Origin of the sequence: uncultured Thalassospira sp. (assembly GCF_963976115.1) — a bacterium.
Taxonomy (GTDB): domain Bacteria; phylum Pseudomonadota; class Alphaproteobacteria; order Rhodospirillales; family Thalassospiraceae; genus Thalassospira.
This window is the reverse complement of the sequence record NZ_CAXBJJ010000010.1, coordinates 172,849-229,839: the sequence shown is the minus strand read 5'-3', so window position 1 is coordinate 229,839 and position 56,991 is coordinate 172,849. Positions and strand designations below refer to the sequence as shown.

General features: G+C 53.7%; 56 protein-coding genes and 1 tRNA gene (2 of these 57 cut by a window edge). 28 read left to right on the top strand and 29 right to left on the bottom strand.

Translation table 11 applies throughout. From position 1 onward, the window contains the following. From AAC086_RS15160 to AAC086_RS15145, 4 genes are all read left to right on the top strand, one after another. A protein-coding gene (locus AAC086_RS15160) for a ribonuclease E/G (RefSeq protein ID WP_339779818.1) crosses the window boundary here: on the top strand, positions 1-201 show its final stretch. It extends 1,221 nt beyond the left edge of the window; the window shows 201 of its 1,422 coding nt (coding positions 1,222-1,422); its start codon lies beyond the left edge, outside the window; it ends in the stop codon at positions 199-201. A 3-nt stretch (positions 202-204) separates the two neighbouring features. Next, positions 205-423 (top strand): DNA gyrase inhibitor YacG, encoded by a 219-nt coding sequence (gene yacG, locus AAC086_RS15155; RefSeq protein ID WP_339779816.1) that lies wholly within the window; start codon positions 205-207, stop codon positions 421-423. A gap of 103 nt (positions 424-526) precedes the next feature. Next, positions 527-602: transfer RNA gene (locus AAC086_RS15150), tRNA-Phe, on the top strand. A 449-nt stretch (positions 603-1,051) separates the two neighbouring features. Beyond that, positions 1,052-2,608, top strand: a complete 1,557-nt coding sequence (locus AAC086_RS15145; RefSeq protein ID WP_339779815.1) for a CYTH and CHAD domain-containing protein — start codon at positions 1,052-1,054, stop codon at positions 2,606-2,608. Between the two features lie 80 nt (positions 2,609-2,688). Here the strand turns inward: AAC086_RS15145 and AAC086_RS15140 are convergent, their stop codons facing one another. Together AAC086_RS15140 and AAC086_RS15135 are read right to left on the bottom strand one after the other, a co-directional pair. Further along, positions 2,689-4,197: a deoxyribodipyrimidine photo-lyase gene (locus AAC086_RS15140; protein WP_339779813.1), complete on the bottom strand. Its 1,509-nt coding sequence runs from the start codon at positions 4,195-4,197 to the stop codon at positions 2,689-2,691. A 100-nt stretch (positions 4,198-4,297) separates the two neighbouring features. Continuing rightward, positions 4,298-5,860, bottom strand: coding sequence for a PLP-dependent aminotransferase family protein (locus tag AAC086_RS15135; protein WP_339779811.1), 1,563 nt, complete (start codon positions 5,858-5,860; stop codon positions 4,298-4,300). 146 nt (positions 5,861-6,006) lie between these two features. Here AAC086_RS15135 and AAC086_RS15130 point away from each other — a divergent pair, with 146 nt between their 5' ends. Then, the gene (locus AAC086_RS15130; protein WP_339779810.1) at positions 6,007-6,651 is read left to right on the top strand and encodes a pyridoxamine 5'-phosphate oxidase family protein; all 645 of its coding nucleotides are present in this window, start codon (positions 6,007-6,009) and stop codon (positions 6,649-6,651) included. Between the two features lie 142 nt (positions 6,652-6,793). On the opposite strand, the gene AAC086_RS15125 is transcribed toward AAC086_RS15130, so the two are convergent. Then, entirely contained in the window at positions 6,794-7,702 is a 909-nt protein-coding gene (locus tag AAC086_RS15125; RefSeq protein ID WP_339779809.1) for a pseudouridine-5'-phosphate glycosidase, read from the bottom strand. Positions 7,703-8,046: 344 nt separating this feature from the next. On the opposite strand from AAC086_RS15125, the gene AAC086_RS15120 reads away from it, so the two are divergent. Then, the gene (locus tag AAC086_RS15120) at positions 8,047-8,334 is read left to right on the top strand and encodes a Fis family transcriptional regulator (protein ID WP_339779808.1); all 288 of its coding nucleotides are present in this window, start codon (positions 8,047-8,049) and stop codon (positions 8,332-8,334) included. 64 nt (positions 8,335-8,398) lie between these two features. Here the strand turns inward: AAC086_RS15120 and ilvC are convergent, their stop codons facing one another. The 6 genes from ilvC to AAC086_RS15090 all read right to left on the bottom strand — a co-directional run bounded on the left by ilvC (position 8,399) and on the right by AAC086_RS15090 (position 14,059). After that, a complete protein-coding gene (gene ilvC / locus AAC086_RS15115) occupies positions 8,399-9,418 on the bottom strand; it encodes a ketol-acid reductoisomerase (protein WP_339779807.1) in 1,020 nt (339 codons plus the stop codon). Between the two features lie 109 nt (positions 9,419-9,527). After that, complete coding sequence (gene ilvN, locus AAC086_RS15110; protein WP_339779805.1) at positions 9,528-10,076, bottom strand: acetolactate synthase small subunit; 549 nt, start codon at positions 10,074-10,076, stop codon at positions 9,528-9,530. 69 nt (positions 10,077-10,145) lie between these two features. Then, positions 10,146-11,909 carry an acetolactate synthase 3 large subunit gene (locus tag AAC086_RS15105; RefSeq protein WP_339779803.1) on the bottom strand — a complete coding sequence of 588 codons (1,764 nt, stop codon included), beginning with the start codon at positions 11,907-11,909 and terminating at the stop codon, positions 10,146-10,148. Positions 11,910-12,061: 152 nt separating this feature from the next. Next, on the bottom strand, positions 12,062-13,084 hold the full coding sequence (miaA, locus tag AAC086_RS15100; protein ID WP_339779801.1) for a tRNA (adenosine(37)-N6)-dimethylallyltransferase MiaA: 1,023 nt from the start codon (positions 13,082-13,084) through the stop codon (positions 12,062-12,064). A gap of 265 nt (positions 13,085-13,349) precedes the next feature. After that, positions 13,350-13,805 (bottom strand): type II toxin-antitoxin system VapC family toxin, encoded by a 456-nt coding sequence (locus AAC086_RS15095; RefSeq protein ID WP_339779799.1) that lies wholly within the window; start codon positions 13,803-13,805, stop codon positions 13,350-13,352. Continuing rightward, positions 13,805-14,059 (bottom strand): type II toxin-antitoxin system Phd/YefM family antitoxin, encoded by a 255-nt coding sequence (locus AAC086_RS15090; protein WP_339779797.1) that lies wholly within the window; start codon positions 14,057-14,059, stop codon positions 13,805-13,807. The genes AAC086_RS15095 and AAC086_RS15090 overlap by 1 nt, the downstream gene beginning before the upstream one ends. A 185-nt stretch (positions 14,060-14,244) precedes the next feature. Between AAC086_RS15090 and serB the strand changes: the two genes are divergently transcribed. Beyond that, on the top strand, positions 14,245-15,141 hold the full coding sequence (gene serB, locus AAC086_RS15085; RefSeq protein ID WP_339779795.1) for a phosphoserine phosphatase SerB: 897 nt from the start codon (positions 14,245-14,247) through the stop codon (positions 15,139-15,141). Positions 15,142-15,266: 125 nt separating this feature from the next. Here the strand turns inward: serB and AAC086_RS15080 are convergent, their stop codons facing one another. From AAC086_RS15080 to hflK, 4 genes are all read right to left on the bottom strand, one after another. Next, the gene (locus AAC086_RS15080; protein WP_339779793.1) at positions 15,267-16,775 is read right to left on the bottom strand and encodes a DegQ family serine endoprotease; all 1,509 of its coding nucleotides are present in this window, start codon (positions 16,773-16,775) and stop codon (positions 15,267-15,269) included. A gap of 212 nt (positions 16,776-16,987) precedes the next feature. Further along, the gene (locus AAC086_RS15075; protein WP_339779792.1) at positions 16,988-17,185 is read right to left on the bottom strand and encodes a DUF2065 domain-containing protein; all 198 of its coding nucleotides are present in this window, start codon (positions 17,183-17,185) and stop codon (positions 16,988-16,990) included. 78 nt (positions 17,186-17,263) lie between these two features. Beyond that, positions 17,264-18,136, bottom strand: coding sequence for a protease modulator HflC (locus tag AAC086_RS15070; RefSeq protein ID WP_339779791.1), 873 nt, complete (start codon positions 18,134-18,136; stop codon positions 17,264-17,266). Further along, positions 18,136-19,272 carry an FtsH protease activity modulator HflK gene (gene hflK, locus AAC086_RS15065; protein WP_339779789.1) on the bottom strand — a complete coding sequence of 379 codons (1,137 nt, stop codon included), beginning with the start codon at positions 19,270-19,272 and terminating at the stop codon, positions 18,136-18,138. The genes AAC086_RS15070 and hflK overlap by 1 nt, the downstream gene beginning before the upstream one ends. Positions 19,273-19,420: 148 nt before the next feature. Between hflK and AAC086_RS15060 the strand changes: the two genes are divergently transcribed. Continuing rightward, a complete protein-coding gene (locus tag AAC086_RS15060; protein WP_339779788.1) occupies positions 19,421-20,638 on the top strand; it encodes an Mrp/NBP35 family ATP-binding protein in 1,218 nt (405 codons plus the stop codon). Positions 20,639-20,700: 62 nt separating this feature from the next. On the opposite strand, the gene AAC086_RS15055 is transcribed toward AAC086_RS15060, so the two are convergent. The 6 genes from AAC086_RS15055 to AAC086_RS15030 form a co-directional block, all read right to left on the bottom strand. After that, positions 20,701-21,489, bottom strand: coding sequence for a transporter substrate-binding domain-containing protein (locus AAC086_RS15055; RefSeq protein ID WP_339779786.1), 789 nt, complete (start codon positions 21,487-21,489; stop codon positions 20,701-20,703). 179 nt (positions 21,490-21,668) lie between these two features. Continuing rightward, the gene (gene purL, locus AAC086_RS15050) at positions 21,669-23,861 is read right to left on the bottom strand and encodes a phosphoribosylformylglycinamidine synthase subunit PurL (protein ID WP_339779785.1); all 2,193 of its coding nucleotides are present in this window, start codon (positions 23,859-23,861) and stop codon (positions 21,669-21,671) included. Next, positions 23,858-24,547 (bottom strand): phosphoribosylformylglycinamidine synthase subunit PurQ, encoded by a 690-nt coding sequence (gene purQ, locus AAC086_RS15045; RefSeq protein ID WP_339779784.1) that lies wholly within the window; start codon positions 24,545-24,547, stop codon positions 23,858-23,860. The genes purL and purQ overlap by 4 nt, the downstream gene beginning before the upstream one ends. A gap of 63 nt (positions 24,548-24,610) precedes the next feature. Further along, complete coding sequence (gene purS / locus AAC086_RS15040) at positions 24,611-24,853, bottom strand: phosphoribosylformylglycinamidine synthase subunit PurS (RefSeq protein WP_339779783.1); 243 nt, start codon at positions 24,851-24,853, stop codon at positions 24,611-24,613. A 121-nt stretch (positions 24,854-24,974) separates the two neighbouring features. Beyond that, a complete protein-coding gene (gene purC / locus AAC086_RS15035) occupies positions 24,975-25,739 on the bottom strand; it encodes a phosphoribosylaminoimidazolesuccinocarboxamide synthase (RefSeq protein WP_339779781.1) in 765 nt (254 codons plus the stop codon). 161 nt (positions 25,740-25,900) lie between these two features. Next, positions 25,901-26,680 carry an NRDE family protein gene (locus AAC086_RS15030; RefSeq protein ID WP_339779779.1) on the bottom strand — a complete coding sequence of 260 codons (780 nt, stop codon included), beginning with the start codon at positions 26,678-26,680 and terminating at the stop codon, positions 25,901-25,903. Between the two features lie 142 nt (positions 26,681-26,822). Between AAC086_RS15030 and AAC086_RS15025 the strand changes: the two genes are divergently transcribed. From AAC086_RS15025 to AAC086_RS15015, 3 genes are all read left to right on the top strand, one after another. Then, entirely contained in the window at positions 26,823-27,137 is a 315-nt protein-coding gene (locus AAC086_RS15025) for a DUF1476 domain-containing protein (protein ID WP_339779778.1), read from the top strand. A gap of 221 nt (positions 27,138-27,358) precedes the next feature. Then, positions 27,359-28,039 carry a response regulator transcription factor gene (locus AAC086_RS15020; protein ID WP_339779777.1) on the top strand — a complete coding sequence of 227 codons (681 nt, stop codon included), beginning with the start codon at positions 27,359-27,361 and terminating at the stop codon, positions 28,037-28,039. Between the two features lie 131 nt (positions 28,040-28,170). Beyond that, complete coding sequence (locus tag AAC086_RS15015) at positions 28,171-28,881, top strand: CTP synthase (RefSeq protein WP_339779776.1); 711 nt, start codon at positions 28,171-28,173, stop codon at positions 28,879-28,881. Between the two features lie 109 nt (positions 28,882-28,990). Here AAC086_RS15015 and purB read toward each other — a convergent pair whose 3' ends face one another. Beyond that, a complete protein-coding gene (gene purB, locus AAC086_RS15010) occupies positions 28,991-30,301 on the bottom strand; it encodes an adenylosuccinate lyase (RefSeq protein ID WP_339779775.1) in 1,311 nt (436 codons plus the stop codon). Between the two features lie 300 nt (positions 30,302-30,601). On the opposite strand from purB, the gene AAC086_RS15005 reads away from it, so the two are divergent. From AAC086_RS15005 to AAC086_RS14995, 3 genes are all read left to right on the top strand, one after another. After that, a complete protein-coding gene (locus tag AAC086_RS15005) occupies positions 30,602-31,813 on the top strand; it encodes a helix-turn-helix domain-containing protein (protein WP_339779773.1) in 1,212 nt (403 codons plus the stop codon). A gap of 142 nt (positions 31,814-31,955) precedes the next feature. Beyond that, a complete protein-coding gene (locus AAC086_RS15000; RefSeq protein ID WP_339779772.1) occupies positions 31,956-32,855 on the top strand; it encodes a MipA/OmpV family protein in 900 nt (299 codons plus the stop codon). Between the two features lie 202 nt (positions 32,856-33,057). After that, positions 33,058-34,809 carry an HD domain-containing phosphohydrolase gene (locus AAC086_RS14995; RefSeq protein WP_339779770.1) on the top strand — a complete coding sequence of 584 codons (1,752 nt, stop codon included), beginning with the start codon at positions 33,058-33,060 and terminating at the stop codon, positions 34,807-34,809. Positions 34,810-34,885: 76 nt separating this feature from the next. Here the strand turns inward: AAC086_RS14995 and AAC086_RS14990 are convergent, their stop codons facing one another. The 5 genes from AAC086_RS14990 to AAC086_RS14970 all read right to left on the bottom strand — a co-directional run bounded on the left by AAC086_RS14990 (position 34,886) and on the right by AAC086_RS14970 (position 40,428). Beyond that, positions 34,886-35,878, bottom strand: coding sequence for an oligopeptide/dipeptide ABC transporter ATP-binding protein (locus tag AAC086_RS14990; protein ID WP_339779769.1), 993 nt, complete (start codon positions 35,876-35,878; stop codon positions 34,886-34,888). Beyond that, the gene (locus AAC086_RS14985) at positions 35,875-36,873 is read right to left on the bottom strand and encodes an oligopeptide/dipeptide ABC transporter ATP-binding protein (protein ID WP_339779767.1); all 999 of its coding nucleotides are present in this window, start codon (positions 36,871-36,873) and stop codon (positions 35,875-35,877) included. The genes AAC086_RS14990 and AAC086_RS14985 overlap by 4 nt, the downstream gene beginning before the upstream one ends. Before the next feature lie 14 nt (positions 36,874-36,887). Next, positions 36,888-37,805, bottom strand: coding sequence for an ABC transporter permease subunit (locus tag AAC086_RS14980; protein ID WP_339779765.1), 918 nt, complete (start codon positions 37,803-37,805; stop codon positions 36,888-36,890). After that, positions 37,805-38,725, bottom strand: coding sequence for an oligopeptide ABC transporter permease OppB (gene oppB, locus AAC086_RS14975; protein WP_339779763.1), 921 nt, complete (start codon positions 38,723-38,725; stop codon positions 37,805-37,807). Before oppB ends, AAC086_RS14980 begins: the two co-directional genes overlap by 1 nt. Before the next feature lie 77 nt (positions 38,726-38,802). Then, positions 38,803-40,428 carry a peptide ABC transporter substrate-binding protein gene (locus AAC086_RS14970; RefSeq protein WP_339779761.1) on the bottom strand — a complete coding sequence of 542 codons (1,626 nt, stop codon included), beginning with the start codon at positions 40,426-40,428 and terminating at the stop codon, positions 38,803-38,805. Between the two features lie 728 nt (positions 40,429-41,156). Here AAC086_RS14970 and AAC086_RS14965 point away from each other — a divergent pair. The 11 genes from AAC086_RS14965 to AAC086_RS14915 all read left to right on the top strand — a co-directional run bounded on the left by AAC086_RS14965 (position 41,157) and on the right by AAC086_RS14915 (position 50,097). Next, positions 41,157-42,071 (top strand): methyltransferase domain-containing protein, encoded by a 915-nt coding sequence (locus tag AAC086_RS14965; protein ID WP_339779759.1) that lies wholly within the window; start codon positions 41,157-41,159, stop codon positions 42,069-42,071. A gap of 146 nt (positions 42,072-42,217) precedes the next feature. Next, on the top strand, positions 42,218-42,949 hold the full coding sequence (gene queC / locus AAC086_RS14960; protein WP_339779757.1) for a 7-cyano-7-deazaguanine synthase QueC: 732 nt from the start codon (positions 42,218-42,220) through the stop codon (positions 42,947-42,949). A gap of 84 nt (positions 42,950-43,033) precedes the next feature. Then, entirely contained in the window at positions 43,034-43,390 is a 357-nt protein-coding gene (gene queD / locus AAC086_RS14955; RefSeq protein WP_339779755.1) for a 6-carboxytetrahydropterin synthase QueD, read from the top strand. 17 nt (positions 43,391-43,407) lie between these two features. Next, positions 43,408-44,214, top strand: coding sequence for a 7-carboxy-7-deazaguanine synthase QueE (queE, locus tag AAC086_RS14950; protein ID WP_339779753.1), 807 nt, complete (start codon positions 43,408-43,410; stop codon positions 44,212-44,214). 102 nt (positions 44,215-44,316) lie between these two features. Beyond that, positions 44,317-44,826 (top strand): GNAT family N-acetyltransferase, encoded by a 510-nt coding sequence (locus AAC086_RS14945; protein WP_339779751.1) that lies wholly within the window; start codon positions 44,317-44,319, stop codon positions 44,824-44,826. Positions 44,827-45,071: 245 nt separating this feature from the next. Beyond that, entirely contained in the window at positions 45,072-45,212 is a 141-nt protein-coding gene (locus AAC086_RS14940; RefSeq protein ID WP_339779750.1) for an entericidin A/B family lipoprotein, read from the top strand. 123 nt (positions 45,213-45,335) lie between these two features. After that, positions 45,336-45,512 carry a DUF1328 family protein gene (locus tag AAC086_RS14935; RefSeq protein WP_339779842.1) on the top strand — a complete coding sequence of 59 codons (177 nt, stop codon included), beginning with the start codon at positions 45,336-45,338 and terminating at the stop codon, positions 45,510-45,512. A gap of 417 nt (positions 45,513-45,929) precedes the next feature. Then, the gene (locus tag AAC086_RS14930; protein ID WP_339779748.1) at positions 45,930-46,070 is read left to right on the top strand and encodes an entericidin A/B family lipoprotein; all 141 of its coding nucleotides are present in this window, start codon (positions 45,930-45,932) and stop codon (positions 46,068-46,070) included. Between the two features lie 63 nt (positions 46,071-46,133). Further along, positions 46,134-46,439: an NIPSNAP family protein gene (locus AAC086_RS14925; RefSeq protein WP_339779747.1), complete on the top strand. Its 306-nt coding sequence runs from the start codon at positions 46,134-46,136 to the stop codon at positions 46,437-46,439. A gap of 178 nt (positions 46,440-46,617) precedes the next feature. After that, positions 46,618-49,272 carry an alanine--tRNA ligase gene (gene alaS, locus AAC086_RS14920; protein WP_339779745.1) on the top strand — a complete coding sequence of 885 codons (2,655 nt, stop codon included), beginning with the start codon at positions 46,618-46,620 and terminating at the stop codon, positions 49,270-49,272. Positions 49,273-49,404: 132 nt separating this feature from the next. Next, on the top strand, positions 49,405-50,097 hold the full coding sequence (locus tag AAC086_RS14915; RefSeq protein WP_339779744.1) for a DUF2971 domain-containing protein: 693 nt from the start codon (positions 49,405-49,407) through the stop codon (positions 50,095-50,097). Between the two features lie 10 nt (positions 50,098-50,107). Here the strand turns inward: AAC086_RS14915 and AAC086_RS14910 are convergent, their stop codons facing one another. Then, the gene (locus tag AAC086_RS14910) at positions 50,108-51,466 is read right to left on the bottom strand and encodes a DUF2254 domain-containing protein (protein WP_339779743.1); all 1,359 of its coding nucleotides are present in this window, start codon (positions 51,464-51,466) and stop codon (positions 50,108-50,110) included. 152 nt (positions 51,467-51,618) lie between these two features. Further along, positions 51,619-52,512 (bottom strand): AraC family transcriptional regulator, encoded by an 894-nt coding sequence (locus tag AAC086_RS14905; protein WP_339779742.1) that lies wholly within the window; start codon positions 52,510-52,512, stop codon positions 51,619-51,621. 284 nt (positions 52,513-52,796) lie between these two features. Between AAC086_RS14905 and AAC086_RS14900 the strand changes: the two genes are divergently transcribed. Further along, a complete protein-coding gene (locus AAC086_RS14900; protein ID WP_339779741.1) occupies positions 52,797-53,510 on the top strand; it encodes a TetR/AcrR family transcriptional regulator in 714 nt (237 codons plus the stop codon). Positions 53,511-53,561: 51 nt separating this feature from the next. Beyond that, on the top strand, positions 53,562-54,902 hold the full coding sequence (locus tag AAC086_RS14895; protein WP_339779740.1) for an MFS transporter: 1,341 nt from the start codon (positions 53,562-53,564) through the stop codon (positions 54,900-54,902). Positions 54,903-54,974: 72 nt separating this feature from the next. Here AAC086_RS14895 and AAC086_RS14890 read toward each other — a convergent pair whose 3' ends face one another. Then, entirely contained in the window at positions 54,975-55,847 is an 873-nt protein-coding gene (locus AAC086_RS14890; RefSeq protein ID WP_339779739.1) for a tetratricopeptide repeat protein, read from the bottom strand. Positions 55,848-55,927: 80 nt separating this feature from the next. Beyond that, a complete protein-coding gene (locus AAC086_RS14885; protein ID WP_339779737.1) occupies positions 55,928-56,584 on the bottom strand; it encodes a metalloregulator ArsR/SmtB family transcription factor in 657 nt (218 codons plus the stop codon). A gap of 89 nt (positions 56,585-56,673) precedes the next feature. Here AAC086_RS14885 and AAC086_RS14880 point away from each other — a divergent pair, with 89 nt between their 5' ends. After that, on the top strand, positions 56,674-56,991 hold the start of the coding sequence (locus tag AAC086_RS14880; protein ID WP_339779735.1) for a Rieske (2Fe-2S) protein. It continues 1,398 nt past the right edge of the window; the window shows 318 of its 1,716 coding nt (coding positions 1-318); it begins with the start codon at positions 56,674-56,676; its stop codon lies beyond the right edge, outside the window.

Sequence of the window (56,991 nt, the reverse complement as noted above, 5' to 3'; positions counted from 1 at the left end):
GCGGTATTGCGCGCCATCGCGGGCGAGCTTCGCCATCAGCCAGTGGGGCAATGCCGCTTGCGCCTGCATCCGGTTATGGCGCAGATGTTTGATCAACAGAAAGATTGTCAGCGTATTTTAACCGGCCTGTTTGGTGGTTTGCCCCCGCGGGTGGCAGATGCTTCACTGGGGCTGGATCAATATGTGATTGAAAGGGTTTAAGACATGGCCGGTAAAATGACCGCATCGGGTACGAACAAGGCACAATCAACCATTACACAATGCACGATGTGCGGGGCACCGGTGGTGGAAAAATACAAGCCGTTTTGCTCGAAACGCTGTGCAGATCTGGATTTGGGCAAGTGGCTGAACGCCAGTTATGCTGTGCCCGCGACCGAACCGCCAGAGTATCTTGAAGACCTTGAAGATGAAGACGAATTTTAAGTTCAAAAAAAATGTAAAACGGGCTGGACAAGGTGCAACCCAGCTTGTATAACCCCGCTCGTTCCGCAGGGAACGCTTCCGGAAACGGAAATGCTTCAAGGTTGCCCGGATAGCTCAGTTGGTAGAGCAGTGGACTGAAAATCCGCGTGTCGGTGGTTCGAATCCGCCTCCGGGCACCACTTGAAGATCAAAATGAACCCGGCTTTGGCCGGGTTTTTTTGTATCTTTTCCCACGATAAAGGCGCGCAGTTTCTTGGCCTGCTTTGGGATATGTCGCGCAAAACGGGAATCCGTTCTGATTCTGGCGAGATGCCGACATTGTACCGCATGTATATCAGTGTTATCAGGTATAAAATGTGCGAAACTCATCAGAGTCGTGACTGTTTGAGCATAATTTCACCCAAAACAACATTCAGATGAACATCATTTTTCCCATTACGTTCATCATGTCCAAAAATGCTTGCTTTTCCATGATTTAATCTGATTTTTACAGGATTATGACAATGAAATGACAAGCATTTGAGCGATATTATTTCAAACTGCTGCAACATGTTTCACGATAGAACTATCCTTTCGGGCAGCGCGCATCGCGTCTGACAGGACAAAGATTGACATAGAAGGAATCGGGATGGCGGAGAAACAGATCGAGATCGAACTGAAAATGCGGATCGATCCGAAGCATGTGAATCGTCTTAAACAGGCTCCGGTTCTGCGCGAAGTTAAAGAAGGGCGGCGTTTGACGACCACTCAGCTGGTGTCGATTTATTATGACACGTCAAAGCTGTCGTTGTCGCGCAAGGGACTGGCAATTCGTGTTCGCAAAAAAGGGACCACGGGCTGGGAGCAAACGGTCAAGGCCTCAAACGGGTTGCGCGCAGCCTTGCCCGAACGTCAGGAATGGACGGTCGAGCTCGACGACGGGGCACTTGATCTGAGCAAATTCACCGATGATGATGTTTTGGCCCTGCTCGATAAACTGGCCAAAAACAAGAAAATCGACCGGATTTTTGAGACCGATCTGGCGCGCACCAGTGTTGATCTGGGATATCGCGATGCGGTGATGGAACTGGCGATTGATCAGGGGGTTGTGCGGGCGGGAAGCCGCGAAGCACCGATTTCAGAAGTGGAACTGGAGCTAAAAGAAGGCCACCCGGCGGCCCTGTTTGATCTGGCGCTGGAATTACAACGCACCGTGCCGCTGTATTTAAGTTTGCGTTCCAAGGCATCGCGCGGGCGGTCGCTTTATTTTGATGAACAGCCGACATTTTATCGTGCCGATCCGGTTGGTCTTGAGGCCGATATGAGCGCGGAAGAAGCCTTTCGCGCCGTGATCGCCCAGGGCCTTGCCATGATTTTGGGCAATGAAGGTTGCGTGCGCCAGGATTTGCACCCAGAAGGCTGCCATCAGATGCGGGTTGGTATGCGTCGCTTGCGGGTTGCCTTTAGCCTGTTTCGCCATAACCTGCCAGAAGGCGAGGCGGTTTTAATTCGCCGCTTGTTAAAATCCTGTGCCAAGGAGCTCGATGCCCTGCGTGACTGGGATGTGTTTTTGGACGAAACCCTGCCTGCCATCGAATACCGTTTTCACGACAAGGATGAAAACGGCCCCAATGCCGAATTGCGCAAAGCCGCCGAAGAGCAACGCGCATTGGCGTTAAAGGGGGCGATTGCGATGCTGGAATCGTCCGATTATCAGCAATTGTGTTTGCTGCTTGGTGCCTGGTCGAGCTATTCGCGGTGGGCTTCGGGGGCCAGTGCCACGCAAATGCGGGCCATGTCGAGCCCGATTGTTGACCTGGCCGAACCGCTGTTGGAGAAAGCGCGCAAACGCATGGCCAAACGCGGTAGCAAAGTGGCGGATCTTAGCATTGCCGGTTTGCATGCCTGGCGGTTGGATGTGAAGCATATGCGCTATGCCTGTGATTTTTTCTATGAAATTTATGGCGGCAAATCGGTAAAGAAATTCCGCAGTAGTCTGGCCGAATTGCAGGATATTCTGGGCCAGTTAAATGATGCTGCTGTTGCCGAAAACCGGCTGTTGATCTTGCAGCCCACCTTGAGCAAGCCGGGATTGATCGGGGTTGGTCGTATTGCCGGGTGGTATGGCGCACGCGCTGATTACCGTTTGCAAGGCATTGCCAGCGCATGGAAGGCGTTTGATAAACAAAAGCCATTCTGGCGCTAAGTAACAAGTCGTCCTGCCCTGTTGACGTTTTACAGGGCAGGAGGACGGCTTTGTTTCGCCTTGGGGTGGTCGCTGTGCGATTAACCGGGGTTATTGCCTGTGCGTGTGGCCTTCATATCGCGATAGGCATTCATCGCCCGGTCGCGGCCCCCTTTTAAATCCACAATCGGTTCGGGGTAGGTTTGGCCCGGTTTAACGCCAGCCCCTTGCAAGATCAGGGGCGGGGCCTCCCACGGTTTATGGATATGCGCGGTCGGCAGGTCGCGCAGTTCCGGCACCCATTGGCGCACATAGTTGCCGTCGGAATCGAACTTTTCACCCTGCAAAACCGGGTTGAAAATGCGAAAATAGGGCGCGGCATCAGCACCGCTGCCGCCAATCCATTGCCATGAAAACGGGTCTGCGGCCGGGCAGGCATCGACCAGTGTATCGTCAAACCATGCCAGCCCGTGCTGCCAATGCAGTAATAAATGTTTGACCAGAAACGACCCCACAATCATACGGACCCGGTTATGCATATAGCCGGTATGCCAAAGCTCACGCATGCCGGCATCCACAATCGGGTAGCCGGTTTGGCCGCGCTGCCATGCTTGCAGGTCTGCCGGGCTGTTGCGCCACGGGAAGTGGGTAAATTGCGCTTGCAGCGGTTTACGGCGCAAATCGTCGGCATGAAACAGCACATGGTGGGCAAATTCGCGCCAGCCCAGTTCGGACAAAAACTTGGATGCCGTTTTGCCCTGGCCCGGTTTAGCGCGCATATGGCGGGTCAGGGCATGCCATATTTCACGCGGGCTGATTTCACCAAACCGCAAATGCGGCGATAGTTCCGATGTTACCCGCCGGTCGGGTCGGTCGCGCAAATCGGCATAGTCGACAAGGCGGTCATTGATAAAATAATGCAACTGGTCGCGTGCGGCCTGTTCCCCTGGTGTAAAGCGGTCGGCCAGCCCCGTGGTCCAGTCAAAAGGTTTGGGCGACAGATCAAGGTCGGGGAGAGAGACCGCGTTTTCCGGAACAAGACCCGACAGGGGAATGGCTTTAGGCGCGGGTTTGGGGGGCAAGGGCGGCGGCATTTTCAGGCAGGCCCGCCAGAACGGTGAAAACACCTTGAACGATGTTCCGGCCCCGGTTTTGACCTCCCATGGTTCAAACAGCAAATGGCTGTTAAAGCTTTCGCATCGCAGGTCCAAAACATCGCGGCACTGGTTTTTTATGGCGGCGTCACGGTGTAGCGATTGCGGATCGTAACTGCGATTCCAGAATATGGCGGCAATGTTATGATCATTGCACAGGCGTGAAATCACCTGTTGGGCATTATCCCGAAACAAATGCAGGGATTGGCCGGGCGACTGTTTTTCCACGGCAGCCCCTGTTTGTGCGATGGATGTTTCAAGCGCGCCCAGGCTTTTCTTTAGCCACCAGCGCGTGGCACCCCCCAACTGGTTTTCCATCACGTCATCAAGAATATATATGGGCAGAACCGCGCCATTATTGCTGTTGGCCCATGTCACGGCCGCGTTAAGGGCGGGGTTGTCGCTTAAGCGCAGATCGTTGCGAAACCACATAACAGCAATAGGGGGCTGGGGCATCCGGGCCTCTAATTGTTTTGATTTTAAAGGCAGACAGAGCGCATCATTTTATAAATGCCAGGGGAAGCATATGGTGCGCTCTGTCTTTGGCTTGGGGTCTTCAATTGTTACGGCGTAGAATGGTGGTCAGATCACTAAAACTCTGGCCAAGCTGTTTTTGTTCCCAACCGGCAAAGCCCAAAACAAGACCCTGACGGGCAGGGTCATTGTCGCAGGGGCTTTTATCGTGAAAATAGGACGATAAAAACCGGCAATCGACCTGTTTTTCAAACAATGCCTGTTGATAAAGGTGGTCGGGCTGCCCGTTCATCAGGTGCGCGCAAATATGCAATCCGCCATCGGTGGGGACGACATCAAGCAAATCGGCGGCATGATCGTTAATCAGCGATAAAAGATGTGTGCGCCTTTCACCATAAAGCAGACGCATCCGCCGAACATGGCTGCCAAAATGACCATCGGTGAAAAAGGCCGCTAAGGCCGCCTGTGCTGTGGGGGCCGGAACCCCGTCGGCAAAGCCGCGCAGGCCGCGAAACACCGGCACCAGATCGGGCGGCAATACCAGATAGCCCAGCCGGATGCCGGGAAACAGAACCCGTGAAAACGTGCCGACATAAATCACCCGGTTATCGCGATCCAGACCTTGCAACGATGACAAGGGCGGCCCGTCATAGCGATATTCGCTGTCGTAATCATCTTCGATGATCCAGCCATCAACATCGCGGGCCCATTGTAACAGGGATAACCGGCGCGCCAGCGACAATGTGGTGCCCATGGGGAAGTTACGTGACGGCGTGGTCACAACCATGCGGGTCGGCGGCGATGTTTCGGTATTAAGGACGCTGACCTGCAAGCCTTCCCTATCGACGGGAATGGGCTGGATCACCGCGCCATTTGCTGCCAGAACCCCGCGTATGCCTTCATATCCGGGGTCTTCAGCGGCGACAACATCGCCCGGGTCAATCAGGGCGCGGCCAATTAAATCCAGCGCTTGCTGCGCGCCCGATACAATCATGATGCGGTCGGCATCACAATTCACCCCGCGCGACTGGCGCAACCACGCGGCAATTTCACGGCGCAAACCGGGCAGGCCCATGCTGTCGGTTGGGGTGGTCAGGTTTTGTTTGGGCACGCGCCACGCCCGGCGTAACAACCGCGCCCATATATCAAACGGAAAGGCCGATAAATCGGGGGTGCTGGGGTTAAAGGGACGGAATGTGGGAAAATGCGGGTGATGGCGGGTATAGGCCAGGCTCCGCAGTGCACTTTTGCTAATCTGAAGCGGGCGCGAAGGGATGTTGGCCGTTGATGCGGGGTTAGGTTCATTGGCGGGTAAGACTGGTAGCGCTGCGGTGTGGGGGGCAATGGCGTTATTGGTCTCACGGGGGTTAAACAAATGGTCGGGCAGGCTGGTGGCAACAAAGCTGCCTGCGCCCACGCGCCCCTCCAGATAACCTTCCGACATCAGCAAATCGAATGCATTCACCACGGTATTGCGCGACAGGCGTAATTGCTGCGCCAAATCGCGGGTGGCAGGCAGTTTTTCGCCGGGTTTTAACCGCCCATCAAGAATGGCATCGCGAATGCCCAGATACAGTCGGCGATAGGCCGGTTGACGGGATTCATCGGGCTGGCTGGCGAAAATCCAGGAAAAAAGGGTGCTCATGATGGTGATCTGCTGTTTTAAATTGGTTCCATCAATTTTCTTATATCGGTTCTTCTGAAAAGTCCAATTTTGGCGATGATGCGGGCAAAGCAATTTATACCGGTGCCGACCTCGACCCCGACCCCGTGCCCGCCAAGGAGAGACCAATGAGCGAGACCGATTATGATATTCAGCCCCATACCAAAGTGGTTCGGGGTGCCAAGCGTGCCAGCTATGATCGCGAAACGGTCCATCGCATTATTGATGAAGCGATCATTTGCCATGTCAGCACGGTGCTGGATGGTCGTCCGGTGATGATCCCCACCGCGCACTGGCGCGCGGGCGAACAGTTTTATATTCACGGGTCGTCAAAAAACCGCATATTGAACGCGCTTGCCAATGGGGCAGAGGCGTGCATTTGCATTGCCCATCTTGATGGCTTGGTCATGGCCCGTGCCGCCATGCATCATACGGCCAATTATCGTTCGGTGGTGATGTATGGCAAAGCGCGTGTCATCGAGGATCCGGCGTTGAAAATGGAACAAGCCGCCCTGTTTATTGAAAAACTGGCAAAAGGCCGCTGGGAGAAAATCCGTCATCCCAATTCGCAGGAATTAAAGGCAACCATGTTCCTTGAGTTCGATATGGAGGAAGTGTCGGCCAAAATGCGCGCGGGCGACCCGGCTGATGATATCGAAGATTACAGCGTGCCGGTTTGGGCGGGTGTTCTTCCCTGCCGTACCGTGTGGGGCGACCCGATTGACGATAGCCTGCTCGATCGCAGCCTTTTGGGCAATGCCACCCCAGCTTAGGCTCGGCTGGCTTGGTGCAGGGCTGTCTCTCAACCAGTCGGTCCTGCACCGCTTGTTCATAAAAAATGCGGGCCACACGGGTCCGCATTTTTTGTATCCGAAGTGTCGGCTTGCGGCCTGTTGTGGCCTGAAATATTGGGTGTTATTTCGCCATCGCCACGGCAATTTGCGCACCCAGGCGGGCATTGTTGCGCACCAGCGCAATATTGGCTTCCAGACTTTTGCCTTTGGTATGCTGCGTTACGCGTTGTAGCAAAAACGGGGTTACATCACGCCCGTGAATGTTCAAACCCTTGGCTTCGACCAGGGCCGAGTCAATCGCATGTTCAATGGCTTCAAGGGCCAGGGCCTTGTCGGCCGGTGGCGGGTTGCCAATGACAACGCCGCCTTTAAGGCCAAAGTCCCACTTGGCGGCCAGAAATGCGGCAATTTCTTCGGCGCTATCAAGGCGCAGGGGGGCTTGGTGCCCGCTTTTAACCGTGTAAAAAGCCGGGAATTCGTCGGTGCCATAGGCAATAACGGGCACGCCCAGCGTTTCAAGATGTTCCAGCGTCATGGGAATGTCCAAAATCGCCTTGGCCCCGGCGCAAACAACGGCAACGCTGGTTTTGCCCAGTTCGGTCAAATCGGCTGAAATATCAAAGCTGGTGGCAAGTTCGCGGTGAACGCCGCCAATACCGCCGGTGGCAAAAACCTTGATCCCGGCTTTTTCTGCCAAAATCATGGTGGCGGAAACCGTGGTTGCCCCGTCGCATTTTTTGGCAATGGCATAGGGAATATCGCGGCGCGACAATTTTAAAATGTCGTTGCCTTTGGCAAAATATTCCAGCTCCGCCGGGGACAGCCCGATTTTGCAACGACCACCAATAACGGCGATGGTGGCGGGAACGGCCCCGTTATCGCGCACATCCTGTTCAACAGCCTGTGCGGTTTCCAGGTTTTGCGGATAGGGCATGCCATGCGAAATGATGGTCGATTCCAGGGCAACAACCGGTGCGCCACTGGCAAAGGCTTCGGCAACTTCCGGGGCAAGGTCGATAAATTCGGACATTCATCTGCTCATCATTGGGTTAAAGTTTTAAAGGTCAGGATTAAACACAATAGGCCCATTTATCCAGCCAAAACCGGGCGACCTTGCCCCTTTTGTGTTGCAAGGCAGCCCTGAGCGCGGCGGGCACAGCGTTGCCTGCCAGAATTGTTCAATTTAGTTCCGTACCCAAAACGTCCAGAAAGTGATGAATGGGCGGCGGCGAAAACGGGGGCGCTCAAAGGTGGTATAAAGGACAAAATCGTCACATGCGTAATTCATTCCACCAGCGCGCCCGATTTAATATTTTGTTGACGGCAACGTCAAATCTCTGCAAATTGTACCTTACAAGGTACAATGGTGGCGACATGAAAAAGATTTACGCCCATATCGGTTCGTCTTTTGACGATTTTCTGGATGAAGAAGGCATTCGCGATGACGTTGAAGCCGTCGCAGTAAAGCGCGTTATTGCATGGCAGATTTCGCAGGCGATGCAGGAATTGAACCTGACCAAAAGCATGATGGCAGAACGTATGCAAACAAGCCGGACTCAGCTTGATCGGCTTTTGGACCCCAAAAACGACAAAATACAGCTTGATACCATTCTTCGCGGGGCGAAAGCTGTGGGGCGAAAATTACGGTTTGAACTGGTTTAACTAAAAATGGCCGCCTTGCGAACAAGGCGGCCATCGTTTCTTTGCCAACAGATTGAAAAGAACCTTAGTTCTTTTCTTTGTCGACCAGCTGGTTGGCGGCGATCCACGGCATCATGGCGCGCAGTTTGGTGCCAACTTCTTCGATTTCGTGTTCGGCGTTCAAACGGCGGGTTGCCTTGAACATCGGCTGGCCGCAATGCATTTCCTGAACGAAGTCACGCACGAATTTGCCTTCCTGGATGTCTTTGAGAACATCTTTCATGCGTTCTTTAACCGATGCATCGATCACGCGCGGGCCGGTAACATAGTCACCATATTCAGCGGTGTTCGAGATCGAGTAACGCATGTTGGCCATGCCGCCTTCATACATCAGATCAACAATCAGCTTCACTTCGTGCAGGCATTCGAAATAGGCCATTTCCGGCGCATAGCCAGCTTCGGTCAGGGTTTCAAAGCCGTATTTGATCAACTGGGTCAGGCCGCCACACAAAACAGCCTGTTCGCCGAACAGGTCGGTTTCGCATTCTTCGCGGAAGGTGGTTTCGATCACGCCGGAACGACCGCCACCAATGGCAGAGGCATAGGACAGCGCCAGTTCAAGGGCATTGCCTGATGCGTTCTGTTCAACCGCAACCAGGCAAGGAACCCCGCCGCCACGGGCATATTCGGAACGCACCGTGTGGCCCGGGCCTTTTGGTGCCACCATCATCACGTCCAGATCGGCGCGCGGCTCGATCAGGCCGAAATGAACGTTCAGGCCGTGTGCAAACATCAGCGCGGCACCTTCTTTAAGGTTATCACGCAGTTCCTTGGCATAAATGGCAGCCTGGTTTTCGTCCGGTGTGAGGATCATGACGACATCGGCCCATGCGGCGGCTTCGGCCGGGGTCATGGTTTTCAGGCCTGCTTTTTCGGCTTTCTTGCGGGTTGCTGAACCTTCACGCAGGCCAACAGCAACTTCTGCAACGCCGGAATCATGCAGGTTAAGGGCATGGGCATGGCCCTGCGATCCGTAACCGATGATGGCAACTTTTTTGGTCTTGATCAGATTAACATCTGCATCGCGGTCGTAATAAACACGCATCTTTCGATACCTCTGGACGTTGGGCCGCGCTTTTTTGTTATCTTGCGGGGCCACTGGATTAAAAGGATCAAATGGATTTACCCCCCGACCCGTGCCGGGAGGGGCAAATTCACATCATCAGGGTGCCGCGCGAAATGGCGGCGACACCGGTACGGGAAATTTCCGAAAGGCCAAGCGGTACCATCAATTTATTGAAGGCATCAATCTTTTCAGGGCTGCCGATGATTTCGAAAATAAAGGAAGTGTTGGTTGCATCGACCGCGCGCGCCTTGAAAATATCGGCAATGCGCAGGGATTCAACACGTTTTTCACCGGTCGCAATGACCTTGACCAATGCCAGCTCGCGTTCAACACTGGGCCCGGCCAGGGTCAAATCGCTGACCTTGTGGATCGGAACCAGACGCCCGAGCTGGGCCTTGATTTGTTCGATCACCATGGGTGTGCCCGAGGTTACAACGGTAATGCGCGACAGGCGCGAACCGGCGTCAACTTCGGCCACGGTCAGGCTTTCGATGTTATAGCCACGGCCCGAAAACAGGCCGATAACACGGGCCAGAACGCCCGCTTCGTTGTCCACCAGAACAGAAATGGTGTGTTTTGAAATTTCAGTTTCTTTCACGGTCTTGCTCCGCTGCGGTCGGGGCGGGCGATGAACCATCGCAACCAGCCCTACCTGTCATAATGAAAATATCGGTGTTCCGGGTGTGCTTTTTACAAGGCAGGCCGGTCAGACCAGTACCATCCCTTCATCGGAATCAATGGCCTGGTCGCCACTTGTTTCATGGCCGAGCAACATTTCATTGTGCGGCTTGCCAGACGGGATCATCGGGAAACAGTTTTCCTTGTCATCGACCGCGATATCGACAATCACCGGGCCGTCAATATCGAGCATTTTTTGCAAGGTGGCATCGAGATCGGCCGGGTCCTTGCAGGTCAGGCCGGTAAAGCCAAAGGCATCGGCAAGTTTGACAAAGTCGGGCAGGGTTTCGCTATAGCTTTCGGAATAGCGCGACCCGTGCAGCAATTGCTGCCACTGGCGGACCATGCCCATATAACGGTTATTCAAAATGATGGTTTTTACCGGCAGGCGATACTGGGTCAGCGTCGCGCATTCCTGAATGTTCATCATGATCGATGCATCGCCGCTAAAGCAAATGACCGTCGCATCGGGATGGGCAACCTGAACGCCCATGGCCGCAGGCAGGCCATAGCCCATGGTGCCAAGGCCCCCCGATGTCATCCATTCATTGGGATGTTCAAAGCCGAAATGCTGGGCCGCCCACATCTGATGCTGGCCAACATCGGTGGTGATAAAGGTTTTGCGATTGCGTGTCAGCGCATGCATCCGGCGGATAACGTGCTGGGGTTTGATCACATCGGCTGGCTGAATATAGGACAGGCAGCGTTTTTCGCGCCAGCCTTCAATTTCGCTCCACCACGAATCAAGGGCCGCCTGATTAACGCTGTGTTGTTTGGCTTTCCAGATTTTCATCATGTCTTCGATGACATGGCCGACATCGCCGACAATACCCACATCAACAGCAACGTTTTTGTTGATCGAGCTGGGATCAATATCGATCTGGATTTTGGTCGAGCCGGGCGAGAAGAAATCGATATTGCCGGTCACACGGTCATCAAAGCGCGCACCAATCGCAACCATGACATCGCAATCATGCATCGCAAGGTTGGCTTCATAGGTGCCGTGCATGCCCAGCATACCGAGATATTGTTTGTCCGATGCCGGATAGGCACCCAGCCCCATCAGGGTCAGGGTAATCGGCGCGCCGGTCAGCCGGGTAAATTCGGTCAGCAGTTTGCAGGCCTGTGCGCCGGAATTGATAACACCGCCGCCGCAATACAGAACCGGCTTTTTCGCCGCCGCCAGAATTTCAACCGCTTTCTCAATCTCGGAGCGATCGCCCTTCACGGACGGATTATAGGTGCGATGCTGAACCTGCGAGGGGGCGATATACGGCGCAGGTGCGACCAGAATATCCTTGGGCAGGTCGATCACAACCGGGCCGGGGCGACCATGGGTGGCCACGTGAAAGGCCTCGTGCATGGTGCGGGCCAGCTTGCTGCTTTCCTTGACCAGATAGTTATGCTTGGTGCAAGGCCGCGTGATGCCGGTGGTATCGGCTTCCTGAAAGGCATCGTTGCCAATCAGGTGGGTGGGCACCTGGCCGGTCAGGCAGATGATCGGGATCGAGTCCAGTAACGCGTCGGTGAGGCCGGTAACGGCGTTAGTCGCACCGGGGCCGCTGGTGACCAGGACGCAGCCAACCTTGCCGGTGGAGCGCGCATAGCCTTCGGCAGCGTGGACAGCAGCCTGTTCATGGCGCACCAGAATGTGACGAATGTGATTCTGTTTGAATATTTCGTCATATAGCGGAAGGACGGCGCCGCCGGGATAGCCGAATACGACCTCCACACCCTGGTCTGTCAGGGCCTGCAACACTACTTCCGAACCATTCATAATACGTTCTGCCATGATTTTCCGAGCCTCTTGCTTAGCGACAACAACGTGTCGCGTGATAACCGCGTGATTGAAACATGATCGATCTACCCTGTGATTGGGGTTGAAAAAGCCGCCGAAACGGCGGTTTTCCGCCATTTCACTGGCGGAAAGGCCAACCTATCGCCTCACTTTGGCGCGGTCAACAGAAATTGGTGAACAAGATTACGCAATTTGCCTGCCAGACTTTCCGAATATTGCGTGTCGATGGTTTCGCGGTCGGTCATTTGATGACGAAACCACGTCAATTGCCGCTTGGCATAACGGCGTGTTTCACGCTGTGCCAGGGCCTGTGCCTCGGCCAGCGAGAGCGTACCTGCCAGGTATGATGCAAGCTCGCGAACCCCAACCGCCTTCATTACCGGGGATTCGGGCGGCAGGTTTTGTTCAAGCAGAAATTTAACCTCGTCAATCGCGCCCTGTTCGATCATCAGCTCAAAGCGACGGTTGCAGCGGTCATATAAAATGTCGCGTGGGGGCATGTAGCAGAATTTCAGGAAAGCCATGCCGTTTGGTGGAGGCAGCATTGCAGCGCCGTGCCAGTGCGCCAAACCGTGCCCGGTCGCCCGTAAAACCTCGGCGGCGCGAATCAGGCGCTGTGTATTGGCAGAATCCAGTGTGGCGGCGGTGGCAGGGTCGTTTTTTTGCAAGCGGGCAAAAAAGGCATCATGGCCCAGATCGGTCAGTTCAGCGGTTATGGTGTCGCGCACCGATTTATCAATTTCGGGGATCGGGGCAATGCCGTCGGTCAGGGCATTTAAATACATACCGGTGCCACCGGTGATGATGGGCAGGTGCCCGCTGGCATGGCAGGCGGCAATTTCGGCCAATGCCATGTCGCGCCATTTGCCCGCAGAGCACGCTTCGCGCCCTGACAGCACGCCATACAGGCGGTGAGGCGCGCGTGATAGCTCGGTATCATCCGGGCGGGCACTCAGCACGCGAAGCTCGCGATAAACCTGCATGCTGTCGGCATTGATGATAACACCGTCAAAGTCCCGCGCCAGATCCAGCGCCAGTGCCGATTTGCCACTGGCCGTGGGCCCGGCAACAATGACAACCGGCAAAAAGGGTGTTGCTGTTTCTGGGGGCACCGCCGGGCATATGCGGGCGTCAGACGGGGTGGGGTTTTTGCGGGTGGTCTCGCTCATCAATGCAGTTCCGTTGTTACCGGTTATTTTCAGGGACCGGCGGATTGCGGTTTAACGGAGGGGATATAACAGGTGCAGGGCACCCTTATCCATAAACTGTTTGCATTGATATTGTAAGATATGTGGCGGTTTCGCAAATGCAGGAAACCCGTTTCAAGGTGTGGGCGACCATCGGGGGGGGCCAGCCGGGCCGTCAGGCGGTTGTTCGGGACCATATTGTTCAAGACCGTGCAGGCCCGACAATATCACCGGTGGGGCAACTGGTTTATCCTTCGGAATTCGGGTTGCACGGGGCATTTTCCGGGGCATCCCAGGGGTTGCACAGGGTAACGCCGGTGGGTTTGAATTCATCGATATTGCGGGTGACCACGGTCAGGCCATGCACAAGGGCGGTTGCGGCGAGCAGCGTTGCGCCTTCGGAATGCGAGCCACGGCTGTGAAACTGCGCGCATTTACGGGCAACCTTTTCATTGATTGGCAACACGCGCCCGTCAAATGCCGGGATCACGTGGTCATCAAGCCATTTACGCATGATCGCGCCGCGTTCTTCGTCCTGCCATTCAAATTCAAGAATGGCAATTTCAAGTTCCAGAATGGTAATAGCCGACAGAAAGGTGCCTGCGGTTGGCACTGAATTTGCCCATTTTACCACATTCTCGTTGGCTTTCTCGCTGCCTGCTTTGCGCAGTTCAACGATGACGTCACTATCAAGCAGATACATTATTCAAAATCCGTCAGGTCGGACATATTTTCTATGCGTTGGGGTTTCAGATCGATATCAACCGTTTCGGGCATCGCCAGCAAGTCGACGATCGACGGCGCAAGGCCAAGAATTTTCTGGTATTGTTCAATCGACAGCAAAACATGGGCAGGTTTACCCCGGTCAGTGATGAATACCGGCCCTTTGTGGCTTGCCTTTTTTGCTTTGCTGGTATCCTGGTTAAACGCGCGGGCGGTAAATGTGCTGATCTCCATGACGGGCTTTCTTGTTATTCGTGGCGGCAAAAACGAATGTCAAAATAGCAGAGCTTTCTGTTGTATCAATGTTTCTACTCCGGTGATGTTCCGGTTTTACCGAAACTTTTCTTGTCTTTGCAGTGCGCAATCAGGATAAAGGCGGAAACAACCCGCAAGCACAGCCAGTAAGGAGCCTGTATTAAATGGATCTGGTGTTGACCCTGATCACCGCGCCAAACTCTGGTGCTTTGACCTGTGACATGATTGAGGCGGCAACCACCACGCTCGCACAGGCCGGGGCAGATGTCGGTGACCTTCGCTGGCTTGCGCAAGATGAAGCCTGTGAGATTGTCTTTAATGGTGTAACGCTTCAGCATGCCGATCAGGCATTGGAAAAATGTAATATTGATGCCGACAAGGTGGTGCAGCCGGTTGCCGGGCGAGCCAAAAAGCTGCTGATTGCCGATATGGACAGCACGGTGGTGACGGGCGAAACGCTTGACGAACTTGCCGATTTTGCCGGAGTCAAAGACCGCGTTGCCGCCATTACCGCGCGCGCCATGAATGGCGAACTGGACTTTGAAGCGGCCCTTGATGAACGGGTCGGGTTGCTCGCGGGGATGGCAACCGCGATGCTTGATGAAGCCTGGAAACGGATTGAATATACCGGTGGCGCCCGCGAACTGGTGGCCACCATGCGGGCCAACGGGGCCTTCGCCGCTTTGGTATCGGGCGGGTTTGACTTTTTCACATCCGCCGTGCGTCGCGAACTGGGCTTTGATTTTGACCAGGCCAATGTCTTGCTGACCCATGCGGATAATACCTTGACCGGCAAGGTGCAAAAGCCGGTGCTGGACCGCCAGGCCAAGGTTGATGCCCTGGAAATGCTGGCTGCCCAAAATGGTATTACGGCAGGCGATGCGATTGCCGTTGGCGATGGTGCCAATGATTTGCAGATGATTTCGGTGGCCGGAACCGGGGTTGCCTTTCGCGCCAAACCATCGGTTCAAAAGCAGGCCCGTATCCGTATCAACCACGGAGATTTGACAGCGTTGTTGTATTTGCAAGGTTATGCGCGCGATCAGTTTGTCGGTGCATAGTTAAAGCAGACGGCGCCAGACCATGGTTGTGCTTTAAAGCATTAAGAATGGCACTTCGTAAATGCATAAGGGGCGGCCCGTTCAGACCGCCCCTTATTGTTTAAGTCCGTTAATAATCTAACGGCTTATTTGTCTTTTTTGTCGAGCGTCAGGCCAAAGTAACGCGGGCCTGCCGACGTTTCGATCAACATCAGGATGGTGCGTTTGCCATCATCCTGTGCCGATTTGACGGCTTTTTGAACTTCTTCAACGGTACCAACCGACTGGTGCGATGCTTCGAGAATGATATCGCCCGGGCGAACACCCTTTTCAGCCGAGAAGCTGGCCGTGTCGACATCGGTAACAACAACACCTTCGGTATCGGCAGTCAGGTTGAAACGCTGACGCAATTCGTCGTCAACATTGGCAACCTTCAGGCCAAGCGCATCAATGGTGGCTTCGCTTGATGTTTTTTCCGGTGCCTGTTCCTGCGTGTCTTTGGTGGTGTTATCGGCAGACGTATCTTCCTTTAACTCGCCAAGATCAACGGTGATGTCTTTTTTCGCGCCATCGCGCCACAGTTCAACATCAATCGATTTGCCAATTTTGGTTTCGGCAACAATGCGCGGCAGACGACGCATGCTGTCGACGTCTTTGCCGTCAAACTTCAAAATGACGTCACCCTGTTTGATGCCCGCTTTTTCGGCAGGGCCGTCTTTGGTGACATCGGCAACCATTGCGCCGCTGGCTTTGTCCAGCCCAACAGAATCGGCGATGTCATCGGTGACGGTCTGGATGTGAACACCCAGCCAGCCACGACGCGGACGGCCATATTCCTTGATCTGGTCAACAACGGACTCGGCAATTGCCGAGGGAATGGCAAAGCCGATGCCGACAGACCCGCCAGAGGGTGAATAAATGGCACTGTTGATGCCAATGACGTCGCCATCCATATCGAATAGCGGGCCGCCGGAATTGCCCCGGTTGATGGCAGCATCGGTCTGGATGAAGTCATCATACGGGCCCTGGTTGATGTCGCGGTTACGGGCCGAAATAATACCGGCTGTAACGGTGCCACCCAAACCAAACGGGTTGCCAATGGCCATCGCCCAATCGCCAATGCGGGCTTTGTCCGAGTCGCCCCATTTCACAAAGGGCAGATCTTTTTTCGCGTCGACTTTCAGCAGGGCGACGTCGGTTTTAGGATCGCGCCCGATCAGTTTTGCTGGCAGCGTTTCATTGTCGTGCAGGGTGACGGAAATTTCGTCAGCGCCGTCAATCACGTGGTTGTTGGTGACGATGTAACCATCTGCCGAAATGATAAAGCCCGAACCTAGTGCCGTTGCGCGGTGTTTCTTCGGCGCATTCTGGCCCTGGTTGTCGCCTTTGTTCTGACCATTGCGCTCCATGAAATCACGGAACAAATCTTCAAATGGTGATCCGGGAGGGAACTGGAAGTCCGGTCCCTGACGGTCAGCGACAAGCTGGCTTGTGGAAATGTTCACGACTGCTGGCAGCAGCCGTTCTGCCATATCGGCAAAACTGTCAGGTGCGCTGCGGGCATACGCGCTTTGCGCGATGCTCGTTACACCGAATAAAACAATCACGAGCGCCGCAGACAGCTTGCGGGCCGGATTGTAAAATGCTTTTCGCATGGTTTCTGATCCTGTTTGTTGCCGCGTTCACGGAGATTTTTATGATTTATGCAGCAGACGATGCAAGGGACTGCATCGCACCTCTCCCAAATTAGGGGGGAGTTTGGCGAAAAAAGGGCAAGTGTAAGGTGGAAGTCTGTTTTCTGTGGGGGGATTTGTGTCAACCCGCTTGTCTGTGACCGGGAAGCAGGCAATAGACCGTCATTGATGGGTTATTGTTGCCAGAACTGCCGCATTGCCCAAATCGCCGCAACACAGATAACAGCTGCAACCAAACCACCGATGCGAAGTTGGGTTTCAGAAATTTCCTGCATCAGTTCCATGACCCGTTTCGCCCCGCGCGGAAACAGCGAATAAAACATTCCCTCCAGCGCGATTGCCAGAAGAATGGCTGTGGCGAGTTCTTTCATAGGGGCGGACGTTCCCGTTTTTTATTTATGAATCAAAAAGGCGACCGGCAGAGTATGCCGGTCGCCTTATCAATTTGTCTAGCGGCTTGCGTCGGGTTCTGACTGATTAAAATACTTGAAGAATTCAGAATCCGGCGAGATGACCAGAGTTGTCCCGTTTGAAAGGGCCTCGCGGTAGGCCTGCAAGGAGCGATAAAATTCGAAGAATTTCGCATCCTTGTTATAGGCCGCCCCCAGGATCTTGTTGCGTTCCGCGTCGCCTTCACCGCGCAGGGTTTCGGACTGGCGGCGTGCTTCAGCCAAAAGAATGACCTTTTCACGTTCGGCATCGGCCTGGGTTTTAGACTTGATTTCTTCGCCTTCTGCGCGAAGCTGGGAGGCTTCGGCAATACGGGCCGACTGCATACGGTTATAAACCGCCTGCGACGTTTCCTTGGGAAGATCCGTCCGGCCAATACGCACATCGATCAGCTGAACGCCAAAATCCTTGGCCGGTTCGACCAGGGCCGCCTGGATCTTTTCCATGATGCGGGCCCGGTTGTCGGTCAAAAGGGCGATAAGTGGCGATTGTGCCAATTCACCCCGGATAACCGAGTTCAGACGCTGGCCGAAAATCTGGACAAACTGGTCTACATTCAGCGCACGTTTACGGAACTGAAGCGGATCAATAATTTTCCAGCGGGCGAAGCTGTCAATATTGACGCGCTTCTGATCAGACAGCAAAACCTGCTGAACTGGCGGATCAAGGTCAAGAATGCGGCGTTCGTAATACTCGACATTCTGGATCGGCAGTTTGAAATGCAGGCCCGGTTCGGAAATCGCCCGAACAGGGTTACCAAACTGCAGCACCAGTGCCTGTTTGTCCTGACGGACAGTAAACACGCTCATCGAGCCGACAATTGCGACAATGATCAGGACGACAGCGGCGATAATAAGTTTTGGACTTGCCATTATTTGTCGCCTCCCGATTTCTGGCTGGCGGTATTTTTCGCGATTTCAGGCAGCGGCAGATAAGGCACAACGCCGTTTCCACCGTCTTTCTGGTCGATAATGACCTTGGTCGAGCTTTTCAGCACTTCCTGCATGGTTTCCAGATAGAGGCGGCGCTTGGTCACGTCTTTGGCGGTCAGATAGGAATTATAGACCGAGTCAAAACGGGCAGCTTCACCCTGTGCATTCTTAACAACCTGATCCTTGTAAGCACGGGCTTCCATGATCATGCGTTCAGCATTACCCTTGGCGCGCGGGATGATGTCGTTACGATAGGCCAAGGCTTCGTTGCGCGAACGGTCGCGGTCCTGACGGGCCCGCTGAACGTCGTTAAACGAGTCGATGACTTCTTTTGGCGGATCCACTTTCTGCATTTTCACTTCGGAAATGAAAATGCCGGATTTATAGCCATCCAGAATGCTTTGCAGCAATGTCCGTGTCTGGTCTTCAACTTCAACACGGCCCACGGTTAACGCAGCTTCGAGATCGGTTTTGCCAACCACTTCGCGAATGGCACTTTCAGAGGCCAGCTTGATGGTTGTTTCCGGGTCGCGAATATTGAAAAGATACGCGCCAGCGTCGCGGATGCGCCACTGAACCACATAATCGATATCAATAATGTTCTGGTCACCGGTCAGCATCAGGCTTTCTTCGGGCACATCACGGGTGGAACTTTCCCCCATGCCCGACCCGCGATAGCCAACTTCGATCTGGTTGGTGCGTTCGACGTTCGGGGTAATGACCTCGCCAATCGGGGCGGGCAGAAAATAATTCAACCCCGGCCCTGTCGTGCCGACCCATTTACCAAACAACAGGGTCACACCCTGTTCGCCCGGCTGGACGCGGTAGAACCCTGTCAGCAACCAGATGCCGACAATGGCCAAACCGATAAGGACAATGCCCTTAAAACCGCCGCTGCCACCGGGAAACATCTTTTTAAGACGTTCCTGGCCCTTGCGAATCATTTCATCTAGATCGGGGGGCGTTCCGCCGCCGCCGTTCCCGCCTGAAGGACGTTTTCCCCACGGGTTTTGGCCGCCATTATTACCACCGCCGTTACCCCAGGGGCCACCGCCCCCTTGCGAATTCCATGGCATCGAGTGTCTTCCCCTCCTTGCCGTTCCGTGTTTCTCTTTGATTAGCCAGCTCTTCCGCCTTATATGACAGCTAGCCGCGCAAAACAACGATAGGCACCCATATGTCCCAACTGTTCAAGGACATAAGCCAAAAATCGGAGACCGCAACATGACTTCCCCCTTACGCGAAACAATACTTGCTGCCTTAAACGAGGTTAAAGACCCGATTGACGGCACAGGAATTGTTGATAAAAATATGGTTCAAGGCATTGATATTAATGGTGAAAATGTCACTGTTATGATTGGAGTCGACCCCGAGCGCGGCCCGTCGCTGGAAGACTTGCGCCAGTCGGCCGAGCGGGCTGTAAATAGTGTGAACGGGGTCACAACTGCCCGCGTTGCCCTGACCGCCGAGCGAAGTGGTGCTGCAAAATCGTCACAGTCGCCCGCGTCGCAGCCTGATAGCAGACAATCACACGGCCACGACCATGCCCACAAGCCTGCATCGGCGGGTGTCGGCACACGACCGGCTGCCACGCCGGGTAGCGCGCAACAACCGCTCGATCTGGGCGCAATCCGCTCCGTTGTTACAGTGGCATCGGGAAAGGGCGGGGTTGGCAAATCCACAACTGCGGTAAACCTGGCGCTGTCGCTTGCCCGTCAGGGGTTATCGGTGGGGTTGCTGGATGCCGATATTTATGGGCCGTCGCTGCCACGCATGATGGGCCTTCGCACCGCCAAACCCGCCCATTCCAAAAAGAAAGGCAAAATTACACCGCCTTCTGCGTTTGGCGTAAAAATCATGTCGATCGGCTTTATGGTTGATGAAGAACAGCCGGTGATCTGGCGCGGCCCTATGGCGATGGGGGCACTGGAACAATTATTGCGCGATACCGACTGGGGCGAACTGGATGTTCTGGTGGTTGATATGCCACCTGGTACCGGCGACATTCAGCTTTCCATGGCGCAACGCGTGCCGGTGACGGGGGCGGTGATTGTTTCAACCCCGCAGGACATTGCCTTGCTTGATGCGCGCAAGGGCTTGAACATGTTTCGCAAGGTTAATGTGCCGATTTTCGGCCTGATCGAAAATATGAGCTATTATCAGTGCCCCAATTGCGGCCATGTCGACCATGTGTTTGACCACGGCGGCGCACACAAGGCGGCAGATGAGTTAGGGGTGCCATTCCTTGGCGAAATTCCGCTTGATCTTAAAATTCGTCTGGGGGCGGATGAAGGCAAGCCGATTATCGAAACCGACCCCGACGGCGCACATTCGCAGGCCTATGCCAATATCGCCCGCCAGATTGCTGTGGCCATTGACGAACAGGTTGGACCGAAAGCCAAACCAAAGAAAAGCCTGTTTCCGAAAATTTCGTTTCGGTAACGGCAACGATTGCGCGATGTAAGAGACAAAACCGGTTGGAAATTCTGGCCGGTTTTTTTTATTTAGTCTGTATGCAGAAATGGGTTGGACAGGGCAGCTGCGACAATTTTTTTCCAACTGCCGTCTTTGCGCATATCCAAAATTACCCGATTCAGGACGGGAATCAACGATGTGGTCGATGATGCGCGACTTACCGCAATATAGGTCGGATACGAAAACAGCGGTTCTGGCGACGCTTTTATGATGTCGCCAAGATTGAGGCGTCGCAGGGTTTCATTGCCGGCTTCGCGGATGGCGATCACCATGTCGATACGCCCCATTGCCAGCATTTTCATGTTTTGTTTGTCGTTGGCGGCTTCTGAAACTTCAAAGCGGGCCTGATTACGATGCTCGTTGAACCGGGGACCATAGTTCCATCCGCGCACAGTGCCAATGACATAGCCGTCCAGGTCATCAATATTGTTGATCGGAACAGCGTTGTCGTTCCGTTGATAAACCATCAGATCTTCGACATAGATCAGGTGGGTGAAGGCATATTTTTTCAACCTTTCAGGTGTGCGATAGGCACCGGCAACACTAACTTTTTCCGAGGCCGCGTTCTTCATCACACGTTTCAGCGGAAAAGCCCTGATCGTCAAAGGTATTTTGGCGCGGCGAAATATTTCACGTGTCAGATCGGGATAAATTCCCCTTACCTGCCCATGTTTGCCATACATGAAAGGCGGGTTGGCATCGTCGACCCAAACGGTTTCCGCCCTGCCCGAAACGGGTGCCAGGCATATGATGAAAATGACCAGCAGCACGCGCAGCACAGCTAATGTCTGCGATATCCTGCCGACAGCTTCATGCATATATAGACTTCTCCCACGCCTGTTCTGTCATACGTTTCGGGGGTTTGGATCTTTGCGCACAACATGGTGAAGGCCATGGTAAACCATGATGGCGGCTCTGCTTAACGAAAAACCCCGCCGGTCGGATAAAATCCGTTGCGGCGGGGTTCTTTTTTGCGGTCAGATGAATCTGGGTTAACCTAGTTAACCGGGGCCGCCATATAGTTGGGCATCCAGCCTTCATGGGCTTTGCGCAAATCATCCAGCTCCAGCGGGTCTTCGCCTTCGATGGTGATGGCGGTGCCACCGGCATTGCCGATAATGACCGCATGGATATTGGCATTGGCGGCCGCATTGATCACGCTGTCAGGGTCGCGGGTGGCAACAATATAGCGGCCCTGGTCTTCACCAAACAGCCACGCAATTTCGCTACCGCTTTCGGGCAGGTGAATATCGGCACCGATATTGCCAGCCAGGCACATTTCAGCAACGGCAACCAGAAGGCCGCCATCGGAAATATCGTGGCAGGTCCGCACAACATTGGCATTGATCAGGCCACGCACCAGTGCACCAACGCGTTTTTCCGAATTCAGATCAACGGGGGGCGGTGCCCCTTCTTCACGGCCTTCGATGTTTTTAAGATAAACCGACTGGCCCAGTTCGCCGGTGGGCGATCCCAGCATGACCAGGACCGAATCCTTGCTTTTCAGGGCAATGGTTGCCATACGGCCAATATCGGGAATAACGCCAACACCGCCAATCGCCGGGGTCGGCAAAATGCCTTCGCCGTTGGTTTCGTTGTAAAGCGATACGTTGCCTGAAACCACCGGGAAGTCCAGTGCGATGCAGGCTTCTGCGATGCCCTTACAGGCACCCACAAACTGCCCCATGATGCGCGGGCGTTCCGGATTGCCAAAGTTCATATTGTCGGTAATGGCAAGCGGGGTGGCACCAACGGCGGTCAGATTACGGTAGGCTTCGGCAACGGCCTGCATGCCCCCTTGTACCGGGTCTGCCTTGACGTAACGCGGGGTGCAGTCGGTGGTTACAGCCAGGCCCTTGCGGGTGTCATGCACGCGAACAACGGCAGCATCACCACCGGGGCGTACAACCGTATCGGCCATCACCATGTGGTCATACTGTTCCCAGATCCAGCGCCGCGAGGAGAGGTCCGCCGACCCCATCAGGGTCGTCAGGGCTTCGCTATGCGGCATTTTCTGGTCGATGCTGTCGGCTGAAATACGGTCTTGTTTCGGGGTTTCTTCCCATGGGCGGTCATATTCCGGCGAGGCTTCGGCCAGCGGATCAATCGGCAGGTCACCGGCAACATCGCCATGCCACATCAGGGTCATGCGTTTGCTGTCAGTCAGTTTGCCAATCACGGCAAAGTCCAGTTCCCACTTGTCGAAAATGGCCTTGGCGGCCTCTTCGCAACCGGGTTTTAGCACCATCAGCATGCGTTCCTGCGATTCTGACAGCATCAGTTCGTAGGGGGTCATGCCTTCTTCGCGCATCGGCACTTTATCAAGCCACAGTTCGACACCGACACCGCCCTTGGACGCCATTTCAAATGACGAGGAGGTAAGGCCCGCCGCCCCCATATCCTGAATGGCGACGATCATGTCGGTTGCCATCAGTTCAAGGCAGGCTTCGAGCAGCAGTTTTTCGGTAAACGGATCGCCAACCTGAACGGTCGGGCGTTTATCGGCCGAGGCATCGTCAAATTCGGCCGAGGCCATGGTGGCCCCGTGAATGCCGTCGCGCCCGGTTTTCGAGCCGACATAAACCACCGGATTGCCAATGCCAGCGGCGGCGGAATAGAAAATATTGTTGGTATCGGCCAGACCAACAGTCATGGCATTTACCAGAATATTGCCGTTATAGGACGGATGGAAATTGGTTTCACCGCCGACGGTCGGAACCCCCATGCAATTGCCATAACCGCCGATACCTTCAACCACGCCTGATAAAAGATGGCGGGTTTTGGGATGTTCGGGGGCCCCAAAACGCAGGGCATTAAGGTTGGCAACCGGGCGGGCTCCCATGGTGAAGACATCGCGCATGATGCCGCCAACGCCGGTTGCGGCCCCCTGGTAGGGTTCGATAAAGGACGGGTGGTTATGGCTTTCCATTTTGAAAATGGCAGCCTGTCCGTCGCCAATGTCAATGACACCGGCATTTTCGCCGGGGCCCTGAATAACCCAGGGTGCCTTGGTCGGCAGGGTTTTGAGCCATTTTTTCGATGACTTATACGAGCAATGCTCGGACCACATAACCGAGAAAATGCCAAGTTCGGTCAGGTTCGGTTCGCGACCCATAATGTCGAGAACCAGTTTGTATTCGTCCTCGGTCAGGCCGTGGCTTTTGATAACGTCCGGGGTGATCTCGCTCATGCCAGCGCCTCCATCAGCGAATCAAATATCATCGCACCATGCGTACCGCTATGCAGCGGTTCGATCACGCGTTCAGGGTGCGGCATCAGGCCAAAAATGCGGCGTTCTTCATCAACAATCCCGGCAATATTCGATACGGAACCGTTAATATTGGCGGCATCGCTGGTATCGCCGTTACCATCGCAATAGCGCAGAACAATCTGCCCTTCGCCTTTCAGGCGCTTGACGGTTTCGGCATCGGCAAAATAGTTGCCATCATGATGCGCGACCGGAATTTTGATGATTTCGCCGGTGTTAAAGCGGCTGGTAAAGATGCTGTCGGTGGTTTCGACGCGCAAATGAACATCCTTGCAGATGAATTTCAGATCGCGGTTGCGCATCAGGGCACCCGGCAACAGCCCGGCTTCGATCAAAATCTGAAAACCGTTGCAAATGCCCAGAACCGGGGTTCCTGCCTTGGCGGCGGCAATAACGGCGCGCATGATCGGGCTGTTGGCCGCCATCGCGCCACACCGCAAATAGTCGCCATAGGAAAAACCGCCCGGCAGGACGATCAGATCTGTTTTGGGAAGGGTGGTTTCCCGATGCCACACCATATGCGGTGCGGTGCCCATCCGGTTTTGAAGGGCGACCTGGACATCCCGGTCGCAATTCGAACCGGGGAATACGATTACTGCAGCTTTCACTGGCCAATCTCCCGTTTATGCGGGCGGGCTTTGGGGCGTTTTACCGCCGGGCCCGCGTCCGGTTCAAGCGATGATGTCGATTTCGTAGTTTTCGATCACCGTGTTGGCAAGCAGCTTTTCGCACATTTCCGTAACGTCGCTGTGGGCCTTTTCAACGTCAGTGCCATCAAGTTCAAGTTCAATGAACTTGCCCTGGCGGACATCTTCGACGCCAGCAAATCCCAGGCCTTGCAGGGCGTGATGAACTGCCTTGCCCTGCGGATCGAGGACACCGTTCTTCAGGGTGACATGAACACGTGCTTTCACGAGAAGCTCCTTGGTTGGTTCGCAGTCGCCAGAGGCGATCATCAATTAAAGCAGACAATGCCGGTCGTGCCACCGATCCGGCGCCAATATAAAAGGGCCGCGCAAGCGCGGCCCTTGATCATCAGGTCGTCGCGTCTTTATTCAGCGACTCTATTTCGGCGGATTCAGGCAGGACACCAAGGCGGCGCGCCACTTCCTGATAGGCTTCCTCGACACCCCCCAGATCACGACGGAAGCGATCCTTGTCCATCTTTTCGTTGGTGATCGCATCCCACAGGCGACAGTTATCGGGGCTGAATTCGTCAGCCAGAACCAGCTGCGAGAACTCGTTGTCGAAAATCCGGCCAAATTCCAGTTTGAAATCAACCAGTTTCAGGCCAATGCCGCGCATCAGGCCACACAGATAGTCGTTGATCCGCAGGGAATAGCCGACAATTTCTTCAAGTTCTTCGGGTGATGCCCAGCCAAGGGCAAGCACATGTTCATCCGAAACCAGCGGATCGCCCAGATCGTCATCCTTGTAGTAGAATTCGACAATCGGACGGGGGAGTTTCATGCCTTCTTCAAGGCCAAGACGTTTGGCCATCGAACCGGCACAAATGTTGCGCACGACAACTTCAATCGGCACGATCTCAACTTTGCGAATCAGCTGTTCACGCATGTTGAGGCGGCGAATGAAATGTGTCGGGATTCCGATTTCCGCCAGGCGAAGCATCACGAATTCGGTGATCATGTTGTTGAGAACGCCCTTGCCGGCAATGGTGCCGCGTTTCTGGGCGTTGAACGCAGTGGCATCATCCTTGAAATACTGGATGAGTGTGCCTGGTTCTGTGCCTTCGTACAAAACCTTGGCTTTACCCTCGTAAATCGGTCGTTTTCTCGACATCTGGCGGGATCTTTCACATTTTGGCAGTTGGGGCAGGCCCTTGCACCCTGGAAACGCCCTTCCTATAGCAGTGCTGGGCTGGAAACTCAATTGTCGCGTAAGGTCTATTTACGCAGGTTTGATAATCAAATTCTGCAATGTTCGGTTCAAGGGGCAGCCCCCTAGATTTCGACCGGTTGAAACGGTGCCTTGTCGGGCTGGCCGTTGGCAAACAGCCAAACCGGGCGTCGTGGCAGTTCATTTTCACGCACAGGAATACCTGGCAAGCCTATCAGGGACGAGCATACCGTTTCGAATCCGATATTGCTACGCACCAGCATCGCATCGCCCCGAATATCGTGATGGTCAGGGTCGGGCGGTAAAATGCCGGTATCGGCGATCAAGGCCTGCCAGGCAAACCAGTCATCGGCTTCGGGGTTGGGGACAGGCGCGCTAATGAAACGGGGCAGGTTGCGTGCCGTGCGTTCGCTGTTTTTGGTGTCGTTAATGTCATGGGCGGTCAGGATCGAAAAACCTTCGGGAATTTCCTGAATTTCGATTTTGCCATCGCCCCGGTTGGCCAGCCAATAGGCATCGCGGTTATCGGCGATCACCATGTTGAACGGGCGATAGGCATTGCTATCAAGTGCTGCGAGCGATTTGGCCGCGATAATGGCATCGGCGTGGTCGAGTGCCTCAAGCGGCAGTTCCCCGCGGGATCGTTTGTCTGCCGCCGGGCCAAGGGTGCCATAGCGGTTTAAAACCGCTGCAACGACGCCATCCTCGTTCATGCCCAGCCATGTGCCCCCGCCAAGCTCGTCCAGGCCGGCGATGACATCGGGGCGGTCAGCCCAGTGGCGGGCAGGGGGCAACCAGGGGCGGGTTTTCATTTCGTCGCGATTGGCGCCGATCAGGACCGGCCATTCATGATCGGGACGACGTAAAATAATGACTGTACACATGTTCCAGATCAAAGCCATTCAGTATGGTTTTTGTCAAATTGAAAAGAAAAAGAAGTCGGTGCGTGACAATGACAGTTATCAGACCCAATTATATAGGAAAGGCAAAAGATCTTGCCAGGCACACATGGAAAGGGAGGCATCCATGAGCAAAATGTCAGACCGTGAACGCGGGTTTGAAGCCAAATACAGCTTTGATCTGGAACAGAACTTTCGGGTGGAAGCACATTTGTATAAATTATTGGCCCAGTGGGCGGCACGTGAAATGGGCATGGATGATGCGCAATGCGCGCAATACGCCGATAAAATTGTTACTGCGGTGGTAACCAACCCGCGAGATAACGGTGTTGCGGCGCTGGTGCTGGCCGACTTTGCCCGCCATAATATCGATATGACGCTATCGCAATTAACCGCCCGGCTGGAGGAATTGCGGCCACAGGCGCGTGCAGACGTCTTGTAAAAGAGAAGCGTTTAGCAATCAGGATGCATTTTGTTCAGTATTTTGAACAAAATGCATCCATGCGGGCAGTTCGAATTTGCAAACGCTTTGGCCCTGCCCTATTCTTCTTTTTCATAACAAAGTGACGTTGGTTGAAATTGTCATCGCATAATTGACAATCTATAGACATGTATATGGTTTGGGGCAAAATGCCTTGCATCCGCTAGAGAAAGGCGAGAATTTTGCGTATACTTCTTGCAGATGATCACGATCTGGTCCGTGAGGCGTTATCTCTTTTATTTCAGCAATATTTTGATGGTTGTGAAGTGATCGAAGCGGGGTCGCTTGAACCGGCGCTGGAAAAGATTGATCCGGAAAATCCGTTTGACCTGATCTTGCTTGATTTGCGCATGCCGGGCATGAACGGGTTGGACGGGTTGAAGCTGGCCGTTGAAAAAGTCGGCGAGGGGGTTCCGGTGGTTCTGCTTTCGGGCGCGTATAATGGCGAAGATGTTCGCCACGCGATCGAAAACGGTGCCTATGGCTTTATTCCCAAAACCTTGCGCGGCGAAGCCCTTGCAAATGCGATCCGTCTGGTTCTCGCCGGGGAAAAATACCTGCCTTCAAGCATTCTAAGCAATTTTGCCGAGGGTTTTGGCAATAAAAGCGAATATAGCAGTGCGCGCCATGCCGGGCAGTTTGGCCGGGAAGGTGATTTCGCCCGCTTAACCCCGCGTGAGCGTGAAGTGCTGGCCTTGTTGTCTGAAGGGCGACCGAACAAGGATATCGCCCGCCATCTTGATCTGCGTGAAATCACGGTCAAATATCACCTTAAAAATGTTTATCGCAAATTGAATGTGTCCAATCGGGCGCAGGCGGTAAAAATTGCGCTGGAAGATATGGCGCGGTCGGGCTCTTTGTAGTATTTCTGACAAAGGCAGCGGTGAAAACGCAATGCATTCCGGCCCGTTTTGCGGGCCGGTTTTCTTTTGTGTGAACCGCAGTTTCCCTCGGTTTTTTTTAAGGGGGCTTTCCCCAACGAACGAGGTTGAACATGACGAAAATCCTTATTGCCCTGATTGGTGATTTTAACGCGGCCGTTACTGCACATCAGGCGATTCCTCTTGCGATCGAGCTTGCCGCCAAAGCCAACGGTGTTGATGCCGCGATTGAATGGATACACACATCAACGCTTGCCGATGTCGATTTGCAAACGGTGCTGGGCGGGTTTGATGCCATCTGGTGTGTGCCCGCCAGCCCCTATGCCAGCATGGATGGTGCGCTTTGTGCCATTCGCTATGCGCGCGAAAACGGCATTCCGTTTCTGGGTACCTGTGGCGGTTATCAACATGCGGTGTTGGAATTTGCCCGCAATGTTCTGGGTTTGACCGATGCCGATAATGCCGAAGTCAACCCGGGCACGGCCTTGCCCTTGATCGCGCCGCTGGTGTGCGCCCTGATTGATCAGGGCGGCGATATTGAATTTGCCGATCAAAGCCGGATTTCCCAACATTATGGTCGGGCTTCAGCCAATGAAACCTATCGTTGCAGTTACGGTTTTGCTCCACAATATGTGCCGTTATTTGACCATAGCGACATGGTTGTCAGCGCCTGGGACGGGGATGGAGATCCGCGCGCGGTCGAACTGCGCAATCATCCGTTTTTCATCGGGACAGCCTTTCAGCCCGAACGTTCTGCCTTGAAAGGTGATACCCATCCGTTGATTTCGGCCTTTGTCAAGGCTGCAATCGCATCGGTAAAATAACGCTGTGATCGGATAAAAAAAGCCCCCCGAAGGTTGATGTCCAACTTTCGGGGGGCCGTTCAGAAATGCACAGGGGTGTGCGGATACGGCGTGTTATGGGCCGGTTTGCTTAGTCAGCAAAAACGCGGGCAAAAATCGTATCGACATGCTTGGTGTGATACCCCAGATCAAACAGGGCTTCGAGCTTGTCATTGGGGATACGCGCAGTGACGTCTTCGTCGGTTTTGAGAAGCGACAGCAAGTCGCCTTCGCGGTTCCAGACCTTCATGGCGTTGCGCTGAACGATCCGGTAGGAATCTTCGCGTGAAACGCCATATTGGGTCAGGGTCAGCAACACGCGCTGCGAAAATACAAGCCCGCCCATCTGATTAAGGATTTCGTCCATCCGTTCCGGATAGATAACCAGATTTTCAACCACATTGGTCAAGCGCGTCAGGGCGAAATCCAGGGTTACGGTTGCATCGGGGCCAATATTGCGTTCAACCGATGAATGCGAAATATCGCGTTCATGCCACAGGGCAACGTTTTCCATCGCCGGAATCGCCATTGAACGGACCAGACGGGCAAGGCCGGTCAGGTTTTCGGTCAGAACCGGGTTACGTTTGTGCGGCATGGCCGACGAACCCTTTTGTCCCTTGGAGAAAAACTCTTCAACTTCGCGGACTTCGGTGCGCTGCAAATGGCGAATTTCGGTTGCCAGATGTTCGACCGACGATGCAATCACGCCAAGGGCCGCGAAATAGGCCGCGTGGCGGTCGCGCGGGATAACCTGGGTTGAAACCGGTTCGGGGGCAAGGCCCAGTTTGGCGGCAACATGTTCTTCAACACTGGGGTCGATATTGGCAAATGTACCAACCGCCCCCGAAATGGCGCAGGTCGCGATTTCGTCGCGGGCGGCCAGAAGGCGTTTTTTGTTGCGGCTAAATTCGGCATAGAAGGTGGCCAGTTTCAAACCAAAGGTTACCGGTTCGGCGTGGATACCATGCGAACGGCCCATACAGGCCACGTCTTTGGTTTCATAGGCGCGCTTTTTAAGGGCGGCCAGCAATTTGTCCATGTCTTCAAGCAGGATGTCGGTTGCCTGAACCAGTTGAACGTTAAAGCAGGTATCAAGTACGTCGGAACTGGTCATGCCCTGATGGACAAAACGGGCTTCTTCGCCCACCTGTTCGGAAAGCTCGGTCAGAAATGCAATAACGTCGTGTTTGACTTCGGCTTCAATGCCGTCGATACGATCAATCCGGTCCTGGCTATAGGGCTTGTTGCCTTTTTCCCAAACCAGTTTGGCGGATGCTGCCGGGATCACACCAAGTTCCGCCAGTTTGTCGGCGGCGTGGGCCTCGATTTCAAACCAGATGCGAAACTTGTTCGCCGGTTCCCAGATAGCGGTCATCTGTTGGCGGGAATAACGGGGGATCATGCAGGGTCTCCGGGCAAGGGGGTTCTGGTGCGGGGCCCTCGCGGCACGTGATCCGCACGCTTTGAGGCTCCGATAGAGGATTTCGCGGCTTTTATCAAGCTTGACGAGGAAAAAGGCACGTTTTTGTGTGCTGTTTGTACCGGGTTTGAGAATTTTGTGCTTTTTTGTTTTTTCTGAACCCGGTACCAATTGGCAAATTTTTGTATCTTGAAGCCGGTTTGGCCTGTTTTGTTCAAGATATGGGCAGCCTGAGTTCATTTTGGAAATGTCTATCGCAGAGTCTGTTGCAAGGGGCGGGATGTGACATCGATTGATCCGTTAGATATTGGCTGGCTGCTTGTTTCCTCTGCGGGACTGGCGCAGGCTGTGTCTTTGTTGTTCCTGCTTGCGGGCGAAGGGCGGCGTGCCTTTCGTGCCAATCGCTGGTTATGCGCTTTTACCTGTGCGGTTTCCCTCAGCTTTTTACAGAACGTGATTGATGTTCTGGCACCGGCAGAGTGGCGTCTTTATCTGTTTCCGCTGCTGGGTGTTGTCCCTTATTTCTATCTCCCTTTCGTTTATCTTTATTTCCGCGAATTGTGCGGTTTGCCCACACGGCGACCCTTTTGGCATTATGTTTTGCCATTGCTGATATTCACCGTATTGGTGGTTATGATTGTCATGATTTTCGAATGGTTCGGCGGGAAAATTGCTGCCGGGCAAACGAGTTTTGATGTCGATCCGTCAAGTGATCCGCAATTGATGCCTTTGGCTGTCCTGATGATTTTTTTCGCCGTTGCCCTGTATGTCCAGCTTGTTGTCTATCTGGTCTGGATCTGGCGTATGTCGTTGCATTACATGCGCAAACTCGGCGAGCAAATGGACGGGGAACAGCCCGGGATCAGGCGCTGGCTGGGAGAATTCCTGATCGGCATCACCCTGATTTTCATGATTTATACAGTCAGCGTTGTGATTGATATGGTGGATCAGGAAAGTGAATGGATTTCCATTGTCATCGAAGCGGGGTTTGTCGTTGTTTTTTTCCGTCTCGGGCATTTGCTTGCGGTTAATCCGACATTATTTGTCGCGGTTGAAAATGGGCCTGGCCGCAGCGATGATGCGGGCGGGAATAACATTGCGACAACCCTGGATAATGCCCCTGAACGTGACAAAAGCCGTATGGTCATGCCGGAAGACGAACTTGAGCGTATCCGGGTTAATCTTGACAAGCTGACACGCGAAACAGACCTGATGTTTGATCCGTTGCTGACCATGCCCAAAATGGCCAGTGCGGTTGGGGTGAAACCCAATCAGCTTTCATTTGCGTTGAACCGCCATATTGGCAAAAGCTTTTTTGATTACGTTAACGAGTTCCGCATCGATGAGGCAAAACGCCGTTTGGTGCAGGAACCGGACCGGACCATTCTCGATATTGCGATTGAGGTTGGCTTTAACTCTAAATCCACTTTTAACCTGGCCTTTAAAAAGATAACCGGCCTGACACCAAGCGCATACCGCCAGAAAAAACCATGATTTTCAGTTTCGCCGATAGTGTGAATGAACATTCGTTCGTATGAAATGCGGGTTTGACCGTTCGGGACTATAGACATGGACGCGCCGGTTTTTCCGATGCGGCACTATTCGCTTACCAATCAATTGTGGGGTAAGAGGATACATGTCGTTCAAATATACATCCAAGGTCCTGGCCTTTGGCGCCATTATTCTGGGGGCAAGCATTTGCACTTTTGCCATCCTGTTAACATTGACCGGTCTGGCCAGTGCCGCACCCGCGAAGCTTGACGCTGGTGGCATCGCACAGCAGCCAAATTTGCCGGTGCCTGATGTGTCGCAAATCCCGAATAATCAGGGCAGCAGCGATGAAAACCGTGATCCCTGGCTGGGGGGTGATTTCGAACTGGGCATTTTGGGCGGTGGTGCCACAAGCATTTACCGGGACGGTAAAAACGCCCGGGCATTTGTCCTGCCGGTGATTTCCTATGACGCCGAACGCCTGCATATCGGGCTTGACGAACTGCGCGTCACAGCCTGGAAAAACGATAAATTCAGCGTTTCGGCAATCGGGTCGTTGCGGACGAAACCGTTTGAAGCGGGTGATGGTCCCTATCTTGCGGGAATGAAAGACCGTGATACGGCGTTTGAAGCCGGTTTGTCCTTTACGGCCATGACGGGGCCGGGCGAAATTCAGGTATCATCGCTTTTTGATGTTAGCAGCGTTCATTATGGCCAGCAGGTTGACGTCAGTTACCAGCAATCCACCGAGATCGGCGCGGTAAACGTGGCCTGGGGCGGCGGGCTCACCTGGCAAAGCGAGGATTTGACCGATTATATGGTTGGCGTTCGTCGCAACGAGGTGCGTTCCGACCGTAAATTTTATGCGCCTGATGCCGCTTTCATTCCGCATCTTGATGTTGTCGTCAGCTATCCGCTCTATGAGCGGGTAACGCTGGTGGGGAATGCCGGTGTTCAATATCTGCCAGCGGCCTATCACGACAGTCCGATTGTCGATAAAGACTATCTTGTCAGTTTTGCCCTGGGGGCGCTCTATTCGTTCTGATTGTTGGCAATAATCGGCAAGATTGTTTGATATGGTCGGGCCGGACGGTTTTATCGTCCGGCCTTTTTGCCTGGGCACAGCATGTTTTGTGGTTCTGCCGGCGCAGGTGTGACGGTTGTGGTTGCTTATACGCAAGAATGGGATAGGGTAAAAATATAGCTTCTGGTGTTGCGCGTTGCCTGCTGGCACAGGAAAAATCGATATGAAATGTTCGGAACACGCGATCTCCGATCACAGCGGTGCCGACCGGCCCCCAAATAGCCCTGAGGCTGGCCAGTTGGCCAAGCTTGTTGATTTGGGCATTGCCCTTTCAGCCGAACATGACCGCAGCGCCCTGCATCAGCGTATTCTTCAGGCTGCACGTGGCTTTACCAATGCCGATGGCGGGTCGCTTTATCTTTTGAACGAGGACGAAAGCGAACTTCATTTTCGCATAATGGAAAATGACACCCTGCAACGCTATGTCGATGATGGTGATCAGCAGCAATATCCGTTTCCGCCTGTGCCGCTTTTTCGCGCCGATGGCAGCCCCAACCATGAAAATATTGCCAGCCATGTCGCATTAAGCGGTGAAAGCATCAATATCGCCGATGCCTATGCCGCCGGAGAATTCGATTTTTCCGGAACCCGGCGTTTTGATGCCGCAACCGGTTATCGGTCGCAGTCATTTTTGACAGTGCCACTGAAAAGTGCCCGGGGCAGGGTGCTGGGCGTTTTACAACTGATCAATGCGCGGCGTGACGATGGCACAGTCGTGCCGTTTGATCCCGCCATCGAACCGCTGATTACCGCCCTTGCCAGCCAGTCGGCGGTGGCATTGGAAAACCGGCGCCTGATGCAGTCCCAGCGCGACCTGATTGACAGTTTTGTCCACATTCTTGCCCAGGGTATCGATGCCAAATCGCCCCATACCGGCGCGCATTGCGAACGTGTGCCGGTGTTGGTTAAAATGCTGGCACAGGCCGCCGTCAATCAGGAAGAAGGCCCGTTTGGCGGGTTCCGCCTTAGCGATCAGGAGTTGTATGAGCTCGACCTTGCGGCCTGGTTGCATGACATCGGTAAAATCGTTACCCCGGAACATGTGGTGGAAAAAGCCACCAAACTTGAAACCATTTACAACCGTATTCACGAAATTCGCACCCGGTTCGAGGTGATGCTGCGCGATGCCGAGATCGACATGCTTCGTCGCCAACTGGCGGGCGACGACAAGACGCAGTGCCAGGCCGATTTTGACGCCCGCCGTAATGAATTGCACCAGCAGTTTGAACTGGTGGCGCAATGCAACATTGGCAGTGAAAATATCGATTTGAAGACCATCGTTGATATTCGGGACATTGCCACGCAGAACTGGCAGCGCAACTTCGACCGTACAGCGGGCCTTTCCTGGGCCGAAAGCAGCCGTATCAGCCCCGAAGAAGCCGCCATATTATCGCAACCCGGTCCCGAACCACTGTTATCAGACCGCCCCGATCAGGTTTATAGCCATATTAACAAGGGCGAGATTTATAACCTGTCGATTCCGCGGGGCACCCTGACACCCGAAGAACGCACCATCATTAACAACCATGTTGTTCTGACCCAGGATATGCTGGCGCAATTGCCGTTTCCGTCCGGTTTGCAAAATGTGCCTGTCATTGCCGGTAACCACCATGAAAAAATGGACGGGTCGGGGTATCCGTGTGGCCTGAAGGGTGATCAGATGGGGACGCTGGAAAAAATTCTGGTGATAGCCGATATCTTCGAGGCCTTGACAGCGGTTGATCGTCCCTACAAGAAACCCAAAATGCTGTCGGAATCTATTGATCTTCTGGGCACCATGCGCGATCAGGGCAAAATTGACAGCGACCTGTTCGAGCTGTTTTTGACCAGCGGTGCCTATCGCGATTATGGCGATACCTATTTGCGCCCCGATCAACGCGATGACGTTGATATCAAACGCTATATCCGTCGTTAACGGTCTTTGTTTTCCCAATGGCAACAGGGGGCCGCAGCATGGCGGCCCCTGTTGCTTTTGTACTTATAACCGCAATTTACATTTCATTGTGGAAATGGCAGGCGACCTGATGTTTGGGGCCTAAAAATTCGATTTTCGGCACATCGGTGGCGCATTTTTCCCGTGCAAACGGGCACCGGGTTCGAAAGACACAGCCCGAAGGCGGGTTGATCGGGCTGGGCAATTCTCCGGTCAGAACAATGCGTTCCTTGTTGCGCTCCAAGATCGGGTCGGGAATGGGAACGGCTGAAATCAGCGCCTTGGTATAGGGGTGTTTGGGGGCGTTATAGATGGTATCGCGGTCTGCAATCTCCATCACATTGCCCAGATACAGCACCAGAATACGATGGCTGATATGGCGCACCACCGACAGATCATGGCTGATAAACAGCAAAGCCAGGCCAAATTCGCGCTGCAATTCCTGCAACAAATTTACGATCTGCGCCTGAATCGATACATCAAGTGCCGAAACGGCTTCGTCACAGACAATCAGTTTGGGGCGTAAAATCATTGCCCGGGCAATGCCAATGCGCTGGCACTGCCCGCCGGAAAATTCATGGGCATAGCGGTTGATCATGTCGGGCAGAAGCCCGACACGTTCCATGATCTCGCGCACTTCGTCACGCACCTGGGCTTTGGTCAGTTCGGGGCGGTGCGTGATCAGCGGTTCGGAAATGATCTGGCCAATGGTCATGCGCGGGTCAAGGGAGGCTAGCGGGTCTTGAAAAATGATCTGAAGATCGGCGCGCAGGGCCTGCATTTGTTTGTGATGGATCGATGCCAGATCACGGCCCAGCCAAATGGCTTCGCCTGCACTGGGTTCGATCAGGCGTAAAATCGCCCGCCCCAGTGTCGATTTACCACAGCCGGATTCACCAACAACCCCCAGTGTTTCGCCAGCCTTGATCTGAAAGCTGACACCATCAACCGCCTTTAACGGCACCGTTTTTTTAAACAGAATGCCACCTGCGGGAACATCGAAATGCACCTTCAGGTCTTTGACATCCAAAAGCACGGGTTCAACTGTCATGCGGCAAGTCCCTTATTGTCGTCTCGATGGCACGCTTTGCTATGAGGTGCGTTTGCCGTGCTGTTTTCGGTTGGCCGGGGGCATGGCAGTTCGCTTAGGCAACGGTCAATGACGTGGGGGCAGCGCGGGGCAAAACTGCACCCGGCGGGCAGATGTTGCAGGTTGGGCGGTTGCCCGGGAATGGTGGTGAGTTTTTCGTCACTATTCACCACATCAAGGCGCGGGGAGGATGCCAGTAACCCGGCGGTATAGGGGTGTTGCGGGTTGGCAAACAATTCGTTGACCGGCGCGCTTTCAATAATCCGCCCGGCATACATCACCTGTACATGGTCGCAAATGCCCGCCACCACGCCCAGATCATGGGTGATCATGACAATGGCGGTGTTTAAATCGCGTTTCAGATCGCCCAGCAAATCAAGAATTTGCGCCTGTACCGTTACATCAAGGGCTGTTGTCGGTTCGTCGGCAATCAGCAATTCGGGTTCGCACAGCAAGGCCATCGCGATCATAACACGCTGGCGCATCCCGCCGGAAAATTCGTGCGGGTACATGTCAAACCGTTTGCGGGCTTCGGGGATACGCACCCGGTCGAGCATCGCAAGCGCACCGGCACGGGCGTCTTTTTCGCTCATGCCTTTGTGATGCACCAGCACTTCGGAAAGCTGTTTGGAAATCCGCATATAGGGGTTTAGCGACGTCATCGGGTCTTGAAAAATCATCGACATGCGCAATCCGCGCACCTTGTTTAACGCGGCGGTCGGCAGGCCGATCAATTCCTGCCCGGTCAGCTTGGCCGACCCGGAAGAATAGCCGTTTGATGCCAAAAGCCCCATGATCGATAGAAACGTCTGGCTTTTGCCCGACCCGCTTTCTCCGACAATCCCCAAGGCTTCGCCAGCCTTGACTGAAAAGCTGACATCATTGACGGCTTTGACATCGCCATCATGGGTTCTAAAGACCGTTGTCAGGCCCTGAACGTCAAGAATATTGCTCATGGCGTCATGCTCCTTTAGCGGTCGCGCGGGTCAAGCGCATCACGCAGACCATCGCCGATGAAGTTAAAACAAAACAGAATGGCGGCCAGAATTGTTGCCGGAAACAGCAACGTCCAGGGCGCACTTTCCATTTGCTGCGCACCTTCCGAAATCAGCACACCCAGGCTGGTCATCGGTTCCTGCACACCCAGCCCCAAAAAGGACAGAAAACTTTCAATCAGAATCACCTGCGGGATGGTCAGGGTGACATAAACAATCACCGGGCCCAGCGCATTGGGCACAATATGACGGCGGATGATGTTAAAGTTTGAAACACCCGATGCCCGTGCGGCCTCGACAAATTCGCGATTTTTGATCGATAGCGCCTGACCGCGCACAATGCGCGCCATTGTCAGCCATTCCACCGCCCCGATGGCAGCAAAGATCAGGTAAATATGGCGACCAAACACCACCATCAGCATGATGACGAAAAACATGAACGGCATCGAATACATGATGTCGACAATACGCATCATGATGCTGTCGGTGCGCCCGCCCATATAGCCCGAAATGGCCCCAAAGGTTACGCCAATCAGCAGCGAAACCGATGTGGCAACAATGCCGACCATCAACGATACCCGCACGCCATACATGGCGCGAACAAACAGATCGCGGCCATTGGTGTCAGTCCCAAACAGGAAACCGGCCTGAATATCGGGCGGGGCCTGGATATAATCCCAGTAAATTTCATCAAACGGATGCGGGTGTACCATTGGCACCAGAATGGCCGCCAGGGTGATGAAACACAGCAGGCCGACACTGAAAACGGCGGCCTTGTTGGCACGCAGGCGGCGAAAGGCATCTTCCCACAGCGAACGGCCTTTAACGTTTCCGCCTGCCAAGGCCAGATCAACGGCCTCGGCTGCGGAATCGGGGGTGGTTTTTGCAAACATTACTGCATCCTCACCTTGGGATCGAGCAGGCCATACACAAGGTCGACCAACAGATTGAACAGAATAATCAGCGTGCCATAGAAAATGACCACGCCCATCACCAGTGTGTAATCGCGGTTCAGCGCGCCCTGGACGAAATAACGCCCAATGCCGGGAATGGAGAAAATCTGTTCGATCACCACCGATCCGGTGATAACGGCGGCACTTGCCGGGCCAAGATACGAAACCACGGGTAAAATACCGGCTTTAAAGGCATGGCGGGTAATCATCACCCGTTCGGGCAGGCCCTTGGCCCGTGCGGTTCGCACAAAGTTTGACCGTAAAACCTCGATCATCGACCCCCGGGTAAGCCGCGCAATATAGGCAATTTGCGGCAGGGCAAGGGCGATAATCGGCAAAACAACCTGATCAAGTCCCTGTTCCCAGCCGCCCACAGGCAGCCAGCGCAAATAAACCCCGAAAACAAGGGTTAATAACGGCGCCATGACAAAGTTTGGAATGGTAATGCCGGTCATGGCGGTGGCCATGATCGCGTAATCCAGCTTTGAATTTTGTTTTAAGGCGGCGAGCGTTCCCAGCGTTGTGCCGATCATAAAAGCCAGAAATATGGCCGATCCGCCCAATGTCAGCGACACGGGAAAACCGCGAAAGATCAGTTCGGTCACACTAAAGTCGCGATACTGGAAAGACGGGCCAAAATCGCCCTGTATCACATCACCCAGATAGCGGCCATATTGCATCCATAACGGTTCATCAAGGTGATAAACAGCGTTCAGGTTGGCGGCAACTTCGGGCGGGACAGAACGTTCCTTGTCAAACGGTCCACCCGGTGCGGTGCGGATCAGAAAGAAAGACAAGGTAACAATGATAAAAAGCGTCGGGATCGCCCCGAGCAATCGTTTCAGCGTAAAGCCAAGCATATGGATATCCCCAAAGCCTGTCCGCCGCGCAAGGGGATAGCGCGGCGGACAATGCGTTCAGACTGTTGATCAACCGGTTATTTGTCGATCCACAGATACTGCGAACGAACATGGTCCATCACGTTGACATGGCCTTTGCCATCGGCATCCCAGCCTTTGACATAGGATTTGATCATGTGCTTGGTGACATAGTGATAGATCGGGGCAACAGCGTTGGCTTTTAAGAAGATTTCCTCGGCATTGCGCAGCAGTTCCATCCGTTTTTCAGAGTCCTGCTCGTTCGAGGCTTCTTTCATCAGCTTGTCAAATTCCGGGTCGGCAAACCCGGTATCGTTCAGGCCGGAATCAGACTTCCACAGCTCAAGGAAGGTGTTGGGGTCGTTGTAATCGCCGATCCAGCCCGCGCGGAAAACCTGGGTCTTTTCCTTGGCTTTACGGGTTTCAAGAAAGACCTTGAATTCTTCATTAACCAGATTGACCTGGGCACCAAAGACGCTTTTCCACATCGAGGCAATCGCGATGGCGATTTTCTTGTGGTTGTCATTGGTGTTGTAACGGATTTCGACAGTAACGGGGTTGTCCTTGGAATAGCCTGCTTCCTGATACAGCTTGTAGGCTTTTTCGTTCCGTTCCTTTTGGGTCATATCCTTGAAATCGGCGTAAACCGGTTTGTAACCGGTCATGCCGGGCACCACATAGGCATAAGCCGGAACTTCGCCTGCCGTGACGATTTTGTCCATCAGGATGTCGCGGTTGATCGCCAGCGAAAAGGCTTCGCGCAGCTTGGCATTGTCAAACGGCGGCTTGGTCATGTTAAAGCCGTAGTAATAAACGCCCAGATAGTTTGAAACGACGAATTCGTCGTTCATATTATCGCGAATCCATTTGATCTGGTCGTTCGGGACTTCATAGGTCCAGTCCAGTTCGCCAGCGCGGAAACGCTTCAGTTCTGCGGTGGTGCTTTCGGTCGGGTAATAAATAACCTTGTCGAGCTTGACGCTATCTGCATTCCAGTAACTGTCATTTTTGGAGAGAACAATGCGCGACTGCGGGTTCCATTCGTCGAGTTTGAAGGCCCCGTTGGTGACCGAATTGCCCGGGCGGGTCCACTGGTCGCCAAACTTTTCAACAGCAGCTTTATTTACCGGATAGCTGATGGAATGGGTCAGAAGGCCGAGGAAATAGGGGGTCGGACCCGCAAGACTAACTTCAAGGGTTTTGTCGTCAATCGCCTTGGCGCCGAGTTCTTTGGGCGCCATTTTGCCCGACGTAATGTCGTCGGCATTTTTGATCGGCGAGAGCAGGAATGAATATTCCGACCCGGTTTTCGGATCAACCGCACGCTGCCAGGCATACACAAAGTCACCGGCTGTAACAGGTTCGCCATTGGTCCATTTGGCATCATCGCGAATTTTAAAGGTGTAGGTCAGGCCATCTTTGCTGATTTTCCAGCTTTCGGCTTCACCAGGCACAATTTTACCGCTGGGCTCTTCGCCAACCAGACCTTCAAAAAGGTCGCGCAAAATGTGCGAGGCAGGAACGTCCTCGGAAATTTGCGGATCAAGGCTGCCCGGCTCGGCGCCATTGCCCCGGTTCAGGACCATTTCGGCCTGTGCCGCAACCGGCGAGAGTGCAGCTATGCTGCTTGCAAGAAGGCCAGTGCCGATAAGGAAAGCTCGTGACGAATTCAAAAAACCGTGCACGAGACCCCCTTTGGTCTTCGTGATGAATGACATTCAGTATGTCTCCCTTGTTTTTGTTTGATGCCCTGAAGCGGGAAGCATCCCCACTAATGCGTACGCGAAAATACTGATGATAAACATTGTTTCCTGCAAGCGGCAATTCCATAAATCCGAAACAATTGGAAAAATTTTGCGCAAATGCAGGGTGTTATTGGCAATTATTGCTATTAAACGGGAGTTAACCGGCCTTTGGTTGCGCGAAAGGTGGTTCGGGATGTTGTTGCTAAAATCGGTCAAACCATTGATGGACAAGGACTGGTAAAGCGGGAGAGCGATATTGTCTCAAACCGTGCAGACGATTGATCGTGCTATGAATTTTTCGGATATCAGGGTTGCGTGTACCATGTTTGGACGTGTTGCCTAAAAGCGGGTTTGGGAAGTAATTTTCACAATTTCAGGGCATTGTTTTTTTTTAAGTATTTGAAAATAAAAAATATGTCTCGCTGGGACCTGGCAAGTTCGTGGTTGTTGGCGCGCATCTGTTTTCCGCAGTCTCATTTTTTGCGACTCGCATATTTAAAACCGCTTTTTTGGCAAGAGATTTTGGTCACATCTTGCCGAAATACGGTCGATGAAAAGCGGTGACATCGCGAATTTGCGCGCAATTTTATGTGTTGAATCTTCGCCCGAAAACATGCGCAATACTCCTGCGACATAAAAATCGAAAAACAGGGGGCGGGGACTTCCAAATGAGCCAAAAGGACCACAGCCATGTTTGGCGCGACCTTTCGACCGACTGGCTGACATGGGCGGACCGGCTTGCACCACAGGCAGGGAAAATCAACACTCATCTGATCGATGCATTGCAATTGCCAGGTCTGTCATCCGTCCATAAGGACCGGGGCCTGCGGGTGCTCGATCTGGCATCTGGTGTGGGCGAACCTGCCTTTGGTATTGCAAAGATGTTGGCCGCCGATGTTTCAGGCGAAAGGCCGGATATAGATAGCCCGGTGAAATCGGCATCCGAAACCGGCTTGCGGGGCCATGTTGTGGCCTCTGATATTGTGCCGGGCATGTGTGATGGTTTGGCTGCGCGTGCGCAGGCTGAAGGCATTGGCAATCTTGATGTGGTTGTTGCCGATATGGCGGCATTGCCTTTTGGTGCCCAAACGTTTGACGCCATATCTTGCCGGTTTGGCATCATGTTTTGCCAAAACCCTGATCAGGCTCTTGGTGAAACTTATCGTGTTTTGGCACCTGCCGGGCGGGCGGCCTTTATGTTGTGGGCGCCGATGGCCCATAACCCGCTATTTGTCGCCATGGAGGCGGTTTTGCGCGCTGAAATCGGCATTGGCTTTGACGGGGCGGGGTTAAACCTGTTTGGTTTTGCCGATCCGCAATCATCCATCGCGCGGATGAAGAAAGCCGGGTTTACCGATATATCTCTGGCCACCCATGCGCCGGTTGGGCGGATTCCCGCGAAAGCGGCATTTTGGCGTCCGCAGATGGAAATGTTATTTGGCCCGTATCTTAGAAATGCCGGTGCAAACAAAAGTTTTGCCATCGACGCGGCCATGGGGGCGGAATTGTCGCAACATATTGAAGATGCACATTTTCGCGTGCCAATGTGCTTTCATATCCTATCCGGTTGTAGGGGGAGCTAACCTTTAAGAGGTCAAAAAACCTTGCCTTTTTTTGCTGCACATGCGAGACGCAAGACTTGGCGATCCCTGATGCAGGACAGTTTTGTCGGCATTTTCGGGTCCCCCTGTCGTAGCACCAGGTAAAAAACACGCAAAGGTTCAAGACCATGAAAACCCTCGTCGTCTGTTCAGGCGGGCTGGATTCTGTGACATTGGCGCACAAGGTTGCGCGTGAGCACAGTTTACATGCCCTGATTTCCTTTGATTATGGTCAGCGCCATAAAAAGGAACTCGATTTTGCCGCAAATACCGCCAAAGAACTGGGCGTTCGGCATCATATCGTTGATTTAACATCCGCCGGTGCCCTTTTGACCGGGTCTTCGTTGACCAGCGATGATGTTGCCGTGCCCGATGGTCACTATGCCGAAGAAACCATGCGCATTACCGTGGTTCCCAATCGCAATGCGATTATGATGGCGGTGGCGTTTGGGGCCGCAGCCAGTGCTGGTGCAGACCGGGTTGCCGCTGCCATGCATGGCGGTGATCATTTTATTTACCCGGACTGCCGCCCCGATTTTATCAACGCCTTTCAAAAAATGCAGAACCACGCATTGGAAGGTGTCGCGCAAGTCACCCTGTATACGCCTTATATCAATGCCACCAAGGCCGATATCGCCGCCGAAGCCGGACGGCTAGGGGTGCCGATTGACCGGACATGGTCGTGTTACAAAGGCGAAGACGTGCATTGCGGGCGCTGTGGGACCTGTGTTGAACGTCGCGAAGCCCTGGAACTGGCACGTGTGCCCGATCCGACGGTTTATACCGACCGTGAATACTGGAAACAGGCCCGCGCCGAACATGCCATACGCAAAATGGCGGCAGAAGCGATCCAGGATTAACCGTTTTCGTGCGATCTGCCTGGACCTGCGCACGCATATATGCGCCCTTCAGCCCGGATCGCGCCGCATAACAGAGCCGATAATATGTATAGAATCACCAAACAGTTTGCCTTTTCGGCCTCGCATGTTTTAGGCGGGCTTTCGTCCGATCATCCCTGTTCGCGTTTGCATGGCCATAATTATATTGTCGAGATAGAGCTTTGTGCTGCAAGCCTTGATAGCCGCGGGTTTGTGCGCGATTACCGTGAACTGGGCCCGCTTAAACACCTGATCGATGATGAATTTGATCATCGCCATCTGAATGATGTGCTGGGCCACGATCATGCGACGGCAGAAAATCTGGCAAAGTTCTTTTATGACTGGGCCCGGGTTCGCTGGGATGAAGTTTCGGCGGTGCGGGTTTCCGAAACCCCGAAAACCTGGGCTGAATACCGCCCATGACCGGTGATGTTGCTTGCTTGACCTGCTCTGATCAAACCGGTTCCACGGCGCAAACAGCACGGGATGATGTGCAATCGGTGCGCCGGACGGGCAAAATTCGCATATCCGAAATTTTCGGGCCTACCGTGCAGGGCGAAGGGGCACTGTTGGGCATGCCGACCGTGTTTGTCCGTACCGGCGGCTGCGATTTTCGCTGTTCGTGGTGTGATACCCTGTATGCGGTTGACCCGGCTTTTCGCGCCGACTGGCTGCCGATGGACGCCGAGGCGATTTTGGCCCGGGTTAAACAACTGTCACATCATCAACCCATCCTGATCACGCTTTCGGGCGGTAATCCTGCAATCCAGCCGCTTGAACCGTTAATCGATCTTGGAAAGCCACAAGGTTTTACCTTTGCCATCGAAACCCAGGGCAGCATTGCCCGCCAATGGTTTGCCAAACTGGACCACCTGACCCTAAGCCCCAAGCCCCCCTCAAGTGGCACGGTTTTTAATGCGGATGATCTGGCGGCCTGTATAGATGCTGCCCGCAAAGGGGGGCCGTTTGCGCCCGCCATAACCTTGAAATTTCCGGTGGCCGATGAAAACGATCTGGCATTTGCCGATCAGGTGCGCCGGATGCACCGTGATATTCCCTGTTACCTGCAACCGGTTAACGCCACCCCGGCAGCCCCGCACCCTGATGGTGCCAACGGGGTTGATCTTGATGCCCTGACCGAAAAATATCGCTGGCTGGTGGATCAGGTGTCGCAAAGGGGCTGGTTTGACGTGCGTGTTATGCCACAATGGCATGTCCATGTCTGGGGCAATTTGCGCGGCGTTTAAGGGCATTTGATCCGGTTTTGCACAGGCCTTATACCTTGTTTGCGGGCGCATTTTCCGCTCTATACCTCGTTAAACTTTCCCTCAACGACAGAGCTTTTTGACATGATCATTCTGCGTCAGGAAACCCCTGATCAACCCGATATTGCTGCCTTGTTTAAACAGGCCGATGTGCGGTCGGCTTCTCTTTATGGCGACCATGAGCGGTCCGGGGTCAGTGCGGCACAGCTGATTGCGCAGGATGTGCGCTTTTTTGTCGCCCGTCCTGAAATCAGCGGTCAGGCTGTGGGATGTGGGGGCTATGTACCGATGCCTGAAATCACCGATGGCGTATTTATCGCATCCTCACCGGTGACAAAGCCCGGCATTTGCCTGGAAATCAAACGGCTGTTTGTTGATCCGGCGGCAAGACGGCAGGGTATTGCCCAAAAGATTATGCGTTATATCGAGCAGGACGCACGCGAACGCGGATATGTTGGCATTTATCTTGAAACCGGTATCAAATCGGATGCGGCGATTTTGCTGTATCAGGCGCTTGGTTTTGCGCGCTGTCTGCCTTTTGGCCCGTATCAGAACGATGTTCAGAGTGTTTTCATGGCAAAATCAGTGCATTGAAACGGTGCCGATACCGCCTGCACCCAACCCTGTTTCGCCAAATTGCGATAAACAGAGGCTGCCCCAAAAAGATCATGATTTGCCTCAATCGCACAGACCTGCGGGTTTTGACGTGGTTTTTGGGTGAAAAACCACAAGTTGTATCCTGCGCCTTCTTTAACACGGAACAACAAACGAGACCTGACGTTGTAAATGCTGTGTGGAAAATTCAAAGTAATCTCAAGATCAAGGATCAGGAGAAAATCATGTCTACTTTCTGGAAACGTGTTTTTGCTTTGGCAATCATTGCCGGTTTTGGCATGGGCCTGGCTGCTTGTGAAACCGCCGATGGTTTTGGCAAGGATGTCGAAAAACTCGGTGACAATATTCAGGATACCGCCAACTGATCCTTCGGGCACAGGCTTGCAAGGGATTGGCGTGATGGCGGACGACGGGCATAAAATTCAAACGTAAATCACGAGCAAACTGCCTTGTCCGCCTGAAAATATCATAACAACAGGAGAATAATGATGCTTGGTTGGGCAATTTTCTGTCTTGTCTTGGCATTGCTGGCCGCCGTTCTTGGTTTTGGCGGGCTTGCCGGGACATTTGTCGGGATTGCAAAGATTCTGTTCTTTGTGTTTATCGTCTTGTTTGTGGTGTCGTTGCTGGTCAACGCTTTGCGGGGGCGTAGCCCGCCGCTATAGGCTGGCAAAAAAGCATCGGCGATCATATTGATCACCGACAACATAAAAAACGGGGTCCCTTGCGGGGCCCGTTTTTTTGGCATGGTGCGCCAATGCGGTCGCCCTGGAAAGCCGATGTGACAGCCGCGCCAGTTTCAAGGGCATGACAGGCATCGGGGTGTGCGGCAGGGTTGATCTTTCCCGTCTGATCACGCGGTTGTTTGTTGCCAAGGGAGACGAGCCGTGTTGCGTGCTACCTGTTTGTCACTTTTGAGGGTGAGTCGCGCTGCAAATTTTGTATCGCGACGTCAGGGTTTCGGTATATTTTGCCTGTTTATCAAAGATGACTTTTCGCCTGACCCGGCCAGATATGGCGTTGGTCGGGACGAAATTGTTTTGCGTTGATGGTCGTTTGACGAAAGCAGGAGAAGACGGGCGATGGAAAGACGGATCCGCAATGCTGTGGCGATTCTGTTGATGGTGGCATTTGGTGTGGCGCTGGCGGGGTGTGAAACCGCCGACGGGTTTGGCAAGGATCTGGAAAAACTGGGCCAGAAAATACAAGACAAAGCGAATTAAGGCATTACGTGGTGTGCCGATTGGGCATTCGTTGACCGGTTTGTTTCCCAAAAGGGGGCTGTTGTGATTACCTGCTATCTGAAATACGTTATTGATATGCATAAAATTCCCGAATTCGAGGATTATGCCCGTCGCTGGATTCCCATTGTTAACCGCATGGGCGGCGATCATCATGGCTATTTTCTGCCCCACGAAGGGGCCAGCAACATCGCCTATGCGCTGTTTAGCTTTCCTAGTCTTGCTGCCTATGAAGACTATCGTACTCAAATGGCCGATGATGCCGAATGTATGGCAACGCTGGCGCTCGAACAGCGGAACCGCAGCATCATCAGCTATGAACGCAGTTTCATGCGCCCGGTTCTTGAGTAACGAATGACTGCTGGCCGTGTTCTGACGACGTTGCGGCCATCGATTAAAGGCAGAAATCGTGACTTTAACACGAAAAGCCTTCCCCCGACTGGACAGCGCAGGGCCGAGCCGTTAAATAGGCAGTCCTGCCCGCGGTGTTGCGGGTGTGTTTGTTCCGCGTTTTCCGGGTTGGAGAGAGATGCAGACCGTTAACGATATTCGCACCACGTTTTTGGAATTTTTCCGTAAGAACGGCCACGAGGTCGTATCTTCCAGCCCGCTGGTGCCGCGCAATGACCCAACCCTGATGTTTACCAACGCAGGGATGGTCCAGTTTAAAAATGTTTTCACCGGGCAGGAGCATCGCGATTATTCGCGTGCAACCACCTCGCAGAAATGCGTGCGGGCCGGGGGCAAGCATAACGACCTTGAAAATGTCGGGCATACTGCACGCCATCACACGTTCTTTGAAATGCTGGGCAACTTTTCGTTTGGCGATTATTTCAAGGAAAACGCGATTGAATTTGCCTGGAACCTGATCACAAAAGAATATGGCCTCCCGGCAGATAAATTGCTGGTTACCGTTTATCACACCGATGACGAGGCCCATTCCCTTTGGAAGAAAATTGCCGGTCTGAGCGATGATCGTATCATTCGGATCCCGACATCGGACAATTTCTGGTCGATGGGCGATACCGGCCCGTGTGGCCCGTGTTCGGAAATTTTCTTTGATCATGGCGATCATATCTGGGGTGGCCCCCCGGGCAGTGCCGACGAAGATGGCGACCGGTTCATCGAAATCTGGAACCTGGTGTTCATGCAATATGAACAACTGGCCAATGGCACTCGTCTGGACCTGCCCAAACCGTCAATCGATACCGGCATGGGTCTGGAACGTGTGGCCGCCGTTTTGCAGGGCAAGCACGACAATTACGATATTGATTTGATGCGCGCCCTGATCGAAGCTTCGGCCGCTGTCACCAATACCGACCCCGATGGACCGTTTAATGTGTCGCACCGCGTGGTTGCCGACCATTTGCGTTCCACCAGCTTTTTGATTGCCGATGGTGTTTTGCCGTCCAATGCCGGTCGCGGGAACGTGTTGCGCCGTATTATGCGCCGTGCGATGCGCCATTTGCACATGATCGGCACCAAGGACCCGCTGATGTACAAGCTGGTTCCGGCGCTTGTGCGCAAAATGGGGGCGGCTTACCCCGAACTGGTACGTGCCCAGGCATTGATCGAAGAAACCCTGAAACTGGAAGAACACGGCTTTAAAACCATGCTTGATCGTGGTTTGAAAATGCTCGACGATGCCACCCTTGATATGGGTGAAGGGGCGGTTCTGCCGGGCGAAGTGGCGTTCAAGCTGTATGACACCTATGGTTTCCCGCTTGATTTAACCGCCGATGCCCTTAAGCCGCGCAAGATCGACATTGACGAAAGCGGTTTTTCGTCCGCCATGGAAGAGCAAAAGGCCAAGGCCCGTGCGGCATGGTCGGGCTCGGGCGAGGCCGCAACCGAAGAAGTCTGGTTCGATTTGAATGACCGTTTGGGTGCGACCGAATTTTTGGGCTATGAAACCGAAAATGCCGAAGGTGTCATCACTGCGATTATCGTCGATGGCACCGAAGTTGACGCGGCCAAAGCGGGCGACACCGTTGCCATTTTAGCCAATCAGACGCCGTTTTTCGGTGAATCGGGTGGTCAGCAGGGCGATGCCGGTGTGATCAAAACCGCCAAGGGTGCGGTGATTGAAATTGCCGACACCCAGAAAAAACTGGGCAGCCTGCATGTTCATCTGGGCAAGGTTGTGTCGGGCGAGATTAAAACCGGCGATGAAGCCGAGTTTAAGGTCGATCATACCCGCCGTGCCAGGCTGCGCGCCAACCATTCGGCGACGCATTTGCTGCATGCTGTGATGCGCAAACATCTGGGCGGCCACGTTACCCAGAAAGGCTCGCTGGTGGCACCGGACCGTCTGCGGTTTGACGTATCGCACCCCAAACCGGTGACAGCCGAAGAAATTGCCGTGATCGAAGCTGATGTAAACCGCCTTGTTCGCGAAAATACCGAAGTCCTCACCCGTTTGATGACCCCGGATGAAGCGATTGAGATCGGCGCGATGGCATTGTTTGGCGAAAAATACGGCGATGAAGTTCGGGTTGTCTCCATGGGCCTGCCCGAAGACAAATCCTATGCCTATTCGCTGGAACTGTGCGGGGGCACTCATGTCAAACGCACCGGCGATATTGGCCAGTTTAAAATCGTTTCCGAAGGGGCGGTTTCCAGTGGGGTGCGCCGGATCGAAGCCCTGTGTGGGGCCGATGCTGCCAATTACATGGGCAACCGCGACCGCTTGTTACAGGTGATCGCCGGTGATTTGAAAGCCGTGCCCGAAGATGTGCCCGAACGTGTGCGCGCGCTTCAGGAAGAACGTCGCCGCCTGGAACGCGAAGTTTCCGATTTGCGGAAAAAACTGGCGACCGGCGGTGCCGGTGGTGCAGGCGGGGCCAATGGTTTCAAGGAAATTAACGGGGTTAAAATTTCGTTCCGTGTTCTTGAGGGCATCCCGGCCAAGGAACTTAAAGGCATGGTCGATGAATTGCGCAGCCAGATGGGATCGGGCATTGCGGCCCTGATCGCCCTTGATGGCGGCAAGGCATCCATCGTGGTTGGCATGACCGAAGATTTGGTGGCAAGTCATAACGCGGTTGATTTGCTGCGCATCGGTGTGGCCGAACTGGGCGGCAAAGGCGGCGGTGGCCGCCCCGATATGGCCCAGGGCGGTGGACCCGATGGCGACAAGGCCGCACAGGCACTGGCCGCAATCGAGGCTGCGCTTGCGGGTTAAGTAGAGTTATATTTAGGAACGATGTTCATTTTAAGGGATCGGTTGCAGACCGGTCCCTTTTTTGTAATATTTTCGATTAGGTTTTGCGTATGATGCTTTGTTTTTCTGTACTGTAAATAATGGGGGATCAGCTTGCGTGTGTATAAATATTACCCGGCTGAATACGGTCGGCAAGCTATAATTAAACGTCGGTTAAAGTTATCGACGTTATCTGATGTTAATGATCCTTTTGAATTTGCGGCAATTAATACCAAAAATAAAAGTTGTCGTAGATTACTTAAAGTGTGGAGAGATACGTTTCCGGCGAAGACGGGATTTGTCTCCTTTTGCGAGAATAGAAAAAATCCCGTGATTTGGAGTCATTATGCAGAAAACTATAAAGGTATCTGTCTCGGTTTTGATGTTAAGGAAAATATTTTGAATAAAATTCATTATCTTCCCGAACGTGTGGAATTATCAGAAGCCGAATTGGAGGCTGCATGTCAAGACGAGAGTCGGCAGTATAATCCTTCTTTCTGCTTTACGAAATTCTCTCATTGGCGGTACGAATCAGAGAGAAGAGCAGTGTTTCCCCTTGACGGTTCTGACGTCATTCGGGAGGAAAACCCAAGAAAAGAACATAAATATCTTTATTTCATTCCATTTGGCCGTGAGTTTGTGCTTCGGGAGGTGATACTTGGTCCGAACTACGTGGAAACTAACCGACGTGAGGTAATGAATGCTATCGGTGAAATTGGAATATGCTCGATAAAAACTGGTCGATTGGCGTTTAGGTCATTTAATGTTGTTTTTCAGAATAAAAAAGCTCTCCATAAGGTGCTGTGAGAAATGGGAGCTAAGATTTGGATAAAGTTTTTTCCTGCCATTGCGCGCTATAGCGCAATACACGCCAGGCGGCTTTTTCCACATCTTTGCGGTCATCGGATTCGGCAATGGTGCGCCGGGCGGTGTTGATAATGATTTTGGCCTGACGGCAGATTTCGTCGCGCTGCCGATTGTTGGCAATAAAAGGTATTAATCCTTCAAGGGTTTGGGTGATGGGAATCAACACGTCGGGTTTTGCCACTGCCGCCTGACGGATCTGGTCAAGGGCAGCACTTAACATGCCGCTAAAATCCGAGACCGGGCCGCTGAGCCGGGCGATGTTATGATCATCCATCCACAACCCGACCGGGTAAACAAATGCCAGTGTTTGGCGCATGGCCCGGCCCAGACGGTAAACCGACGCAATGGCGGTGAACGGATCATTGACCCCGGGGGACAGGGCGCGTACGGCTATTTCAACAATCTGGCGCAGGGAAAATTCAATGTCGAGGGCGGCTGTGCGGTAATTGCCAATCATGATGGTGCTGGCAGCATCCTGATTAATGGCAGGGCACAGGGTTTTGATTTTATCAGCATCACAGATAATATGGCCGATGATTTGATCCTTAAGGACGTGTTCGCCAGGGCGGCAGATCAGCTCGACACGGGCATGACGGGCGGCAATCTTCTTACACAGCCCATTGTAATCTATGCCCTGAATATAGCCGGATCGTTTTGCCTGCACGGCAAATTCGGGGTCAATATCAAGTGCAGAAGGAATAGTGGTTGCCGAATTTCGAGCCTTGGTTATGGCGTGTCCCAGTCGGCTGTGGTTTTCCAGTATGGTGTTTTCCAGCTGTTCGCCAACATCAATGATCACCTGGTCGGCGACAATGGATCGGCCCAGGTGATGGACAAAAACAATCAGCGAGAAAAGACTGGCCATGAATGCTAATGCCGCAACCAGCCCGGCGATTTGGGCAGGATCGTTGTGGTTGCCGATGTTTCCCATCATCAAAAGGGTGGTGACCAGAAAGGTGATGTCGGCCACAAAGATACCGATCATGCTTTGGGTGATATGATCGCCCAGAAAATTGCGGATCAGCCGTGGTCCCAGATTTTGCGCCGCCAGTGTCAGCACCACCATCGTGATTGACAATGCCAGGGTAAAGATTGTGACCACAGCGGGCAGCAACATGCCGATCAAGTCGCGAATGTCGCGGACATCACGGAAAATCGGCCATATGGGCGATAATAGCTGATCAAAGGGCAAGGGCGGTAGCAGCATGATACCCGTAGCCACACACGCTCCGGCACAGCCAAATAACAGCGGTAAAATCCACAGGCTTTGGCGTAGTCGTTCCCACAGACGGATCAGGCGTTCAAACATATGGATATCCGGTTATCCCTACAGGTGATGTAAACAGCGACCACACCAATAAAGGATGTTAAATTTAAAACCCGCGCGATAACAGGATGCAGGCAATAAGCGATGCAAAGCGATATCAAATAAACGTTTGCAAATCCCCGTGGTTCCCTGCCTTAAGGTAATAGCGGTGCATTCGCCAGCGGCACATAAATGTCGGTTATGGCTTCGTGGGCAGGTACATCGGGAAAAAAGGCAATGCGCTGTAAAAACAGCGGATAATCCCCAGGGGTTTCGCCAGTTTGTGGCATCCATCGGGCGTAAATCGGAACGACGGCGCGTTTTAAATCGTGATCCGGGCCGATATGGCGCAGTCGTGCACAGCGGTTTGCGGGAATGATATGCTCAAATACGCCTTCGGGATTGTCGGGGATGGCAATTGTTGTGGCGACACATAAATCCATCATAAAGTCATCCACTGGCGTGTCATCCGGGTTGGAATGGATGATTGTGAAGGTTGCATTTTTGTGCGGCGGCAAGTGGTTGCGTTTGCGCCAGTTAATAAACGGGCGAATGCTGTTGCCAATATGGGCCGGGTCGCCATGGTGGCGCAGGGCCGCAACACGGGTTTGCGCGAAATGGACAATTTCAATATCAGGAAGCGGGGCAAGATCGGGATTGGGCATGGTTTTGTTCCGGGCATCCATAAGGGGTTGATAGATTTGTTGGCAGGCATCCCAGGTCGGATTTTTGCGAAAATTCGACGGTGACACCCCGTGAATTTTTTTAAAAGCGCGAGCAAAGGATTCCGGGCTGTCGAACCCGCAATCAAGGGCAATTTCAAGGACCGACATATGGGGCCGGTGCGCCAGTTGGCAGGTCGCGCGGTGAAACCGGGCCAACTGGATATAACGCGCCACACCAATGCCAAACAAGGCGCTGAACTGGCGATGAAAATGATACCGGGAATAGGCCGCAATGGTGCCAAGCAGCGCGCCGTTCAGGTTTTCGGCCAAATGATCGTCGATATAGCGCATTACACGACGAAACCGTTCCAGATAGTTTTGCAATTGGGCGCCCTTTATTTTGCCGGTGGGGCACAATTGTGCCGTTGTTCGTACCCCGGATGGTGCCATAAACCGGGCCTGTAAACCTGTCCGTTATTGCGCAATATGTGAAAAACGTGCGTGGTACGCGATATTGCCTGCAATAAAGTGCAATTACCCGTTTAAGTAGTTGAAGTTAAAAGAACATCTTTCGAGGTTGGCAGCATTGCAAAAAAGAGGGATTGCCACGCGCTAAAAAATGAACCAAATTCGATTTTTAATCATTTCAGGTTCTGTCGAGGTGTGTAATGGTAAAGCAGGAAAAATGGCAGCAGCGCGAAAAGGTTATTCTGGACTGCGCCCAGGAGCTGATCGGCCAATACGGTTTTTTTGATTTAAAGATGTCGGATCTGGCGCGCGCGGCGGATATTTCGGTGGGTACCCTTTATGTTCATTTCGCGAGCAAGGAGGATTTGCTGCTGGGCCTTGCCTTGCGGGCCGGTGCCAAACGGACGGCTTTTCTGGAAACGGCCCGGCAGCATGATGGGCCAGCTTTGGAAAAATTCATTGTCGCCAGTTTGCTTGATATTCTGTTTTCCATCGAAAATCCTGAATTGTTTGAAATGGAATATCTGGCCATGTCGCCGTCGGTCTGGCGGCGTGCGACGGTGACACGCCATCAGGATTTTTTGCGCAAGGTCGGCGATGCCACCCGCATGTTTCAGGATTTTCTCGATCAGGCAGTCCCGATTTTAGGGCCAGAACAGTCCCGTGATCGCGGGCGAACCCTTAATCTTGGCAGTTGGGCGCTATCGTTTGGCATGAATGCCCTTGCCCTTTCCGAAATTACCGATGCCCATTACGGCAGCCTGTTGCGTGAAAACGCCATTGATACCTTTTGCGATGGCCTGACCGCCCTTCTGGTTGGGGCAGGGTGGCAGGCCGATACCGCCGATAACGTTATTCGCAGCCTGGGTGTGCGCTATATGCCGGCACATTTTATATCGGCACTGTCTTCCTGATTTTTTAATTTTTAAAACAAAGTCCTCATCATGTCCCAGGAACGTAAATTAATGATCGCGGTCTTTATGACCGTTTTGTTCGGCTTTGCCGGGTTCAGCCTGCCTTATCCGGTATTCGGGCCGATGTTTTTAAAACCTGAACTGGGGTTTTTAGATCCGTCGATCCCGGTTGAATATCGGCCGTTTTTGCTTGGCATCGCCATTGCCCTTTACCCCATCGGCCAGTTTATTGGTGCGCCGTGGTTGGGTCGCTGGTCGGACCGGATTGGTCGGCGACCGGTTTTGTTAGGCTCGTTGGTCGGGGCGGCAGGGGGCTATCTGGTGACGGCATTTGGTGTTGCCATTTCCAGCCTGCCCTTGTTGCTGGCAGGGCGGTTTTTGTCGGGCCTGTGCGAGGGCAATATGGCGATTGCCCAATCGATTACGTCCGACATCAGCACGCCCCAAACCAAGGTGCGCAATTTTGGCCTGATCACGGTCGCCATCAATGTCGGCTGGATCATTGGTCCGTTATTGGGCGGTTTTTTGTCTGATCCCGATATTTATGCCGGTTTTAATGTGTCTTGGCCGTTTTTCTTTGCGGCGGGCATGTTTGGCGTCAATTTGCTGGTGGTGTTTTTCACCCTGCGCATTCCCGATTATGCCCGCCGCCGTAAAACAGGTGAAAACAGTGTTCAAAACGCGGGGGATGATTTGCCGCTGGTCGCGGCCGGGGCGGCAGAATTGTCGTCCAATGCCGGAACGGTCGGGCTGGCTGCGACAGACGGCGAAACAGAATTCCGCCCCCGCACGCTGTGGCAAACGGTGTGCGACAAAAAACTGTTGCCGGGCTTTGTCATTTCATTTTTCAGCTATGTCGCGGTTTACATTTTTTTCGCCTTTTTCGGCGTTTATCTGGTGCAGATGCATGATGTCAGCAGTTCGTTCCTGGGGGTGTGTTCTGCCATCATATCAATCCCGCTGATTGCCGCGGGCCTGTTGGTGGAACCCGCCCGTAAACGCATTGGTCTGGCCGGGGTCAGTGCGGTTGCCCATGTTTTCCTTGGTGTCGGCATGATCACGTTTTTGCTGCCCGATGGGCTGATATGGATCTTTGTACCGATGTCATTGGCGGCGTTTGGCATTGCCTGGTGCGAAGTCACCACCAGCCTGTTTATTTCCGATGCCGCAGGTCCGCATGAACAAGGTCAGGCATTGGGGGTTTACCGCTCCGCCCATGTCATGGCCGAGGCGGTGGCGGTGCTGGTCGGGGGCTTGCTTTCCGGGCAATCGCCGCAATCGCCGTTTTTTATGGGTTTTGTTGCGGCCATGATCTGCGTTGCCGGCATTATGGCGTGGAAACGCGCTATGCCCGATCTTGGCAAAAATTCGGGCGATGCCCCGGCACATTGAGTGTTCTGTTATTTTCCTGGTGTGCCAGGGGCCTGCCGGGAAATATGCTGCAACGGATGATGCGGGCGAAACTTAAACGATGGTCGACATCGTGAGCGCCCCCGCAGCCAGATACTGGCGTTGCCCGGCGGTATCTGTATCGGTGTTGGCGCAGGTGGCTGATGCCAGCAAACCTTCGGCCAGTTGATGAAGTTGTGAAATGGCGGCATTACGCACCCCGTCATGCGGGGCATTGGCATCGGCTTTCAGGGCATCTTCCCAGGCCGGTTGGGCGCTGTCTTCGCCCAGAACGGTTAAGGCAATGGCGCGGTTGGCAAGGGCTGTTGCCGATTGCGGGTTTGTTTGCAAGGCCCGGTCAAAATAATGAAGCGCAGAAGGATAATCGCCATCAAGCATTTCCAGCCGCCCCAGATCATTCAGGCAAGCCAGCGAATGTGGCGTCATGCGCAAAAGCTGTTCGAGTGCCCGGCGTTCGCCGTCGCTGTCTTTTGCGGCACGATAACATAGCGCGATCATGTGGTGGATCATGCTGTCGCCGGGGCGCAGGCGCGATGCATTGTGGAAATCGGCCAGGGCTGTTCTGTGACGGCCCAGTTCAAGCTGTGCCATGCCATGTGCGGTAAGCAAATCGGCATCGCCCGGTGAACTGCGCAGGGCGATATCAAGGTTATTTAACGCTTCACGCGGTTTGCCCGACAGCAAATAAACCTCGGCCAGTTGGCGCAGGGCCAATTGGTGGCCGGGGTCTGCGCGCAACACACTGCGATATTCGTAAATGGATTCGGTTAAATTGCCACGCCGGTGCAGGGCTTCGGCCAGGCCAAAACGCGCGGGCAGGTCGTCTTGTTTGCGGCCCAGTGTTTGGCGCAACATGTTGATTGCCGCATCATAATGCCCTTGTGACAGGGCTTCCAAACCCATTTTGGTGAAATCAGCCGTGGTCATGTGCGGGTATCCTGTTTTGCAAGAGGCGGGTTTTGGGCAAGGCGGGTGCGGGTGTCGGGATAAAGAAAGATCAAGAGGGATCAGGGGCGGTTATAAATACGATACGCGCATCGCCGTGCGCCTGCCAGAATATGATCAGTCCGTTCCACAATAACATCATGACCCAGAACCGATTGAAACACATCAAGTTCCTTGGCGCAAAGCGACCGGCACGCCGATGCCGCCGAGCAGATCGGGCAATGGTTTTCCACCAGCAGCAAGGTGCCATCGGCCTCGTGCAGGGTTGTGGCCATGTATCCTTCGGCATCACGCGCTGCGGCCAGGGCGCGCACCCGTGATTCAAGGTCGGGCGGGCAATTTTGCAACCGGGTTTGGTATATCATTTTTTGCTGTTCGGCCCGGGCAGCAACAATGCGCATCAGGCCGTCTTCGCCAAAACTGTCGCGCATACAGTCAATCAGCGACACTGCCAGTTCCTGATGCCCATCAGGAAAGGCTTTATTCGCGCGCTGTGTCAGCGCCCATAATTTTGCCGGGCGGCCCTTGGGGGATGCCATTTGCTGTTCGTCGACCATGCCCTGATCGCGCAGCGTTTTTAAATGCTGGCGCACCGCCATCGACGACACCCCAAGGGATGTTGCCATATGGTCGGCACGGGCCGGGCCGTTGGCCTTAAGCATATCTAGAATGGCGCGGCGGGTTTCGCCGTCGGCGGCTTTGGGATTACGTTTTGTCATGATCCATTTATAAAGAAAATTCTATTGAAAAGGCAAGAGATCTGGCGTAATTTGTTTATTAAAGAATAATCTTTATAAATGAGGTCGCCATGACAACGTCCGTCCAACCGGGAAAGAACCCCGACGCAAAACCATCGCAAGAACCGTGTTTCAACCCGGCCGTGACGGGGGTGGTTCCATCTGACAGCGCAACAGATGCTGCATCTGGCGGCGACTGGCAGGTGGCAACAACCCTGGCGGAACTTTCGCAAACCGGGCGGAAACTGGTGCGTATTTCGGGCCGTCAGGTGGCGATCTTTCAAACAGAAAACGGATTGTACGCTTGTAATAATCGCTGCCCGCATGAAGGCTTTCCGTTAATGGAAGGCACCCTGGCGCAGGGCTGTGTGCTGACCTGTAACTGGCAT

What these genes read in the sequence shown, in the direction of transcription:
- yacG (WP_339779816.1), top strand. Translation starts at nt 205, where the DNA reads ATGGCCGGTAAAATGACCGCATCGGGTACGAACAAGGCACAATCAACC.
- AAC086_RS15145 (WP_339779815.1), top strand. Translation starts at nt 1,052, where the DNA reads ATGGCGGAGAAACAGATCGAGATCGAACTGAAAATGCGGATCGATCCG.
- AAC086_RS15140 (WP_339779813.1), bottom strand. Translation starts at nt 4,197, where the DNA reads ATGCCCCAGCCCCCTATTGCTGTTATGTGGTTTCGCAACGATCTGCGC.
- AAC086_RS15135 (WP_339779811.1), bottom strand. Translation starts at nt 5,860, where the DNA reads ATGAGCACCCTTTTTTCCTGGATTTTCGCCAGCCAGCCCGATGAATCC.
- AAC086_RS15130 (WP_339779810.1), top strand. Translation starts at nt 6,007, where the DNA reads ATGAGCGAGACCGATTATGATATTCAGCCCCATACCAAAGTGGTTCGG.
- AAC086_RS15125 (WP_339779809.1), bottom strand. Translation starts at nt 7,702, where the DNA reads ATGTCCGAATTTATCGACCTTGCCCCGGAAGTTGCCGAAGCCTTTGCC.
- AAC086_RS15120 (WP_339779808.1), top strand. Translation starts at nt 8,047, where the DNA reads ATGAAAAAGATTTACGCCCATATCGGTTCGTCTTTTGACGATTTTCTG.
- ilvC (WP_339779807.1), bottom strand. Translation starts at nt 9,418, where the DNA reads ATGCGTGTTTATTACGACCGCGATGCAGATGTTAATCTGATCAAGACC.
- ilvN (WP_339779805.1), bottom strand. Translation starts at nt 10,076, where the DNA reads ATGGTTCATCGCCCGCCCCGACCGCAGCGGAGCAAGACCGTGAAAGAA.
- AAC086_RS15105 (WP_339779803.1), bottom strand. Translation starts at nt 11,909, where the DNA reads ATGGCAGAACGTATTATGAATGGTTCGGAAGTAGTGTTGCAGGCCCTG.
- miaA (WP_339779801.1), bottom strand. Translation starts at nt 13,084, where the DNA reads ATGAGCGAGACCACCCGCAAAAACCCCACCCCGTCTGACGCCCGCATA.
- AAC086_RS15095 (WP_339779799.1), bottom strand. Translation starts at nt 13,805, where the DNA reads ATGTATCTGCTTGATAGTGACGTCATCGTTGAACTGCGCAAAGCAGGC.
- AAC086_RS15090 (WP_339779797.1), bottom strand. Translation starts at nt 14,059, where the DNA reads ATGGAGATCAGCACATTTACCGCCCGCGCGTTTAACCAGGATACCAGC.
- serB (WP_339779795.1), top strand. Translation starts at nt 14,245, where the DNA reads ATGGATCTGGTGTTGACCCTGATCACCGCGCCAAACTCTGGTGCTTTG.
- AAC086_RS15080 (WP_339779793.1), bottom strand. Translation starts at nt 16,775, where the DNA reads ATGCGAAAAGCATTTTACAATCCGGCCCGCAAGCTGTCTGCGGCGCTC.
- AAC086_RS15075 (WP_339779792.1), bottom strand. Translation starts at nt 17,185, where the DNA reads ATGAAAGAACTCGCCACAGCCATTCTTCTGGCAATCGCGCTGGAGGGA.
- AAC086_RS15070 (WP_339779791.1), bottom strand. Translation starts at nt 18,136, where the DNA reads ATGGCAAGTCCAAAACTTATTATCGCCGCTGTCGTCCTGATCATTGTC.
- hflK (WP_339779789.1), bottom strand. Translation starts at nt 19,272, where the DNA reads ATGCCATGGAATTCGCAAGGGGGCGGTGGCCCCTGGGGTAACGGCGGT.
- AAC086_RS15060 (WP_339779788.1), top strand. Translation starts at nt 19,421, where the DNA reads ATGACTTCCCCCTTACGCGAAACAATACTTGCTGCCTTAAACGAGGTT.
- AAC086_RS15055 (WP_339779786.1), bottom strand. Translation starts at nt 21,489, where the DNA reads ATGCATGAAGCTGTCGGCAGGATATCGCAGACATTAGCTGTGCTGCGC.
- purL (WP_339779785.1), bottom strand. Translation starts at nt 23,861, where the DNA reads ATGAGCGAGATCACCCCGGACGTTATCAAAAGCCACGGCCTGACCGAG.
- purC (WP_339779781.1), bottom strand. Translation starts at nt 25,739, where the DNA reads ATGTCGAGAAAACGACCGATTTACGAGGGTAAAGCCAAGGTTTTGTAC.
- AAC086_RS15030 (WP_339779779.1), bottom strand. Translation starts at nt 26,680, where the DNA reads ATGTGTACAGTCATTATTTTACGTCGTCCCGATCATGAATGGCCGGTC.
- AAC086_RS15025 (WP_339779778.1), top strand. Translation starts at nt 26,823, where the DNA reads ATGAGCAAAATGTCAGACCGTGAACGCGGGTTTGAAGCCAAATACAGC.
- AAC086_RS15015 (WP_339779776.1), top strand. Translation starts at nt 28,171, where the DNA reads ATGACGAAAATCCTTATTGCCCTGATTGGTGATTTTAACGCGGCCGTT.
- purB (WP_339779775.1), bottom strand. Translation starts at nt 30,301, where the DNA reads ATGATCCCCCGTTATTCCCGCCAACAGATGACCGCTATCTGGGAACCG.
- AAC086_RS15000 (WP_339779772.1), top strand. Translation starts at nt 31,956, where the DNA reads ATGTCGTTCAAATATACATCCAAGGTCCTGGCCTTTGGCGCCATTATT.
- AAC086_RS14995 (WP_339779770.1), top strand. Translation starts at nt 33,058, where the DNA reads ATGAAATGTTCGGAACACGCGATCTCCGATCACAGCGGTGCCGACCGG.
- AAC086_RS14990 (WP_339779769.1), bottom strand. Translation starts at nt 35,878, where the DNA reads ATGACAGTTGAACCCGTGCTTTTGGATGTCAAAGACCTGAAGGTGCAT.
- AAC086_RS14985 (WP_339779767.1), bottom strand. Translation starts at nt 36,873, where the DNA reads ATGAGCAATATTCTTGACGTTCAGGGCCTGACAACGGTCTTTAGAACC.
- AAC086_RS14980 (WP_339779765.1), bottom strand. Translation starts at nt 37,805, where the DNA reads ATGTTTGCAAAAACCACCCCCGATTCCGCAGCCGAGGCCGTTGATCTG.
- oppB (WP_339779763.1), bottom strand. Translation starts at nt 38,725, where the DNA reads ATGCTTGGCTTTACGCTGAAACGATTGCTCGGGGCGATCCCGACGCTT.
- AAC086_RS14965 (WP_339779759.1), top strand. Translation starts at nt 41,157, where the DNA reads ATGAGCCAAAAGGACCACAGCCATGTTTGGCGCGACCTTTCGACCGAC.
- queC (WP_339779757.1), top strand. Translation starts at nt 42,218, where the DNA reads ATGAAAACCCTCGTCGTCTGTTCAGGCGGGCTGGATTCTGTGACATTG.
- queD (WP_339779755.1), top strand. Translation starts at nt 43,034, where the DNA reads ATGTATAGAATCACCAAACAGTTTGCCTTTTCGGCCTCGCATGTTTTA.
- AAC086_RS14945 (WP_339779751.1), top strand. Translation starts at nt 44,317, where the DNA reads ATGATCATTCTGCGTCAGGAAACCCCTGATCAACCCGATATTGCTGCC.
- AAC086_RS14940 (WP_339779750.1), top strand. Translation starts at nt 45,072, where the DNA reads ATGTCTACTTTCTGGAAACGTGTTTTTGCTTTGGCAATCATTGCCGGT.
- AAC086_RS14935 (WP_339779842.1), top strand. Translation starts at nt 45,336, where the DNA reads ATGCTTGGTTGGGCAATTTTCTGTCTTGTCTTGGCATTGCTGGCCGCC.
- AAC086_RS14930 (WP_339779748.1), top strand. Translation starts at nt 45,930, where the DNA reads ATGGAAAGACGGATCCGCAATGCTGTGGCGATTCTGTTGATGGTGGCA.
- alaS (WP_339779745.1), top strand. Translation starts at nt 46,618, where the DNA reads ATGCAGACCGTTAACGATATTCGCACCACGTTTTTGGAATTTTTCCGT.
- AAC086_RS14910 (WP_339779743.1), bottom strand. Translation starts at nt 51,466, where the DNA reads ATGTTTGAACGCCTGATCCGTCTGTGGGAACGACTACGCCAAAGCCTG.
- AAC086_RS14900 (WP_339779741.1), top strand. Translation starts at nt 52,797, where the DNA reads ATGGTAAAGCAGGAAAAATGGCAGCAGCGCGAAAAGGTTATTCTGGAC.
- AAC086_RS14895 (WP_339779740.1), top strand. Translation starts at nt 53,562, where the DNA reads ATGATCGCGGTCTTTATGACCGTTTTGTTCGGCTTTGCCGGGTTCAGC.
- AAC086_RS14890 (WP_339779739.1), bottom strand. Translation starts at nt 55,847, where the DNA reads ATGACCACGGCTGATTTCACCAAAATGGGTTTGGAAGCCCTGTCACAA.
- AAC086_RS14885 (WP_339779737.1), bottom strand. Translation starts at nt 56,584, where the DNA reads ATGACAAAACGTAATCCCAAAGCCGCCGACGGCGAAACCCGCCGCGCC.